Origin of the sequence: Bacillus sp. LBA3-1-1.1, from assembly GCF_040676495.1 — a bacterium.
GTDB lineage: Bacteria > Bacillota > Bacilli > Bacillales > Bacillaceae_G > Bacillus_A > Bacillus_A nitratireducens.
This window is the reverse complement of sequence record NZ_JBEGIB010000004.1, coordinates 172,168-220,575: the sequence shown is the minus strand read 5'-3', so window position 1 is coordinate 220,575 and position 48,408 is coordinate 172,168. Positions and strand designations below refer to the sequence as shown.

Here is a 48,408-nt window from a genome sequence, read left to right as displayed (position 1 = left end):
GCGCTACCGGTGCTACTGGACCTCAAGGACTTCGTGGTGCTACTGGCGCTACCGGCGCTACTGGACCTCAAGGACCCCGTGGTGCTACCGGCGCTACTGGACCTCAAGGACTTCGTGGCGTTACTGGCGCTACCGGTGCTACTGGACCTCAAGGACTTCGTGGTGCTACTGGCGCTACTGGACCGGCGGGCACACCAATCCCTGTAACTATAGCAGCAATAGGAAATTCTAATCCACAAACTATATCTCCTGGAACAAACATCCAATTCAATCAAGTTTTCGAATTAAATAATATAACTTTTAACGACACTTCAGATACTTTAACTATTCTAGAAACAGGAGTATACGATATTAGCTTCTCAGCATCTACAACCTTCCCAGGTTCTTCACCATTTGGGTTCGGTATTTCATTCAACGGTCAACCACCTACTCGTAATTTTTCAACTAACGTTATCGGTAGTGCTGTTTCTTTCTCTACAATCGTTACTTTACAAGCTGGTACAACAATTGCTGTACAACCTACAGCAAATACTATTTCTATTCCTAACACTGGTGACACAACAGCTACACTATCAGTCTTCCGAATTTACTAACTTTTAGTTTTTATCTTATTTTTGAAAGACCAAGAATATTTGATTTATAGTAATTTGTATTATTTTGATTGTATGTTAAATCTCTCTTTTAATAAAAAGGAGTACTTATTTTGGAGGATAAGTACTCCTTCTTTACGTTTCTTTACTTCAAATTTACTTTAGCTTAATTCTCTTTTTGTATGATAAATAGTGAAGACAAAGACATGAAAGAGGGATGATAATGAGAATTATATCACTGACACGTTTTTGGTTTGTTCTTATGGTATGCATAATTTTATGTATAGGATTTCTTTTAACTCTAAAATATTCAAACATTTCAAAAGCAGAAAGAAAAACAGTTCCATACGAACTTCTGTATACAAAACAAAACGACATCCCGTATTCCTCTTCCACACAAAATGAAAAAAAGGTTATAAAAGGTATGCTTATTACAGAAGCTTCTAGTTACGAAGCGCTACTTCAAATTGCTGAAACGATTAAAGATCAGTATACAAATAAAGAAATTGATGAAATCAAGCTTTCTATTCACAATAAAAATAATGGTAATTATGAAGAAGAATTACCTTACGAACCTATTAGTAAAGGTACAGTAATCGTCACATACGATTCTCCATCCTTTGGCAGTACGAACATTATACTTAACGAGTAATATCATTTATCCCAATCGATATGCACCAATAACTGGTAAAGGCATACAAAGATTTCCACCGATTAAAGTTTCACTTTATTTTCCATACGAAAAAGAGGCGAATTTCGTTATTCGCCTCTTTCTTTTACCAAAATGATGGAATCCACTCTTTCACTTTGTCAAACCACTCTTGTTGCTCTTTTTTTCTTTGTTGTTCCTCTTCTTTTCGTTTTTTCTCTTCTTCTTTTCTTCGTTTTTCTTCCTCAATCATTTTTAATTGCTTTGTATAATCCGCCTCAGGTATTAGTGATAACTGAAATGCCTTTTGAGCTGGATTTCCATTCGCTTTCCTCATAATGTCCCTGAACATTGTCGTTGTAATTTGGCTGCCTCCTGGCACATAATGCTCACTATCTGTTTTATCATACCCTACCCAAATCGCACCTACTAAATCCGGTGTGTATCCAACAAACCACGAATCCTTCGCACCAGTACTTGGTCCATTTACAAGCTGGGTAGTCCCCGTCTTACCTGCGGTATCAATATTATTAACTTTCGCTTTTTCACCCGTTCCCCTTTCAATAACACCTTTTAATAAGTATGTCATCTTTTGGGCAACTTTCTCGTTCGTCACACGAGTTTCTTTCTTGTACCATTTTCCAATTGTTTCCCCTTCAGCATTTTGGATTTCTCTAATAGCATGAGCTTCTACTTGGACACCATCATTTGCCAATGTGCTATACGCTTGAGCCATTACAAATGGAGAAGTCCCTACATGCATACCGCCTAAAGCAATCGGATACGTACGATCTTCAGGCTCTAATGGAATACCAAACCGCTCTAAAGATTTTAATCCTTTATCTAATCCAATTTGCTCTAATAGCCAAACTGCTGAAACATTATATGACTTTGCCACTGCTTCATACATCGTCACATTACCATGGAACGTATGATCACTATTTTGTGGTGCATATTCTTTAATATTAAATGGTTCATCTTTTAAAACATCGTATACTTCATATCCTTGCTCTAACGCTGGTACATACACTGCAAGAGGCTTTAACGTTGAACCGGGCTGCCTTTTTAATTGTGTTGCATGATTAAACTGTAAAAATTGATATGGACCTCTACCTCCAACTAAAGCTGGAACACCGCCAGTTTTTGGATTCATAAGGACCACTCCAGTTTGCATAAGCTGATCTGAACCACTATCTTTAAAATAACTATCATTATTCACAACATCTTCAACCGCTTGTTGTTTTTTCGGGTCAAGTTCCGTATAAATACGATAACCACCTGCTAAAATTTCATTTTGTGTTAATTCATACTTGTCCATCGCTTCTCTAATAATATAATCTACGTATTGAGAATATTTCCCCTTATATTTATCGTCAACACCACGTCGTAATACAAGACCTGATTCTTTCTCCTGATTATATTGTTCTTCAGAAATATATCCTTGTTCCTTCATTAAACCTAATACGACATTACGTCTTTCAATGGATTTATTAAAGTTTTTATACGGCGAATACGCAGATGGCGCTTTAATTAATCCTGCAATCGTTGCAGCTTCTGAAATTGTTAAATCTTTTACCTCTTTATCAAAATAAGATTTAGCTGCTCTTTTTATCCCCCAAGCACCTTCACCAAAATAAATTTGATTCATATACATTTCTATAATTTCATCTTTTGAATAAGTACGCTCTATTTTTTTTGTTAAAAAATATTCCTTTATTTTACGTGAGTATGTGCGATCTTGTGTTAAAAATACATTTTTTGCAAGTTGTTGTGTAATTGTACTACCACCAGCCACAACTTCACCAGCTGTAATGTTCTTAAATACAGCGCTTATGATTCCACTATAGTAAATGCCATGATGACTAAAAAATTCCTTATCTTCTACTGCAACAATTGCTTGAACCATAATATCAGGAATATCTTTCCTTTTGACCCCTTCTGTTTTAGAAGAAGCTAATTTAGTCGCAACTTCATTATTTGCATCATAAATTAAAGTCGGTTGTGGCACAGCTTGTTTTAATTCAGATATATCTTGAATGGAAATTATTATATTTACAGCAATAAATAGAGTAACGAGCAAACTTCCCAATACAATTAATGAATTGCGTAGTTTTTTCCTCTGATTGAACCACTCAAGCGTTTTTTTAAAGTGAGTGTTCTTCAATTTCATTCGTTCACTTCCTTCGTTTGTTTACACGCTTCTTTTTAAAAGGAAGAATATACCTCCTTTTAAATTTATTATAATAACGTAGTCTTTCCTATAGTGTAAAGCTTTTCTTTCACATTCATACTTTTTACAAGAAAAGGACATTCTACAAGTAAGATATTCACCATTAGTACTAATATTATTAATGCAACAATGTGAGTTATGTTAAGTTTTTGTAAACTTTTCGATAAAATGTTTTAAAAAACGACAGTTTTTTGTTAGAATTGACTAGCCAATATATTTTACATATATTACTTTTGTGGGGGTAACTAATAATGGTATTTAAATCAAAAAAAGATAAATTTTCTGAAATGTTAATGAATGTTTCCGAAAATTTAAAAGAAGGCGCGCAGTTTTTCGTGGAGTATAAAATTAAAAATGCTAGCGATTTAAAAGAGTTTTCTATGCGCATGAAAGATTATGAGTCAAAAGGTGACTCATTCATTCACGAAATCATTATGGAGTTAAACAAAGCGTTTATCACTCCTATTGAACGTGAAGACATCCTACAACTTGCAATGAGTATGGATGATGTATTAGACGGATTAGATCATAGTGCTGGTCTATTCGAAATGTATTCTATTACAGAAGCTGATGAATACATGATTAAATTCGTAGAAGCAATTAATCAATGTGCAATTGAAATTGCAAACTCTGTTGAACTACTGTCTAAAAAGAAGTTAGTCGACATTCGTACGAACGCGATTAAGATTAAGGATTACGAATCACAATGTGATGATATTCGCCGTCATGCGATTAAGCACTTATTCTCTCGTGAAAAAGATCCGATTAAGATTATTCAATACAAAGAGATTTACGAAGAGCTTGAAGAAGTAGCAGATAGCTGCCAAAGCGTTGCAAACGTATTAGAAACAATCATTATGAAGAACGCGTAAGGAGTTTGATCATGGATACACTCTTGATACTGACCGTTTTAGTAGTCATTTGCGCTTTAGCTTTTGACTTTATCAATGGATTTCACGATACAGCAAACGCTATTGCAACGGCTGTTTCAACGAAAGCTCTAAAGCCTAGACATGCAATTGTTATGGCAGCTATTATGAACTTTTTAGGTGCGATGACATTTACAGGTGTAGCAAAAACGATTACAAAAGATATCGTTGACCCATTTGCTTTGCAAAATGGTTCCCTTGTAATTTTAGCTGCTTTGCTTGCGGCAATAGCTTGGAACTTAATTACTTGGTACTACGGTATCCCAAGTAGTTCTTCGCATGCAATCATTGGCGCAATCGCTGGTGCAGCAATTGCTGCTGCCGGTATTAGCTCATTAAACCTTAAAGGATTCATTAAAATTCTTGAAGCTTTAATCATTTCACCGATTATCGCTTTTGTTATTGGTTATATCGTATACAGTATTTTTAAAGTAGTCTTTAAAAACTTTAACTTAACGAAAACGAACAAAAACTTCCGTATATTCCAGATTTTCACTGCAGCATTACAAGCTTATACGCATGGTACGAATGATGCACAAAAAGCAATGGGAATCATTACGATGGCTCTTATGGCCAATAACTATCATACTTCTGACGACATCCCGTTCTGGGTACAATTATGTTGTGCAATCGCAATGGGTCTTGGTACTTCTGTCGGTGGATGGAAAATTATTAAAACTGTCGGTGGACAAATTATGAAAATTCGTCCTGTAAATGGTGTAGCTGCCGATTTATCATCATCACTTGTTATTTTCGGTGCAACATTCATTCACTTACCGGTTAGTACGACGCACGTTATCTCTTCTTCTATTTTAGGGGTTGGTGCTTCTCATCGTGTGAAAGGTGTAAAATGGGGAACTGCAAAACGCATGTTAATTACATGGATTATTACACTTCCAATTTCAGCTTCTCTAGCTGCGTTATTTTACTCCTTATTACACTTAATCTTTTAATTAAAAGTCGTCTTCCTTATTTTTCTAGGAAGACGACTTTTTTGTGAACAAGCCTATTTCTTATTAAAAAGCGTGTATAATGATTGGTGGATAAGTTATATAGAGGAGTTGGCAATTTTGGAATACATCATGTTACTTTTCATCGGATTAATCGCCGGGACAGTCGGGAGCCTAGTAGGGCTTGGGGGCGGAATTATTATCGTTCCGTTATTAATTGGATTACACAGTTTATCACCACAGCTCGCAGTAGGAACTTCTATGGTAACAGTCGTTTTTACAGGGCTGGCTTCTACCCTTACTTATATGAAGCATAAACGGGTAGATTATAAAAGTGGACTTATTTTATTTATCGGGAGTGGCCCTGGTGGTATTATCGGATCATGGGCAAACAAATTTTTAAACCAAGATACATTTTCTTTATACTTTGGGATTTTTCTTATATTCGTCTCCATTCTTCTTATACTACGAGACAAATTGAAACCTCTTTCCCTATCAAATATGACTGTAATTAAGCGATCTTTTACAGATAACGAAGGAAATACTGTAGACTATCAATTTCCACCATTTCTCGCTATCTTTATTGCCTTTATAGTTGGATTTATATCCGGATTATTTGGAATCGGTGGTGGTGCCTTACTTGTGCCAGCAATGATGCTCCTTTTTGCGTTCCCAGCACACATTGCTGTAGCAACTTCAATGTTTATCGTATTTCTCTCAGCAATTGTAAGTTCTTTAACTCACATCTCTCTAGGAAATGTCAGCTGGGCTTATGCATTAATTCTTATTCCTGGTGCATGGGTTGGCGGAAAAATCGGGGCTTATATTAACACAAAATTAAGCGGTAATGCCGTAATTAATTTATTACGTATCACATTAATTATTCTTGGAACTAGATTAATCATTACTTCATTTTTATAACGCGTTCTTTCTAGAATGCGTTTTTTCTTATACACATGAATATAAAAAGGCTCCTAGGAGAACAAATAAAACTAAACAAACACTTAATAACATAAAATTTGAAATATGTACTTTCTTCAAGTTGATCACTCCTATAGCTACGACTGTTATCTTTATGATAGCGAAAAAACAGGTCGCATGCAGTTACAAAGTGCTAACAATGCAAAATCATTTATTACAAATTTTATCCTTATATTTCATTTCTTTGTATAATCTATCGATTCAATAAAAAAAGATGTCGTATTGACATCTTTTTAGTGAAGAAGTGACCATCCCATAAAGTCTTCATGTACTTGGCACGCCCTCTTATCATTTCGATCATATAATTCAGCATAACTATCTGTTTCTTCATCATAAGCCATCGTATAAATAATTTGGCCGTCTATTTCAACGGATAAAACGACTCCACCTTTCATCTCTTCTACATGAATGGTAGCATTCGCTGGAATTCTCATATCCGTCATCTTCATCGCATCTAACAATATACTAAACCCCCTACAGCGTATTCATTGCTAGTACTATTACACACTAAATAGTATACTACTGTAATAGCATACATTTCGTCAATGAAATTGCTGTTTAAAAAGCATATTGTCTTTATACATATACGCTAAAATATAAGAAATAGAAATGTTTTAATGGGGGGCTAACATTGATTCTACATAAAGGAGATGTATTATTCCGTCAAGGTGAGGACGGTCCATTATATTTTATAAAAACAGGTTTATTAAAAGTTATTCGGTTAGAAGCAGACGGAACACCATTTTTATTTAATATTATCGTTCCTGGTGAAACGATACCTCACCATTCTTTAATTTCACCGAAGGAATATCACGGTACCGCTATCGCTTTAATGAAAACAGAAGTTGAGCCTATAATTAGCAATGAATGGTACGATCAACTCCAGGCAAATCCTGCATCTTATGAAAATATCGCTATGCAATTACAATCGAAATTAAGAATGATGCAACAGCGTATCGATCAATTGACAACTGTCTCTCCTAAAGAGCGCCTTCATCGTTTACAAGAGTGGTTCACCTTATATTTAGGTGACATTCCTATTTATGAAATATTAACACAAACTGAAATTGGTCAGCTCATAGGTGTACGCCGCGAAACAGTAAATCGCTTATTAAGAGAACAAGCAAAAAACGAGGTAAAATAATACCTCGTTTTTTGTTTAGTAATGTTAATCTATTGTAAGCTTGCTGCGGGACCGAAAAATTCATAATGAATGTTCTCTTGTTTAACACCCAAATCAATTAATGCAGCATTTATATGCTTCATAAATGGTACTGGGCCACAGAAATAAAATTCTGCTTCAGTTGTTGGAATAATAGTTTGTAACCATTCACGTTCAATGAATCCTTCTTTGTCAAAATTCTTCATTTCCACATCTTGCTCTGACGGTGAAGAATAGCAAGTATATGCTTTCACTTGTTCATACTCTTTTTCTACTGTCTCAACATGCTCTTTCATCGCATGTGTATTACTATTTATCGCCGCATGAACAAAGCATACATTACGCTTTGATTCTTGTTCGATTAGCGTATTTAACATACTCATCATCGGTGTAATACCTACTCCACCACTAATTAGTACAACAGGTAATGTTGACTCCATATTTAACACGAAATCTCCCGCTGGTGCACTTACTGTTAAGACGTCTCCTTCCCCTACATGCTCATGTAAGTAATTAGATACTTTACCATCTGGTGTATCTACACCTTTTTCTTTCTTTACACTAATGCGATAGTAATCTTTTCCAGGAGCATCAGATAAGCTATATTGACGATTATGCGTATATGTTTCACCTTCAATATTTATTTGAATCGTTACATATTGTCCCGGGATGAATGATGAAACTTTCCCGCCATCTTCAGGTTTTAAATAAAATGATGTAATAACATCGCTTTCCTTCACTTTTTTAACAATCACAAAGTTGCGGAAATCTTTCCATCCACCTTCTTTATGCGCAGCTTCTTCATACATACCCGCTTCAATGCTAATGAATGCATCAGCAATGACGCCATACGCTTCTCCCCATGCATTTAAAACTTCATCAGGTGCGCCTGCGACCTCTTTAATCGCTCGTAGTAAGCATGTGCCTACTATTGGATAATGCTCTGCTTTAATACCTAAACTTCTATGCTTATGACCGATTTGCTTTACAACCGGAATAATAGCCTCTAAATTATCAATGTACATTGCAGCTGCATAAACCGCATTTGCTAATGCTTGTTGTTGTCTTCCCTTTTTCTGATTCGTATGGTTGAAAATATTCAATAACTCCGGATGTTCCGAAAATAAAATTTGATAAAATCTCGTTGTAATTTCAACGCCTTTTTCCTGTAATAAAGGTACTGTTGACTTAACGATTTCAATTGTTTTTGCACTTAACATTGTATCCCACTCCTCTATTTCTTTAACTGTTTTTAGTTTAACTGAATTGTATAATACATATTGTGATTTTAATCACTATTAACATGGTGTTTTTGTGAAAAATATATGAACAATGCACATATTAAGTAAATTTTAATTAGCCATCATTAATAGTGCTCAAAAAAAAGCTAACTAGAATTCTAGCTAGCCTACTACTTCGTTTGTATTGCTTGTTCAATTACTTGTATATTCTGCCCATCTCCAAACTCGGTATACCCCCACACATTCGTTTCACCTTTATATTTATTCACAAGTATATCCAAGTCATGATATACGCGATGAGCATAGACTACATACTCAATATTCTGAAGCTCCACACCTTTTTTTACAATTTCATAACTTCTATTCACATCACGTTTTATTTTTTCATTTTTTATTTCTTTATGTATATTTTTTAATGAAGGTTCTTGCTCTTGAAACCATTGTTTAAAATGTTTCCAATCCCCATCTGTATATTTCTCTGCCTTACCATAGTTCAAGAAATTATTATAACTTTCATGTGTCGTACGAACAAATTCAAGTGTCTTCTTCTTCTCTTGCACATCTTCTATTTGTGCTACTGTATTTACTCCAGCAGACTTATTCGCATAATACAATAGTACTTTCATAAGACTATAGCTCGCTATTGCCATTACAGTAATAGTTACCAATACACTTAACAATTTCTTCATATACAGAACTCCTTTTCTACTATGAATATTACAATGTACTGTTACACTTGTAACATTCTCTCGCAGAAATGTAATTCCTGTTTAAATTCTTCTTGTCATTTCGACACTATTTTCCTACAAATTTCTCTTTGGCAAATGCTCTTGTAAAACAATATAACCTTCATAAGCTGTATAACCGAGTATAGCCATTAATCCGATATAACAAGCAAAAACTGTCCATTTTGTTTTCGTATCAACTTTATAATAATTTTCTTGTTGTTCCTTTTCTATTTCCCATTCATTTAATTTTCTTTCCGACACTTCAAATGCTTCTCTTATATGAATTGTATACTCATCTTTTTCATCTTCATATGGGACATAATCAAGTGGCTCAAACTTTGGTAAAAGGTACTCTAGCACTTCGATTTTTTGAATTTCTCCTGTTTTTAATTCTTTCTCACGCTCTCTTTGTCTTAATACATTCATCTCATGATGAATCATATAAATCGTTCGATGCACCGCACCAGTTTCTTTTAATTCCTCTTCAAGCCTAGCAACATATTCTTTCATTCCATCGATTTTATATCCTAATTCCTTAATCGGTTCCTCTCTCTTTATTACTCTATACAATTCCATACAACCGATAATAACAATAAATCCACCTAAAATACTTTTGAAGTAAATAGAATATCCAAGTAGTACAACTAGCCCTGCTCCCCAAATTTTCGTACTTACAACTGAAATTATTCGTCCACCATCTAACGGAGAAACTGGAATTAAGTTAAAGAAATTAATCATACTTCCAAGTAAAATAATCAGCGCCCAAAACGGCTCTTTCGTTATTATATAAAGTGGGATCGCGGGTAAAAATGAAAGTAATCCGAAAAGAGGTCCCATATATGCAATGTAAGCTTCATCTTTTGCATTTTTCGGCATCTCTTTCATCCCAATAAGAGCTCCCATAAATGGTATGAAGATTGCTGGCGATGTTGGTATACCTTTTCTTCTAGCTGCCCATAAATGCCCCATCTCATGTACAAACAACAAATAAACGAGTGCTACCCCAAACTTCCAACCATATATGACTGCGTATGCACCAAGCGATAAAAACATACTAAATACTGTTGAAAATTTTGCTAACTTAAAAATGGCAAATACCCACTTTAACTTAGACAGTAAAAATAATCCTATTGCAACGATAATTCCCCATAACCCTTTTTTATTATTTTTCATATTCCTCTCCTTTATCGCGCTTTACTGAGTCATTTACACTCACCAAAACTTATTCTTGTCTTTATTATGACATATTTTTTTCTATTGTTAGAAATAATGTTTATTACATCCATTTTTAGCCAAAAATATAAATGAAAGGAGGTATATACAAATGAAATTACAATCTCTTATGATAGGCGCTCTATCGTTTTTAGCTTCAACTCTTATTTTTTATACCGTTAGCTACGTATTATTATTAGATTTGTTGCCAAATCACTTATTTATTGCTCTTATCATTCTTTCCGCTCTTATGATTTCTTTTCTTATTACACGAAAATCAATGAGTGAGCCATCTGCAAAAGCAAAGTAATAGAGAGGGGAGTCTTTCCCCTCTCTTATCATTTCCTAGGAAAATCTATATAGACTTTACGATTCACATTTATCTCGATTAGTAAAAGCTAATAATCAGTAGGGGATGCCCCCCACTGATTAAAGTTTCACTTTATCTTTGTAAATTCATTTTTTCACCATACTCTTTAACAATTTGAATAATGTTTCGAAATGCTCCTACTTTTTCTTTCTTACTATTTAATATTTGTAAATCGTAATTATCATAATAGCTTTCTAGTGCTTTTAATTGTGATTCTGAAGCATCTTTTATAGGAACAGTAACCTTCAATTCATACTGTTTATACCCTTCCTTTACTTTTTCAGCTGGAATTATTTCACTTTCTTTCGCTCCAATTAATTTTTGAACCTTTTCCGGGAAAATCAATTGCAAATAATATTCTTGTTCCTTCGCTAACTTATTATATAGTGATTGTGAAATCGTATATCGTACTGTATAATTCATTTTTTGATCACCCGCTTTAATATGAAACGCGGTAATCTGCCAATCTTTTTTCGTTACTTCCGTTAAAGGCCCTACCTGCATCTCATCTTCTTTTTGTTCTGGAATTTTTGGAAATATAGCCAAAAGTTTTTCCGTATCTTTTTCGTTCAGCATATACATAGCTTTTTTATATTGCACCCATCCCCGTCGATCTTCTCCTCTTAACCATGCATAATACGTTTCTATTTTCCCATCTCTACTAATTTGTATTTCATATTCTGGTTCACCAAAGCTACCTGTTACTTCTTGTTTTTCTGCTTTGTTTATAATATCCACCACTAACTCCGCATCCATTTTCTTTAATTTTTTTTCTTCTGTACCTTTTTGTATAACAGTTACTTGTAATGGTTCTTTCACTTCATTCACTGTCTCCTCTACTTGTTTCGATTCTTTCTTTTCCTCGGCTTGACCACACGACGCGAGTAAAATAACACATAAAAAAATTAAATACTTCCCTTTCAAATCGATTCTCCTTTTCCAATAAGAAATTCTTATGATCCTCATACATAAAACAAAAACGTTACATTATATAGAATGAGCTATACTATACAATGAAGGGAGGATTTTACAATGTCCATTAATTTTCATGATGCAAATAATAGGTATACGTATGCAAGTCGTAACGCACATATTTCATGGCAGGAAACAATAAACAATATTGTAGATGTGCAAAATAAACAAGTAATTGATATAGGTTGTGGTGGCGGCATTTATACGAAAGAACTTGCTCTTATGGGAGCCAAAAGTGTTGTTGGGCTTGATTTTTCAAAAGAAATATTACAAGCTGCAAAAGAAAACTGTAAAGGCTTCCCAAACATTTCATTCATTCACGGTGATGCGCACAACATTCCATACCCTAACGAAACATTCGACCTGATCATTTCGCGTGCCGTCATTCATCACTTACAAGATATTCCTATTTTTATACGAGAGGCTTCTCGCATATTAAAAAAAGACGGTATACTTATTTTACAAGACCGAACTATTGAAGATTGTACAATTCCAGGAAGTCCTGATCACATTCGTGGATACTTTTTCTCTGTATTTCCAAAACTCATTGAAATAGAATCAAAAAGAAGACCAAAAACCACTACTATACAGCAAGAATTACAACAATATTCTCTTCAAGCGTTCCCCATACAAACACAATGGGAAGTACGAAAAACACATAATTCTGTAGAAGCATTGCTGCAAGATTTATCTCCCCGAACTGGACGATCCATTCTATATGAATTAACAGATCATGAACTTTCTCAACTTCTACTTCATATCCAAACAGCATTGCAAAACGTCTCTCCTATTATCGAAAGAGATCGTTGGACCATTTGGAGCGCCATGAAATTGTAAGGAAGGAAGCCTCACAAAATAATGTGAGGCTTCCTTCTTTCATAATCTAATTTTGCAACACTCTTGATATCCTCCACTCCTGGCCTGTGCACTTCCACACTTCGGACATACTAAATATCTAGACTGATTTGTCAACAAACTACCTTTTTGAAAGAGTAAAACTTCTGCTTGTTTAAACGAACGCGAATAATATAACCACATAAAACCAATTATAGCAATAATGCCAAATAATACTCCCATCGCAAGCATTTCAGTCACCTCTTTTGGTTTGTTCTTTCCAGCAAGTGGATTGTTGTATTATTCTCTGTAAATTCTAACAATACCTTCTTTACTCCTATAAATATCGATTTTCTCCATAAACTTTACAATTCCCTATAATGTTTTACAGCATTTTTACAAACAGCATTCAACCTTATATTCTCAGCTATATTTCTACAGGAAAATATATTCCCCAAAAAATATGTTGACTTTCTAAAAAAAACGTGTGAAAATACTGTCAGAATACTTGAATAAAAATTCATTGACGAGAACGAGTACGTTCTAGGACTGTTCCCCAGAGAGTTGGCGATTTGCTGAAAGCCAACGTTCAGTGCTTAACCGAAAATCATCTCCGAGAAGTAGAACCGAATGCTGAAGTAAGTTCTTACCGGATGTCCCCCGTTACAAGGAACACGTATCATGTTGTACGTTGCAAAGCCGTATACATATAGATTTATTTCTACATGTATAAATTAGGGTGGTATCGCGGGTAAATATAACTCGTCCCTTTCTTTAGGGACGAGTTTTTTGTGTTCTTACAATGAATTTACAAAAAGGAGGAAAAACAATGAACACTGTATCAAAAAAACATGTTTTTTTCACAGGCCTTATGCTATTTTCTTTATTTTTTGGGGCAGGAAATTTAATTTTCCCTCCAATGCTTGGACAAAATGCTGGTGAAAACTTTTGGCCAGCGATGATTGGCTTTTTACTAACAGGAGTTGGTTTACCGTTACTTACTGTTATCGCTATTTCTTTATCAGGAAATGGAATGCAGCAACTTGCAAGTCATGTTCACCCATTATTCGGAATTTTCTTTACAGTAGTTGTATACATTGCAATTGGTCCATCTATGGGCATTCCACGTGTTGCTAATGTCGCTTATGAAATGGGGGTTAGTTCTTTCTTACCAGAAACTATTCGCTCTAGCAGCCTAGTGCTATTTTTATACACAGTCATCTTCTTTTCTATCGTATTTTGGCTTAGTTTAAACCCTTCTAAGCTCGTCGATCGTATCGGAAGTGTATTAACACCTATTTTATTACTCTCTATTTTTTTATTATTCGTTAAGAGTGTATTTACACCCCTCGGGCAATCTGGACCAGCAATGCAAGAATATCAAACTTCTCCAATTTTCAAAGGTTTTATGGAAGGATACTTAACGATGGATACCATTTCAGCACTTGCATTTGGGATTATCGTTGTAAATGCAATTCGCTCAAAAGGTGTGAGTGATCGTAAATCAATTGCCATCGCAACAGCAAAAGCAGGACTTATTGCCGCTACTGGTCTCGTACTTGTATATGGTGCACTTGGCTGGCTCGGTACAACTAGTGTCTCTCTCGGATACGCAAAAAATGGAGGACAGCTACTTACCGTTATCGTACAACAATTATTCGGTCCATATGGTCTAATTCTGTTATCTCTTATCGTTACACTTGCTTGCTTAACAACATGCGTTGGACTTGTATCTGCATGCAGTCAATACTTCTCAACATTATTGACAAAATTTTCATACAAAATGTTAGCAAGTATCATTTGCTTGTTAGGATTATTAGTTGCCAACTTAGGTTTAACAAAAATTATCGCCATCTCTGTTCCTATTTTACTTGTTGTATATCCAGTCGCAATTGTACTCGTGTTATTATCATTACTTCATAAATATTTCGGTGGCTATCGATCTGTTTATGTATGTGCTTTAATCGGAACAGCAGTTGTTAGCGTTTTTGACGGATTAAAACAAGGGAATATTCCTGTTTCATTTATCACATCTTATTTTGAGTTTATTCCATTATATAATGAAGGAATTGGCTGGTTAGTACCAGCATTAGTTGGGGCTATTATCGGTTTTGCTATCGCAAAATTAAGTGGTGCAAAAACAGTGCCATTAACGGATCATTCACCTGAATCGAAAGCATCATAAAAAAACTCCCATTTCGGGAGTTTTTTACATTTGATAAGAAGTATGATTAAAGCTACTTACTTTATAAGCTTTCGTATAGTAATCAATATTCGTATCCACCGTTTCTACTTTTACAACATCATAGCAATCTTCTTGCTTTACTAGAAATAAATAATATTCTTCTGTCGCCTCGATAATTGCGATACGATCTGTTTCAATATCATATTGTTCACAAAGTGCTTGCAACGCATTCACATAGTTACCTAATTTTTTCGTTTCATCCATTCCAAATATCGTTTGAACTAACATACACTCTCTCCCCTTTGTATGTACTGTTAACACCTTAATGATAACGCTTACATAGTTAACCGTCAACAAAAAGCTTTGACCATATATAGTCAAAGCTTCCTTTTTATTTCGTCAATTGGTGTCTAAACGCATAAATAACCGCCTGTGTCCGGTCACTTACATTTAGCTTATTTAATATATTACTCACATGTGTCTTTACTGTTTTAAGGGCAATAAACAACTCATCTGCAATCTCTTGATTACTTTTCCCCTCTGCAATTAATAACAAAATTTCAGACTCTCTTTCTGTTAACTCCTCATGCAAAGGTTGTTCTTTCTTCTGGCGCATACGAGACATCATTTTGCCAGTAACTTTCGGCTCTAATACCGTTTCCCCATCATAAGTAGCTCGTACAGCGTCTGCAATATCACTCGCTCTTGATGTTTTTAATAAATAACTTGTCGCTCCCGCCTCAATAACAGGATATAACTTTTCATCATCTAAAAAGCTCGTTACAACTACAATTTTCGCTTCTGGCCATTCTTGAATAATAGCGCGTGTCGCTTCAACCCCGTCCATCTCATCCATAACAAGGTCCATTAAAATAATATCCGGTCTTAATTGCAAAGCTAACTCTGAACCTTTTCTTCCATTTTCAGCTTCTCCAACTACTTCAATATCTGGCTGCGTTGATAAATATGCTGATACACCCATTCGAACCATTTCATGGTCATCAACTAGTAATACTTTTATCATGACTCTCCCCCTCTCTCAATCATAATCGGTACTTTCACTTCTATTTGCGTACCTTTATTTGGAAAACTAAGCACTTTTAATGTACCACCAATTTCATGAACTCGCTCTTGCATTGATCTTAAACCGTATGAACCTGCCTTATTAACCCCAACTTTAAAACCAACACCATCATCAATAATTTTCAAAATCGCATATTGATCAATTTTACGTAGGCGTACTTCGGTTTTCTTTGCCTTCGCATGCCGTAAAGTATTAGACAACGCCTCTTGCACAATACGGAATAAATGATCTTCTACACCTTTTTTTAATTGAATTGGTTCAATTAACCATTCAATTTTCATATGTTGCTTTCTAGACAGTTCTGTTAATAATTCTTCTATACCCTCTGTTAGTTTCTTACCTTCTAACTGCACTGGGCGTAAGTGAAGGAGCAATGCTCTCATTTCTGATTGTGCATTTACAACCATATTCTCAACAAGCTGCAACTGTTTTTTCGTCGTGTCTGGAATTTCAGCTACTTGTTCATTAATAGCTGACATCATCATCGACATTGCAAAAAGCTGCTGACTTACAGAATCATGCAGCTCCCTCGCCAATCGATGCCTTTCTTGGGAAATCGCTTCTTGTCTCATCTCTTCATTCCAATGAGCTCGTTCATTCGTTACTTTTTGAAATAGCCCAGCTTGCTCCTCTAATCGACGAGCAAGGCCGATTACTTTTCGTTCCACTTCATGAAATTCATCATCCGCAGTAAACGAAACATCACTCGGAAAATTCCCTCGCTCTACTTCAAATAGAAAAGTATTTAATCCTTGTATACGCTGCTCTATATAATAACCGATTGCATACCCTACAATTCCTCCGATAAGAAGACTGGTACTCATAATAAACAAGCCAATTGGAACAGAAGCAATGGATTCTTTCCATAGTAAATCATAAACTTGTTGTTCGCTTTTCCATACATATACAATTGTACAAATAAGTGCGATACTCACAGAGGACAACATAGAATAACGAATATACATCCACGAAATATTCTTTTGTTTTTTCATTATACTTTCCTCACTTCCGTATCGCCTACGACAAGCGAAGAAATAATTTTTATACGGCGAGGAGCTTCTTTATACTGTTCCGTTCTAAACGTAACATTACGGTTAAATCCTGTTTCTTCGTGTCCCGGCAAGAGCACTCGCCCAACAATAACAGAATGATTTAAAGACAGTTCGATATCATATGGCACATATAAACGAATATTACCAACGACTCCCCGAATAACAATTACCGTTTCTCCCTCTGGAATCATCGCAGTTGTTAAATCAATCTCGACATCACAAGCACCATATTGGACGTTAATATCCTCAAGTTCATAAATATGATCCATCATTCGTACATTACCTACGAACATATTTTTTATATACGGTTCTGTACGATATATTTGTTTTTCTTCATCTATATATCCCTTTTCTTTAATTTCAACTTTCATTGCTTTTTGCTGGTGCCCTTGTTGAATAAGTTGATAACCAATTAAAGCTAAACAAGCAAATACAACAAGTACGAATGCTGCTGATGAAAATAAGAAGAATAAGAATACAATACCACCGACAAATAAAAATACATTCCCTCTTACATAACGGTTTTTCTTTCGGTAATGCCTTCCAAACATAATCATAATAAATGCAAATATTAGACCACCTGGTTCAAAATGTCCAAGTATCATATCAAGAAAAAGACCGAATCCAAATATGATGAGGAGCATCCCCATTAATTGTGTTTTTGAAAAGTGCTTCTTCATTTCAGCTCCCCTCCCTCTTTGTCACATATACATAGAAGAAAAGGCATTGCTTTCCAACACCTTTTCTTCTATCACTATATCATAAGCCTATTTTATTATATACTACAATTATTTTGTTAACTCTTTCGTTAATGATACTTCATTTTTCTCTTTCATTTCACGCTCTAGTTTTGCAATTTTCATATCAAATGTATCACGCTCATGCTCTTCATTTATACGAAGCTCTATGTCACGAATGTGATCTTCAATTTCTTCGAATCGTAAGAACGGATTATTTTCATCCATTTTATGAATGGCAGTATTCATACGGCGATTTGCATGCGCCATATTTTCACGTGCCATTAATTCCATACGCTTTGCGTTCATTTCTTTTAATTTGTTTTTCATTTCTGAAAGACGACGCTCTAACTCATCAATTTGCTCTACAACACCAGCATACATTTCTTCTAAGCGAGTTACTTGCCCTTCATAATACGCTACTTCTTCTAATGCACGTTCATGTAGTTGTAATTCGCCTGCTTCTTGTGCGATGATAGCTTGCTTTGATCTTTTATTAACAAAATAACGTGCTTGCTCAAGCTCACGAGCAAAGTTAGATTTTAATGTTTTATGACGCTGAATTAATTTCTCAATTTTTGTTATTTCACGCTCACTGTCGCGTAAATATTGGTTTAACATAGCAATTGGATTTTTTCTTTCTTTCTCATCTAACACATTATGAAAATCAGCTAAAATTGCATCGCGCACACGTCCGAATAAAGATTGTTTCATTATAATCTTCCTCTCTTCTACTTTATAATTTGATTTGATTTATTCTATATTAGCTTTTCATTAACTTGTTCCACTCATCTTCAAAGTTGCTATATGGTTTAGAACTTTCTGGAGCAGAATCAACAACTACATTTTTTTCTTTTTTCCACTCACGGTAACCGTAGTATAAAACTACTAATGCTGCGATACCGATTAATGCTGGGGAATGAGAAAGTGCAATGGACAAACCGATTAAACCAACAATACCCCAAGCTAACTTTCCAAAGAATGATTTAGCTCGCACAAATGATTTATAGCTCCAGTACACAACTCCTGCTCCAATGGCGAATCCTACAATACCAGCAAGACTACCAAGAGCAATTAAAGCCAAAATACCGGCTGCGATAAACGCTAGAAATTGTTTCATCTTGTGCTTGCCTCCCTTCGATTTGATACTCTTATCTTAACTATTTTTTCTTTTTTCCATAACGAGCTTAAGAACCGTTTTTAACTCAGACTTAAGGCTGAGTTAAATTCAGCCTTTTGTAAAACATAAGGTAGGATAGGATAATTCCCTCTTTTACCATACAAAAAAAGCCGTACAGAGAATATTCTCTGTACGGCTTCTGTTGCTACGAATAAAATTCATATTTAATTATGCTGTTTTATGATACTCTTTTTTTTCCGCCACTTTAGAAAATCTCGGGAAACCAATTAATATAGAAATGATTCCACATACTCCAACTAAGATCGGATAAAATGCATATGGTAACAATTCAACCGGAGATAACGCAGCAAATCCTGCCGCAGTTAACATTTGAGCACCATATGGGATTAACCCTTGCACACAACATGAGAAAAGATCTAATACACTCGCTGATTTACGTGGATCAATTTCATATTGATCCGCAATGTTCTTCGCAAGAGGACCAGTAAAAATAATCGAAATCGTATTATTCGCTGTACACATATTCGTCATACTCACTAAACCAGCAATACCGAACTCTGCTCCTTTTTTCGAACGAATGTTACGTGTTAAAAGATTCATTAAATATTGAATACCACCATTATATTGGATCAGTTCAACCATACCACCGATTAATATAGCAAGTAGTACTAGCTCCATCATACCGCCCATTCCAGTCGTTACACTTTTAAAGAAACTCTCTAACGTATAACTTCCATCTATAAGACCGATAACACCAGATAGTACCGTTCCACCAGTTAACACAATAAGTACATTCCAACCAAGTAGTGCTGTAATAAGTACTCCTGCATACGGTAAAATCTTTATCCAGTCAAAACTATGAGCTTTAACTTGTGTATCACTTCCTAAAGTAATGATTACTAATAGTACAATTGTAATAATAGCGGCTGGTAATACAATTAAAAAGTTCGTTTTAAACTTATCTTTCATTTCTGTTCCTTGTGAACGAACAGCAGCGATTGTTGTATCTGAAATAAATGATAAATTATCACCAAACATCGCTCCGCCCACAACAGTAGCCATCGCAAGTGCAATTGAGATATCAGTTTGCCCACTAATCCCTACAGCAATTGGTGCTAGTGCTGCAATTGTTCCCATTGAAGTTCCCATCGCTAATGAAATAAATGCCCCTATAACAAAAATTCCAGCAACGATAAATCCTGGTGGCAAAATAGATAACGCTAAATTAACAGTTGAATCAACTCCACCCATTCCTTTTGCCGTTTCAGAAAACGCCCCTGCAAGTACAAAAATTAATACCATAATCATAATATCCGGATTTCCTGCACCTTTAGCAAATCGTTCTACTTTCACATTAAAGCTTTCTTTACGATTCATCACTAAAGCAATTCCTACAGCAATTGAAATTGCTACAAGTATCGGCAATTTATAGAAATCACCTGTAATAATTCCAGAACCAATAAATAGCGCCAAAAATATTCCAAGTGGTAATAACGCTAAACCATTTCCTCTCGTTTCTTTCAAAGTATCATCTCTCCCTAGTTTTCAACCTTTTCTAATGAACAACAAAAGACCTCTTCCAATGAGAAGAGGTCTTATACATCTATAAGAAACACTCTTCTCATCTTTCAAGCACATGCTTGCTGGATTTGGCACAGCACTCTGAAATCGAGTCCGCTGCCGAGGCATCGTAGGGCCAGTCCCTCCGCCTCTCTTTATAAGAAGGTTTCATATTTATTTTTTAATAATAATTTCTTCCCTAACTTTACTCGCTTACAAAACAAAAGTCAATTATTTTTTGTATAGATTTTTTTGGTAATTATACAAAAATATGAATAAACCAATCATTTTAACTTTTCAATTTCTTTATCCAATATTGAGATCCAATAAAATTCACTATTGTTTATTGCTGCCATTATCCATTTCGTTGTTCGCCAGGCTAATTCATATTCTTCCTTAGTAACATCACCTATACTATAAGCATCCTCTAACTCATCTTCATCCAATACATAAATCTCACCGCTCGGTAACAATACTACATCTAAGTATAAATCATCAAAATACGGCAAACCACGATCGTCAATTTTAAATTCTTTCGTCACATCGATATAATATTGCACTAATTTTTGCTGATCATCTAACATAGCTGTAATTGCAAAGTTTTTGCCGTTTATAAAATATTGCATCCATGTATACCCATCACCTGCAATGCAAAGCTTTTTACCATTATATTCTTTATGACTAGGTTCTCTCACTTTTTTTATGTCCAGTATTCCTAACATTCCATCCTCTACTTGCTTAACCCTATAATCCTTATCTGTTAGTCGCTTCCACGAAGAACCGTCACCATATTTACGTTTCATTACGTCCGCTCCTCTTCTATATATAGAAAAGCCCCCACATATTATGTGAGAGCTTGTTCATATTATAATTAAGCTGCTTGACCCTTTTCAGATATCTCTTTTAAATAGGCTTGTCCTTTTTCAGCGTCATATTGACCTTCCCACTTAGACATAACTACAGCCGCTAAAGAGTTACCTACAACGTTAACTGCTGTACGAGCCATATCTAGAATACGGTCAATACCAGCAATGAATGCTAAACCTTCTGCTGGAATACCTACTGTACCAAGTGTCGCTAATAATACAACGAATGATACGCCCGGTACACCCGCGATACCTTTTGATGTAACCATTAATACAAGTAATAACGTAATTTGTTGTGTAATGGATAATTCAATACCGTACATTTGCGCTAAGAAAATTGCCGCAATTGCTTGATATAAAGTTGATCCATCTAAGTTAAATGAATAACCTGTTGGAATAACGAAAGATGTAATTGCTTTCGGACAACCGAATTTCTCCATTTTCTCCATGATTTTTGGTAAAACCGTTTCTGAACTTGCTGTAGAATACGCTAAGATCAGCTCGTCTTTTAAAATCTTAAAGAATTGGAAAATGTTTATTCCAAAGATTTTCGCTGTAAGTCCTAATACGACCACAACGAAGAATATCATTGCCCCATATACTACAATGAGTAATTTCCCTAATGGAATTAATGAAGCTAATCCGAATGTAGAAACTGTAACACCAATTAATGCGAATACACCAAATGGTGCAAACTTCATAACTTGGTTCGTTACATAAAACATTGCATCTGCTACACCTTGGAAAAATTGTAGAACTGGTTTGCCACGCTCACCAATTGCTGCTACACCTAAACCAAATAATACTGAGAAGAAGATAATAGCAAGCATATCACCTTCAGCTAATGATTTCATAATGTTCGTCGGAACAATATTTACAAACGTATCCGCAAACGAATGACTTTGTACTTGCTCTGTCGTATGTGTATATTTAGAAATATCTGTTTTTGTTAACTTATCCATATCAACGCCTTTTCCAGGTTGGAAAATGTTTGCTATTAATAGACCAACAATAATTGCAAGTGTTGTAATAATTTCAAAGTAAATAATTGTTTTTCCGCCTAGTCGACCTAACTTTTTAACATCGCCAACACCAGCAACCCCAACAACAATACTCGCTACAACAATCGGTACAACAATCATCTTAATTAATCGGATGAAAATATCACCAATTGGTTGTAAGTACTTCACCACTTCCGGATTGCCAAAGAAAATCGCCCCAACTGCAATACCAAGCGCAAGTCCTATTAAAATTTGCCATGCAAGTCCTATTCTTTTCATACTTGTGGTAACCCCCTCTTCGATGTGTCACTCTATCTCTCGTTCTATCTCTATAAAACATGAAATTAAGAGTATTACATATTATTCGACAATTCACTACATTTTGTCCCTGTTAAAAATCATAAATCAAAATTTAAAATCTGACAACAAAATAAGTTTGCCCGCACGCAAATAATTTTCTTGACAAAAATAAACCTCATGTCAGAAAACCTCACATGAAATCGATTCCTCACTAGTGATTGATAGGTTTTTAAAGTACTGTTTCATTATGAAAAACTCCATCATTTTCCATGATTTTTTAAAAAAAATATAGAAATTGATACTTTTTCTATACATTTAAGAATTTTAACTTTATGACAAACGCTACAAAAAGATACTAAATTCCGACAAAACTTAGCAAAATTATAAAATTTTCTTTACATTATGATTACAACGATAGACACTCTTCTTCTTATGATATATAACTTTCATAGGGAAAGGAGCTAGACAACAATGAAAAAGAAATTTGCAGCGCTTAGTGTTTTAGCAGCGGGAACGATTTTTGCTTCCCCGTTACTTTCACCCGTGTACGCTGAAACAAATCAAGATAAATTAACTGACATTCAATCCGAATTAGAAGGCAAACAAAATGACTTACAAAATAAATCAGCTGAGAAAGAGCAAATAGAAAAAGAAATCCAAGAATTACAAAAGAAAATCGACGAATTAACTACTTCTATTAATAAAAACGAAGCTGAATTGAACGATACAAAAAAGGAAATTAGCAACACACAGCAAGTTATTACCGAAAAAAAGAAACATATAGAGCAATTACAAACGAATATAGATACACGACAGGAAGTTATTAAACAAAGACTACAATCTATGCAAGAAAAGCCTCGTACGAGTATCATTACAGAAGTACTAACAAGTTCTGCAAACATTGCCGATCTTGTTGATAATATGTATTCAGTAAGTTTGATTTTAAATAACGATACAGATATTGTGAAAAAGCAAACAAGCGATCAAAATGCTGTGACGACAGAAAAAGAGGCTGTTGAGAAAAAAGAGCAACAACTGAAAGCATCTGAGCAAAAATTAGAACAAAAACAGCAAGAATTACAAAGTAACCAACAACAGCAACAAACTTTTATTAACGATCTACATACGAAAGTAGCAAAAGTAGATTCAGAGATTGAAGGGTTAGAAGAATCAAAAGGCATTTTAGAAAACCAGCGTCAAGCTGTTCAAAAAGCAATTGAAGAAGAAAAACGTGCAGAAGAAGCGCGTAAAGCTGAAGAGGCACGTAAAGCTGAGGAAGCAAAAAAACAGCTCGCCGCTTCTACTAAAGAAAGCACACAATCCGCACCAACACCGCAAGATACGAACAAAGGTGGATTTATTAAACCAGCCGCTGGATCGAAAACTTCAGGATTTGGTACACGTTCTTTAGATAACCATAAAGGAATCGATATCGCAGCTTCAGGAACAGTGCCTATCGTAGCTGCTGCAGATGGCGTCGTTATCCGTTCAGAATTATCATCTAGTTACGGAAACGTTGTATACTTATCTCACCGTATAAACGGAAAAACATATACGACAGTATATGCTCATATGAGTAGCCGTTCTGTATCAAATGGACAAACTGTAAAACAAGGCACTCAACTTGGATTTATGGGGAACACTGGCCAATCATACGGACAACATTTACACTTCGAACTTCACCTTGGGGAATGGAATGTCGGCAAGACAAACGCAGTTGATCCATCTCCTTATATCGGATTATAAAAAACTCGGTGCATACCGAGTTTTTTTACTATCATTTCACACTTTGTAGGCATTTCACATAGACTACAACTAAATGCCTATATGTTGCGGGGTGATTAATATGAATACACAATTACAACAAGAAATAGAAGAAGCTAGAGAAACATACATTGGTCGGTTATTTACATTCGGCGGCTCAGCGCTATTTTTAATTGGATCATTTATCGCCGTTGTCACAGCTTATAAAGCATATAATCGTTTATTAAATACATCTACAACATAATAAAAAGACGGAGATTTCTCCGTCTTTTTATTATGCAAACATTTTAAATACGCCTATCGCATTTAAAAATACTATAATTACAGTTACCGGAATAACATAACGAAGCAAGAAGAACCAAATATTAAACAATGTTTTCCCTTTCGTTTCCGTAACTTCTAATTCTTTCATTAATAACTCTTTACTCATTTTATTTGGTACAAATAGCGAAATGGCTAGTACTCCGAGTGGCAGTAATACATTACTTACCGAAAAATCGACGAAATCAAAGAATGTCTTACCAAATATTTTCACATCACTCATAATTCCAAACGATAACGCTGATGGAATTCCAACTGCAAAAATAAGAATACCAATTAATAACGAAGCTGATGGACGCTTCTTCTCATTATCTTTCGCAACAGATGCTACTACAATTTCAAGCATTGAAATCGCAGATGTTAAAGTCGCAAAGAAGAATAAAACTAAAAACATAATGAAGAAAAATTGTCCAAATGGAATTTTTGCAAAGACAGCAGGAAGAACGATAAACAGTAGTCCTGGTCCTTCTGTCGGTTTAACTCCTAATGCGAAAATCGCTGGGAAAATCGCTAACCCTGCAAGTACTGTAATAAATACAGTTAAACTTACAATAGATGTTGCTGATTTAGCTAAATGCTCTTCTTTCTTTAAATACGAACTATACGTTACCATTACCGAGGCACCTACCGTTAGCGAGAAGAAAGATTGTCCCATCGCATATAAAATCGTATCTGCTGTAAGTTTTGAAAAGTCTGGTTTTAAGAAGAACTCTACCCCAGCCATAGCACCATCAAGTGTTAACGCACGAATAATGATAGCAATAAATAAAATGAATAATAGCGGCATCATGTACTTACTTGCTTTTTCTATACCTTTTTCTACACCTTTACTAACAACAAAAATGGTACAAAGCATAAAGATGAATTGTGCCCCAATCGCACTTACTGGATTTGAAATTGTTTCACCAAACAATTTCCCATAATCGACTACTCCGTTCCAGAAACTACCTGTAACACTATAATATAAATAAAGTAAAATCCATCCACCTACAACACTATAAAAAGATAGTACGCTAAAACAAGTAACAACCCCCATACGACCAATCCAAGGATATAACTTGCTATTCGGTACTAATACTTTATAAGCTGTAACTGCCTCTTTTTGGGTACTACGGCCAATAACAAATTCGGCTAAAAGTAGAGGCATACCAATAAATAAAGTTAATAGTAAGAATACAAGGAAGAATGCGCCTCCCCCTCCATTACCTGCAACATATGGAAACTTCCATATTGCACCAAGACCTACTGCGGCTCCGGCTGCTGCGAGTACAAAGCCAATTTTCGACGTCCATTGCTGTGTTTCTTTCATCATAAATTCCCCTTTTCTGAATATTTAAACTTTTGTTAATTATACACTTTCATTTCATACTCGCACACCTCCTTCAGAAAATAAAAAAGTCCCCTACACGCAAATATGCATGTAGAGGACGATATATGTAATATAAATACCGTGGTACCACCTCAATTGGATCAATAAATCCCACTTGTTCAAGTACAGGAAAAATTCCGATACTCTATCCTTTTAACGGCGGAACCCGGGTTGCCTACTGCAATGTTCAGCATACCTCTCGCAAGCCCATTCTGTATATTTTATCGTACCGGGCTCACACCTTACCCCAGCTCTCTGAACGCCTCAAATATACGTACTCTTCTTGCTCATCGATTTCATCTATTGAAGTTACTAGTGATTATAAATTATATTTTTATATTTGTAAAGCACAATTCATTCACTATCCTACATGAAGTTCCCTCTCTAATTCTTGTAAAAAAATTTCTCTTTTTTGTTCATTTTGAACATATATCGACTTTAATACTTCTTGCAATAATATATTTTTCTGCCTTTTCTCTACTTGTAATTCTTTCACTTTTATTCTAACTTCATATAAAAAATCAAGATATGATTCATAGTTCTCATCATATTTATTTGCAATATCATCACGAATTTTTTTTGCAAGTTTCGGACTAGCCCCTCCAGTAGAAACAGCTACATTAAGCAATCCGCGATGAATTGCCGCCGGGAAATGAACATTTCCACTTTCCGGATTCGTAATAACATTTACCAATTGATTTGCCGAGGCATCTTCAGCAATTTGTTCATTTAGTACCGAATCGCTAGTCGCTGCAACTACTAAAAAAACATCGTCGATATCACTTTTCTCATACTCCCTTTGATACCAACGAATTTGCTTTTCTTCTACAAGTTTTACTAAATTCGCATCTAATTCTGTACTTATCACAATTATATCCGCACCTTGTTTTAGTAAGGGAACAATTTTAAACCCTGCTACTTTCCCTCCACCAATGACAACCACACGTTTCTTATCAACTCGCACTGTAAGTGGATACATATTGTTCTCCCTCCAATATTCCCTCTGTTTTCTGAATTAACATCTCTCGAAACGCTTCATTCTTCCCTAAATATGGACTTATTTTTATCTCTTCCAACTCATATTGACGCACTTCTTTCTCAACATGTTTCATAAGTAAGCCTGTAAACAATAAATAAGGTAGTACAACAATGCTCTTTTCTTTTCGTTCTACAACTTCCCTCAACTTCTTCTCAAACTTTGGCTCCGCAGCTGCTAAATAACAAATTTCCACCTCTTTAATGTTCTCTTCTTTTTGAAATAAAGAAGAGATCCACTTCATGTCTTGTAAAGTTTCCGGATCACTGCTCCCTCTTGCAACGAGCAAAAGTGTTACTTCTTCTTCATAGTCTTTAATGCCACTTCCGTTATATACCGCTTTTACAAGCACTTCTGATACACCAAATGGATTACCATACACTATTTTGATATCCGGATATTCCTCGTTTAACTTTCGTAATTCAAACGGAATATCTTTCTTTACATGTCCTGCCGCTAATAAAAAAACAGGAATAGCGACAATCTCTGTAGCACCACGCTTCACACATGTACGAAATCCTTCTTCAATAGAAGGACTCGCTAGCTCTAAAAAACAAACTTCTTGAATATTTGCCTCTACACGGTTCATACATGACGTAATAAATGCAACCGCTTCTTCTTTTGCTGCTTTCAAACGGCTTCCATGACATATATACAAGACAGCCTTCATTTTACAATACTCCGCTTACTGGATATGCATTTTCCACTTGTTTCTCAAACCAATGTATCTTTTCTCTAAAACGGACAACTTCTCCAATAATAATCATACTTGGATTTTGAATTTTTTCTTTTTTAGCAACATCTATAATTGTTCCTAACGTCCCTGTAACAGTACGCTGCATAGATGTCGTCCCCCACTCAATGATAGCTGCAGGTGTACTTTGATCTTTTCCATGTTTTATAAGTTGTTCACATATATAAGGTAAATTACTAACCCCCATATAGACCGCTAATGTATCCACACCTTTCGCTAAACTTTCCCACTTCACTTCCTCTTCAGCATCTTCTTTCCGATGCCCTGTCACAATAGCGAAACTTGCACTTGCATCGCGGTGCGTTACTGGAATTCCAGCGTAAGCAGGAGCAGCTATACCAGCTGAAATACCAGGAATAATTTCAAATGGGATACTTTGCTTCGCTAACGCTTCAGCTTCTTCTCCACCTCTTCCAAATACAAATGGATCTCCGCCCTTAAGCCTCGTTACAACTTTTCCTTTTTTCGCATATTTAATAAGAAATGTGTTAATTGTCTCTTGCTTCATCGTGTGATAATTTGGGAGCTTCCCGCAATAAATTAAATCTGCTTCAGGCTTTGCATAAGAAAGCAATTCTTTATTTACGAGACGATCGTACAAAATAACATCCGCCTTCTCGATGCATCTCAACCCTTTAACAGTAATTAAATCCGGATCACCAGGACCCGCCCCAACGATATAAACCTTCCCCATCATCTCTCCTCATTTCTACTATAAAATGAAACTTCCACTCTTCATCACGAATGGAAGTTACTATTATTTCGTATTACATGTTCTCTACTCATGAATAACAAATGCCGCCCCTTTTCGAATCTTCTTTTTTTCAAACAAAGAAATCTCTTTCACTTCTGGTAACGGTAAAAAATGTTTTTCAAGTTCTATCTCCGCAAGCTTAAATGCTTGTTCTTCACTTTGAGCAACAACGACTATTGGAACAACACTATTCGCTAATACAGCTTCAAATCGGTATAAATCCATATTGTCCCTCCTAAGACGCTATTACTTCTTCTAATACACGATTTAGTACAATTTGTAATTCTTCCACTCCAACACGTCCTACGAAATCATAAAACGTTTCGGCTAGTAGTTTATTCTTTTGGAAATAATTCAAAAATGATACGAGAACATCAGGCAAATCTTCTCCATCTATTTTCCCTTTTAACTTTTCGTTATATGCTCCTCCGTCTAATAGCGTTCCACCCACATATATTTCAAACGCCTCAACGATTCCCTTTTCCTTCGTTTTCAGTTTTATCCCTTGCAAACCAATATCAGCAATTTGACGTTGACCACATGAGTTCGGGCATCCTACCATATGAATTCGAACTGGAACATCGAGTGCAATTTGTGTATCTAAGTACTCTGCGATTTTGCGTAATCTTTCTTTCGTTTCTACTAACGCAAGATTGCAATACTCAATACCAGTACATGAAACCGCATGACCGATAAACGATTTCGGATTTGCTGAAATTGCTTCAAACAACGGTTCACTTAATAATCCTGCAACATTTTCTGGCGGAACATTCGGAATAATGAAGTTTTGTGAGTTACAAGTACGAATTTGCCCGTTTCCATATTGCTTTGCAATTCTAGCAATCTCAAACATTTCTTCTGCATGTAAACGCCCTACCGGTACATTAAAACCGACATATTTTAACCCTTCTTGTTTTTGATCTTGGACGCCATAAAAGTATCCTGCATTCCATCCTTTGAGTGCACTTTCCCCTTTACTTTGCAATGGCCCTGTATACTCTATTAGTTTCTCTTTAAATTTCTCCGCACCCCAGTCAGCAACAAGAAATTTCAAACGTGCTAAATGACGCTTTTCACGATATCCAAAATCACGGAATATAGTAGCAATTGCAATTGCTATCCCCTTTACTTCTTCTGGTAAAACGAATATATCTAATTCTTCCGCTAAGTATGGACGAGCTGATAATCCTCCGCCTATTTTTATATGAAACCCAACCTTTTTCTCACCATTTATTTCTTTCGTAGCAGGTGTAAACGCCACACAGTTAATCTCTGCATTTGCTGAATTATAAATGTTAGAACTAATAGACATTTTGAATTTACGTGGTAGATTAGAAAACTCTTCATTATGTTGGAAGTAATCGTATATTTCTTTAACAATCGATGTTGTATCAAATAGTTCATTTCCATCAATTCCAGCAAGTGGATTTCCTGTAATATTACGCGTAATATCACCGCATGCCCCTGCTGAAGATAAACCAACTCTAGCTAACCTCTTAAAAATATCCGGAATTTGCCCAATTTCTAACCAATGAAACTGAATCGCCTGTCTTGTCGTAATATCTAACACATCACGCCCATAATCTTTAGCAATGGAAGCCAGCACCTCTGCCTGCGCATTTGTAATAATTCCAGAAGGAATGTTGACACGCATCATAAAATAGCCCGCTTCTTTTGGTCTTTGCAAATACAATCCCGCCCATTTAAAAGCGTCCCACTCTTCTTTCGGAATAGATTCAAATCCATTCTCCGCATAGTAAGGAATATCATTAAAGATTTCTAATCCGTCTTTCTCTAATTTCTTTTTCTCTGTTTGATTTAATTTTTCATTATTAGCCCACACTTTTTCATAACTCATCTTTTATCCCCCTATATGAAACTACGCTCTTGTAAGTACTTCACAATTTGTTCTGCACATTCTTCAATAGAATACTTGTGCGTTTCTACAATTAATTCTGCTTGTTTTGGTTCCTCATACGGCGAATCGATACCTGTAAACTCTTTAATATCACCTTTTCTCGCCTTTTTATAAAGTCCTTTCGGATCGCGTTTCTCACACTCTTCAATTGGACATTTTACAAACACTTCTATAAACTCATCCGCTATCAAAAGGTCTCTAACTTGTTTTCGGTCTACTCGAAATGGTGAAATAAACGCTGTAAGGACAACAGTTCCTTGATCTACAAATAGCTTCGCCACTTCACCAATACGTCTTATATTTTCCATACGATCACTTTCAGAAAAACCTAAATCTTTATTTAAACCTTGGCGAATATTATCCCCATCTAGTACATAATTTCCGATATTCTTTTCAAACAGTTTACGAGCAACCGCATTCGCTACTGTAGATTTACCCGAAGCTGATAAACCAGTAAACCAAACTACAAAACTGTGATGCCCATTCTTCACTCTTCTCTCATCTTTTGAAACAGAAGCTGTATGCCAAGTAATATTCGTATCCATCTCATTCTCTCCCTATTCTGTTACTACTTCTTTTTTCAGACCTTTAATTAGCACTTCCACTACTTCTTTACGACTAAATGTACTTGGCGGAATCTCACCATTCCTTAACATTTCTCGTACTTTCGTACCTGATAAGATGACACGGTCTTCTTTTCCATGCGGACACGTTTTCGTTGAAGCCATCGCTTCACATTTCGTGCAGTAAAAACTATGTTCAAAAAATAGCGGCGTAATTCCTAACTCTTCTACTGTAAAGTTCGTAAAAATTTCTTGTGCTTCATAAGTCCCATAATAATCTCCTACTCCTGCATGATCGCGCCCTACAATAAAGTGGGTACAACCAAAGTTCTTTCTTACTAGTGCATGAAATATCGCTTCCCTTGGTCCTGCGTAACGCATCGCTGCAGGAAATACACCTAAAAAGACACGATTTTTCGGATAATAGTTTTGGAGCAATACTTCGTAGCTTTCCATCCTTACATCAGCAGGAATATCATCTGACTTTGTTTCCCCAACGAGCGGATTTAAAAAGAGACCATCTACAATTTCAAGAGCAGACTTTTGAATATATTCATGGGCACGATGTACCGGGTTTCTCGTTTGAAATCCGACTACTGTTTTCCAACCACGTTTTTTAAATTCTTCTCTCGTTTCAATTGGATCTAAATGATAAGAAGGAAACGGATTATTTCCAAAGCGTTTTGTAAGAATAATAGCTCCTCCAACGTAAACGTTTGGTCGTTCATATAATTTTTTTACTCCTGGATGAGCCTCATCCGTAGTTTTATACACAAGTAACGCTTCTTTTTCCTTATCAGGCACAAAAATATCTTCTATTTGAATAACACCATATACATTTCCAGCGTTGACAAGTTTTACTTCTTCTCCGGCTTTCAGACTTTTTGCCACTTCTTCTGTTACCGGTAGTGTAATCGGTATACTCCATACGCTACCATTTGCTAAACGAAGCGTTTCTACTACTGAATCATAATCTCTCTTCCCTAAAAATCCTGTAAGAGGGCTATATCCTCCTGTCGCCAAAAGTTCTAAATCACTAAGTGCAATTTTGTCTATCTCGATTTCCTTTACAATGTTCGATATGTCATATGTTTCATCAATGCGGTTTACTAATTCATTTGTTGTACTCATCTTCTTATATCCCTTCTTAGCTTTATTTCAAAATCTATCTCATTGAAAGTGGAGGCCACATTCCGTCTTCATTTTCCCAGCCCATCTTCCATCTCTTGAGTCGCCACCATCACCTACAGGTAATGTACATTTCTCACACCCAATACTTGGATATCCAACATCATGTAATGGATTATATGGCAAACTATGTTTGTATACATATCGCCACACTTCTTTCCACGTCCAATGAATAAGTGGACAAACTTTAATAGATTGAAAGCGATGATCTTGATTTATAAACTTTGTATGCTTACGCGTTTCTGATTGTTCCCTTCTTAAGCCCGATATCCACGCTTTTTCCGCTGCTAATGATTTTTCTAACGGTAAAATTTTTCTAATCTTACAACAAAGATTCGGATTACTTTCCCATAACTTCTCACCATGCAACTTCGCTTGTTCATCAAGTGTAAGTTCCGGCTGTTTTTCCATAATATTTAATGAAGGAAATCGTTCTCGCACTTTTTGAATTAATTCATACGTTTCTTGAAAATGAACATTTGTATCCAAAAATACAACTTTAGCAGATGGATTTACTTGGTTTATAAGGTGCAGTAATACCATACCTTCTACTCCAAAGCTACATGCGTATACAATCTCATCCTTATACTCTTTATAAGCCCAACTTAATACTGACAGAGCGCCTTTCGTTTCATCTTCTTCAGAAAATGAAACACTATTTTCTTTCCACGTTTCGTACGTCAACATATTTTTTCCCCCTGTAAAAGCAAAAAGACGGCTTTAACCTATTAAAAATAGATTAAAACCGCCTCTAGTTTTTCTAGTCAGCGCTTTTTACTTTAAACGTACTTTTTCACTTTTTTCTAATTGAATCACTTTTCCATCTTGCACAACAATTGTAATTGAGCCATATTTCATATCAGCAAGCATCGCTTGAATTTTCTCAGATACTTCATCAAAATGTTCCCGTACACTCACGCGAACAGCCCCCCTTTTTATTCATAAAAAAAATCTTTCCCATTTCGAAAAGACTGTTCGGTAATATATTTTACCTTATCTTTCAAAATGGACTCCATTTTGCTGGATTTAGCACCTTGCTTTCTATAAGCAGGTTGCCGAGCTTCGTAGGGCCAGTTCCCTCAGCTTCTCTTGATAAGCTTTGTATTTGTATTTTATCACAATTCTGATTTTTTTCAATCCTAGTTTTCCGATATATTTAATTATTTTTATTTTTTTAAAAGGAGTTGCCTTTACTAGACAACTCCTTCTTTCTCATTCACACCAGCTCTTTAATACGTATGCGATCGTTCCCAATGATATTTTCATATGTTTCACGTTCTACGACAATTTGTGACGTCCCGCCTTTTGCAAAGACGACAGCTGGTCTACGAATACGATTATAATTATTCGCCATCGAGTACCCATATGCCCCCGTACAAGAAATTGCTAGTAAATCAGAAGAAGCAACTTGCGGTAAGTTAATATCCCAAATCAGCATATCTCCACTTTCACAGCATTTCCCAGCAATCGAAACGAGTTCTTCATTTTCATCATTCCCTCGATTCGCCAACATCGCCTCATAACGGGCTCCATATAGAGCCGGTCTTAAATTATCTGTCATCCCACCATCGACTGAAACATATTTCCGAATACCAGGAATCTCTTTCACCGATCCGACTGTATAAATTGTTGTTCCAGCATCACCTACGATACTACGGCCTGGTTCAATCCATATTTCTGGAAGCGGGTATTCACATACTGTAAACTGCTCTCTTATCGTACTTGTTACAGCCTCCACATACGTTTCAAGTGTTAACGGTGTATCAGACTCCGTATAACGTATACCGAAACCTCCGCCTACATTCAATACTTTCACTACATAGTTTGTTCGCTCTCTCATTTCTTCTAAAAATTGACGTAGTACTTCAATTGCTCGAACAAAACCAGCCGTTTCGAATATTTGTGATCCGATGTGCGAGTGAATTCCTAGCACATTATAATTTGATTTTTGCAAAGCTAGCTCAATTGCTTGCATCGCTTGACCATTTGAAACACCAAATCCAAATTTCGAATCCTCTTGACCTGTTGTTATATATTCGTGTGTATGTGCCTCTACTCCTGGCGTTACACGGATTAATATGTTCACAAACTTTCCATGTTGCACTGCTAAATCATGTAAGATTTCTAATTCCAAGAAATTATCTACGACAAAACAACCTATATTCGCCTGAAGAGCCATCACGATCTCTTCTTCTGTTTTATTATTGCCGTGAAAATGAATGCGCGATGCTGGAAATCCTGCTTGAAGCGCAGTATATAATTCCCCTCCTGAAACAACATCTAATGACATATTCTCTTCACGAGCTACTCGGCACATCTCCATGCACAAGAACGCCTTGCTTGCATATGCTACTTGATAAGAGAAACCACTTTCTTTAAAAGCACGATGAAACGCGCGGCACTTTCCTCGAATAGACTCTTCATCGTATACATAAAGTGGTGTTCCGTATTGTTTTGCTAGCTGCGTCGTATCGCACCCACCAATTTCTAAGTGTCCTTGCCCATTGATTCGGCTTGTGCCGTGTAAATACATTTGAATTCCTCCCTTATTTCCTCTAAAACTCATAACCCCAATCTTCTATTCATTGCAGCACGCTTTTAGATAGACAAAAAACGCGCGGAACAATGTTCACACGCGTTTCTTATTAGGAAAAATATATATTGAAAAAATAAACGAGTTGTTATCTCCTCAAAATAAGAAACCGCATCAACATCTCCAAATAGCTCTCCATAAAATAAATCTTATGACAGTACTACATTTATTCAATGTAGTCCCAATATATGAATAAGGTGGTTATTCTTATATTTCGGCAATAGTCCCTTTCAACCTATGATCACAGATTCCATTAAATCTCCCATAGCTTACTCTTTCCTATCGCGGCCTCTACCTTTGAGAGTAGATGAGGTAAGTCTATTTAATTTTCAAACATCTAATTGTTGCTATTAACAATACCAAAGGACCATTTTATTTGTCAAACAATTTTTTAAATTGTTTTTTTACAGTTTAATTTCGTATCATTTGGTAAGCGCTTTACCACTATATTTGTCACTTCCCATTCGCCTTCTTCGTTATTAAAAGTAATTGTTACCTTCTCAAATGGTGGAGCAATTTTCCCAGCAACACGTTCATACTTCGTTACTTCAATACTCGCTTGAAATAAATATGTACCACTATACACTTTTTTTAAACTAATAATTTTAGGACATTGATAAGGCTTCAAGCTCCCATATTGTTTTTCAATTGCCTTATTTATTTTTGGAAATAAAACAGAATAAAGTGCATCTTCCATAAGGGATGCATCATATTGCGCTACTGACATACTCGGTGAGGAAAAAAGTATAACACTACTGCATACTATAAAATATAATAATTTTCGCATTATAACCTCCGTTTTATTACTCGATTCTTTCTGCGCACGATAATTATCATACATAGAAACTCCGTTTTATTGTCTCCCACTGCCCTTTTTCTACTCAATTATTATAAAAAAGCCCACAACTCTCTTTTATTTTCGTATAATGATACTCATAGTATAATAAACATAATAACAAAGGACTGTTCGTATATATAAAATGAGGCGCTAATCAAGTCGGCTCACAAGAACTGTCATGCTTTTAGGAGAGGAGTATATTATGCTACAAAATCTGTTTCCAAAACTGCGATTTGCACTAGTTGCAGTCGTTTTATTATGGATAAAAACATATATTGTGTACAAGCTAGCATTTGATATTAGAATTGATAACTTCTTTGAAGAATTTATGCTTTTTATTAATCCACTAGCTTCGTTACTTTTATTTTTTGGTTTCGCTTTACTTGCATCTAAGTACCGAAACCGAATTATTATTGTAATTAGTTTTATACTGTCATTTATTTTATTTGGAAATGCAATGTTTTACGGGTTCTATAACGATTTTGTTACTTTCCCTGTTTTATTCCAAACAAATAATATGGCTGACTTAGGGACGAGTATAAAAGAGCTCTTTACGTATAAAACATTACTTTTATTTGCAGACGCAATTATTTTAATGTTTATTTCGCGTAAATTCCCATCATTTGGTGATAAAACACCACTTTCTCGCTCTGAGAAGCGAACTTTCTTTAGCGGTGTAACAGCATTATTAGCACTACAAATTGTTGTTTCAATTATATATAAACCACAAATGTTCTCACGCTCATTTGATCGTCAAACTGTCGTGAAAAATTTAGGGTTATACACATATCATCTATTTGATATTACACTTCAATCTAAGTCTTCAGCTGAGCGTGTATTTGCAAGTGGAGACGGGTTCTCTGAAATTAAAAACTATACAGACTCAAAAGATAAACAAGTTGATAAAAACTTATTTGGAGCTGCAAAGGGTAAAAATGTAATTTTAATTTCAATGGAATCTACACAAAGTTTTGTTATTAATAAAAAAATAAATGGAAAAGAGATTACTCCATTTTTAAATGAGTTTATTAAAGATAGTTTTTATTTCGATAACTTCTATCATCAAACGGGACAAGGTAAAACTTCTGATGCTGAATTTATCGTTGAAAATTCCCTTTATCCATTAGACCGTGGTTCTGTATTCTTTACTCATGCAACAAATGAATACACTGCCACACCAGAACAATTAAAGAAATACGGATATTCTTCTGCTGTCTTCCATTCAAACGATAAAACGTTTTGGAATCGTGATGTAATGTATCCTGCGCTTGGATATGATCGTTACTTTAATTTAAATGATTACGTAGGAACGGAACAAATGTCTGTCGGTTGGGGATTAAAAGATAAAGAGTTCTTTGAGCAATCTATTCCAAAGTTAAAATCTTTACCACAACCGTTCTATACAAAATTTATTACGTTAACAAACCATTTTCCATTTCTTCTAAATCCAGAAGATCAATATGTTGATGAATTTAATTCCGAAAGTGGTGTTTTAAATCGCTACTTCCCAACCGTTCGTTACACGGATGAAGCTCTTAAATTATTTATTAAACAATTGAAAGACGAAGGACTGTATGATAATTCCGTTATTGTCATTTATGGTGATCATTACGGCATTTCTGAAAACCATAATGCAGCTATGGCTCAGTTCCTTGGGAAAGACGCTATTACACCGTTTGATTCTATGCAATTACAACGCGTCCCTCTCATTATTCATGTGCCTGGCCAAGATGGAAAAGTCATCTCTAAAGTATCTGGTCAAATTGATATTAAACCAACGTTACTTCATTTACTTGGTATTAAAACAAATCAATCCGTAGAATTTGGAACAGACTTATTTACGAAAGAAAAAGACCCTCTTATGGTAATGCGGGACGGCAGTTTTGTTTCGGAAGATTATGTTTATACAAAAAATATGTGCTATAAAAGAAGCACAGGTGAAGAAGCTGATTTAACACTATGTCAGCCTTATATTGAAAAAGCAAAAACAGAATTAAAATTATCCGACAAACTCATTTATGGAGATTTATTACGATTTGATCCTAACAATCGATATAAAACGGGAACGATGACAACGAAATTTGAATAGTGTAGGAAGCAACTTTTGTAAAGTTGCTTCCTATTTTTTTACTTATTTTTCAAATTTCTCTTCTATACAATCTTTCACAAATTGGGAATTTCTTTCGTATGAGGAAGAAATTTATGGTATGATAAAATAAGTAAACTTTCATACACTAATTAAGAATTTATTACAGAAAGCAAGGGATCAGATTTTGTATAGAGCAGCTATTCCAAACTTATTTACGCTCGGAAATTTATATAGCGGATTTTTGTCAATCGGCTATGCATCTTTAGGATATTATAAATCAGCTGCTATTTTAGTACTTATCGGGATGATGTTAGATAGTCTTGACGGTCGTGTTGCTCGTTTATTACGCGTTGATTCACAAATGGGAAAAGAGCTTGATTCACTCGCAGATGTTGTAACGTTTGGCGCGGCACCTGCTGTGTTAATGTATTACACATCTTTCTCCAACTATGGAATCATTGGACTATACATAGCGGGATTATTCCCACTGTTCGGAGCATATCGCTTAGCACGATTTAATGTAACACCATCATCGACTTCTATGAAATATTTCACTGGAGTTCCGATTACTGCAGCAGGAGGGCTTGTCGCTTTCCTAACATTATTTTCACATACCATTCCAAAAATCGTTCTTATTACAGTATTTGTAACGTTCGCATTTTTAATGGTGAGTCGTATTCGTATCCCAAGTTTAAAAGATGTACCAATTCCACGATATAGCATAATTATTACATTATTTTTAATTGGGATCATTATCACAATGTATCAAACAGGGTTCGGTAATTTTTCTGTTTTCTTATTCATTGCTATTCCACTATATATTTTGTATATGCTATCTCAATTCATTAGACAAAGACCGTCTAAAAAAACGAATAAAGAAAAATAAAAAGAAACCTTCCGAATACGGAAGGTTTCTTTTTATTTTGTAACTAATAATTTTTGATTTACAGGTGTTACAGGTTCTTCATCGTTTAATACAGCTAAAATATTTCTCACTGCCATTTCAGCCATCGCATCACGAGTTTCGAATGTTGCATTTCCTACGTGAGGAGCAAGTACTACATTCTTTAATCCTTTTAGCTCTTCTGTAATTTTCGGTTCAAATTCAAATACGTCAAGAGCTGCACCTTCAATTTCATTCGTTTTTAGTGCATGAGCAAGTGCTGATTCATGCATAATTGGTCCACGTGAAGCATTTATAATATACGCTGTTTTCTTCATCATTTTAAACTGTTCTTCATCAATCATATGATGTAATTTTGGATTATAAGCACAGTTAATTGTAATAAAGTCCGCTGTTTGTAATAATTCTTCCAACGTTACGTATGTTGCTTCCAGTTCACTTTCAGCTTCAGGCTTTCGATTTGGTCCTGTATATAAAACATTCATTCCAAATGCTTTCGCACGCTTTGCAACTGCCTTTCCGATTTCTCCAAGGCCAATAATTCCGATTGTCTTACCGTGTACTTCGCGGCCCAAGAAGAATAACGGTGCCCATCCGTTAAATCCAGTTGTACGACATAACGTATCACCTTCAGGAATTCTACGTGCAGCTGCTAAAAGAAGTGCAAATGTTAATTCTGCTGTCGCTTCAGTTGATACTTTCGGTGTATTCGTTACCGCAATTCCTTTTTCCCCTGCATAGATGAAATCAATATTATCGTAACCAGCACCATAGTTTGCAACAATCTTTAAATGAGGTGCCGCATCAATAACTTCTTTCGTCACCTTTGTAGAAAGTAGACTTAACAATGCATCTTTATCTTTTACACGCTCTGTTAATTCATCTAAAGAAATTAATTCTTCTTTATCATACATTTCTACATCATGATCCTTTAATAGTTCTAATCCGATTGCTGGAATTTTCCCTGCTACTAATATTTTTGCCACTACTAACACCTCTTCTATAAAAAATAAGATATCTCTTATATTTCATTGTAAGAAATCCACATATAAAAACCAAGGAATTTGATTATAGTTTTGAAAATCGACACTTTTCCATTAAAAAAGAGGAGATGCAAGTCTCCCCTCTTTTTACGCTTTTTCTTGCGACTCTTTTCCAAGCTTCACATCAATTGTTCCCTCTGCAACCGTATCGCTAATTTGCTCCTCAATAACTGACTGAGCAGTATTCGTTGTTTCAGAAGTATAAGATTGTTGCTGTGCACCTTGTACATTTTGTTTATTTTGTTGTTTCGCCATTTCTTACCCTCCTTTTTATTCTTTCTTATTTTGAACAAAAAGGGTGGTTTTCATCAAAAAATCGTTTTTTATTTTGAAACTGTTACTTCTTCTTCAAGCAATTTCATCGTTCTTACTCGTTTCGTAAAGGTAGCTATGTGGGAAATATCATGATTACGTAATGTTTTTATATTCTCTTCCACATAGTTTCCTAAATCATTTGGATAATGAGCATCTGAGGAGAGAGTAATCGGAACTCCATGGTTAGCTAACACTTGTAAATAAAGCGGACTTGGACACATTTCGCGCACAGGATAGCGATAATACAATCCTGCATTTATTTCTGTTGCGGTATTCGTTTCTACTAACGCACGTGCAATTTCCTTATAATAAGAAAGCTGTTCATTCTCATCTAACCGGTAATTAAATACTTTTATGTTATCAAGATGAGCTATTATATCAAAGAGTTCAGAACGAACGGCACTTTCAACTGTAGCGAAAAAATTATGATATAGAGTATGTAACTCATGCTTACCAAAATACTCTTTCGTATCTGGATTATCAAATCCCCATCCCTCTATAAAATGGACTGAACCAATTACATAATCAAAGTCTCCTAATGCTAGTAACTCTTTTAACTCTTGTTCGCCGCCGATAAAATAATCCGCTTCAATTCCAAGTTTGAGCGTTACCCCTCGTTTACTCCACCGTTCTTTTGCCTCTTCAATCGCCTTTGTAAAATCATAAAGAGACGTTACTCTTACTTGGTCTAGCCATTCCTTCTGTAAACGACCGAGGTTTGAATCACTAATATCTACATATTTTTCATAATATCCTTTCGCCTCGTGAAAACGATATAAATGATCGACAATGCCAACTTCTTTTATCCCTTTTCGCAACGCCTCTTCTAAATATAAATCAATCCATTTCGCTGTAAATGGGCCTTCCTTTACACGTTTTTGCAGGCGTTCTTGTGTTTTCACAAGCCATTCCATAGAATGTTTTTCTTCTTTAAGCGGTTCATAATATTGTAGTGCATCATTTATTTTAGCAAGCCAGCCTATTGAATAAGGCCCTTCTTCTAAATGAAGGTGATAGTCCACTTTCATCCATATTCCCTCCTTATAATGTATCTATTTCTTTTCGATCTCCTACTCTCGAAAGCTTTCCATTTCTTTCTTTCACTTCTTGCATGACATCTTCTAATGAAATATTTTTTTCAGCTAATAGAACAAAACAGTGATAGAACACATCAACCATTTCTTTTACTAGTTCTTCTTTATCATTATTTTTAGACGCGATAATTACTTCAGTGCACTCCTCACCAATTTTCTTTAAAATTTTATCTTCACCTTTTGAAAATAAATAGTTCGTATATGATTCAGAGAGTGGATTTTTCTTTCGTTCTTCAATTGTTTCAAATAATAACTTAAGGATATCTTCCATATGTACCCCCTATATAATTTTATAGTGAAAACACGTTTTTTCTCCCGTATGGCAAGCAGGCCCTATTTGCTTTACGACAACAACGATTGAATCTTGATCACAGTCTAAATAAAGTGACTGAACATATTGGACATTACCTGATGTTTCTCCTTTATTCCATAACGATTGTCTCGAGCGGGAATAAAACCATGTTTTTTTCGTTTCTAGCGTTCTTTCATACGCTTCTTTATTCATATAAGCTAGCATTAAAACTTCTTTCGTACCTTCTTCAATTACAACTGCTGGTAATAATCCTTTTGAAAAGTTAGGTTTCATAACCGCACCTCAACGTTTGCGTCTCTTAGTTTTCTCTTTACGTCCTGCACTGTCGCCTCACCATAATGAAAGATGGATGCCGCAAGTGCTGCATCAACTGTTGTCTTTTGAAAGACTTCTATAATGTGATCCGCATGACCACATCCTCCAGATGCGATAACTGGGACGGAAACATTTTTTGAAATTGCTTCTGTTAACCGAAGATCATATCCATTTTTTGTTCCATCTGCATCCATACTCGTCAGTAAAATTTCTCCTGCCCCTAGCTGGACAACGCGCTTTGCCCATTCGATTGCATCCATCCCTGTATCGACTCTTCCGCCGTTCACGTATACATTCCATTTATCTTCCTCTACTTTTCTAGCATCAATTGCTACAACAATACATTGTGAGCCAAAATGTTCTGCACCTTCCTGGACTAACTTCGGATTTCTCACTGCCGCTGAGTTTATTGAAACTTTATCTGCTCCAGCTCTTAGTAAATTGTACATATCTTTAACACTTGAAATCCCTCCGCCAACTGTGAGCGGAATAAATACTTTTGAAGCTGTTTTTTCTACAACATCTATTATCGTTTTTCGTCCTTCATGCGTCGCAGTAATATCTAAAAATACGATTTCATCTGCTCCCGCATCATTATATAAAGCAGCTATTTCAACAGGATCACCGACGTCTTGTAACCCTATAAAATTTACGCCCTTTACGACTCGCCCCTCTTTCACATCTAAACATGGAATAATACGTTTCGCTAACATAACTTTGTTACCTCTAGCACTTCTTCTAAATCAATCGTTTTCTCGTAAAGCGCCTTCCCAATTATGACGCCGTATATATTCATATCATTTATTTTTTTCACATCTTGAATAGATGCCACTCCTCCAGAAGCAATAAGACGAATGCCCACGCTTTTTTGTAGTAACTCCAATTGCTCAAAATTTGGCCCTGCAAGTGTCCCGTCTTTCGAAATGTCTGTAAACACAATCGTTTGAACACCTACATTCTCCATTTGCTTCGCTAAATCAATGTAAGAAATTTCAGACATATCAAGCCAGCCTCTCGTTGCTACAAAACCATTTTTTGCGTCAATTCCAACTATGATTTTCTCTTTGTATAGACGAACTGCTTCTTCTAAAAATGCCTTATCATAAAGAGCAGCTGTTCCTAAAATTACTTTTTCTACACCGACTAACAATAACTTCTCTACTGCCGCAAGTGATCGAACTCCTCCTCCAACTTGCACAGGAATACGTACCGCCCTGCATATCCTTTCAATTACGGGCAAATTCACTGACTCCCCAGCAATTGCACCATCTAAATCAACGATGTGTAGTATTTTCGCTCCAAACTTTTCAAATATGAGCGCTTGCGCAACCGGGTCTTCATTCATTACTGTTTCTTTACTAAATTCCCCTTGATAAAGTCTAACGCATCGACCTTCTTTTAAATCGATAGCTGGGAAGATTTCCATGCTTCTACCACCCCTTTGAAATTTTTCAACATTTGCATTCCAATGTCACCACTTTTTTCAGGATGAAACTGTGCGCCGTATATATTTCCTTTTGCTACAAAACCAGGTACTTGCACTCCATACTCACTTGCCCCATACACAATTTCATTTGAACAATCTGCATAATAAGAGTGGACATAATATACGAAAGAACCGTCCTCTACTCCATTCCAAAGCGCTATTTCTCCCTCTTTCTTTAACTCATTCCATCCCATATGTGGAATTTTATAAGGAACTTTTAACTTTCTAATGACACCTGGCAATAAATTTAATCCGTTACAGTCTTGTAGCTCCTCACTTTTTTCAAATAAAAGCTGCATTCCTAGGCAAATGCCTAGAAGCGGTTTTCCTGAACTCCCAACTTCTTTTAACACACGCACCAAATCTTTTTCTTCCAATACATCCATCGCTTTCGGAAATGCACCTACTCCTGGTAAAATCACTCCATCACTTCTAAAAATCTCTTCTTTATCACTCGTTACAATGTACTCTGCTCCAATATATTTTAATGCTTGTTCTACACTACGAATATTTCCCATTCCATAATCTATAATGGCAATCAATTACAACATCCCTTTCGTTGAATTTACACCAATAATGTTGGCATTTCTTTCGACTGCTTCTCTAAGCGCTCTACCAAACGCTTTAAATAATGCTTCAATTTTGTGATGTGTATTGCTTCCGTATAAAATGCGAGCATGTAATGTAATATTGGCAGCATGGGCAACCGCTCTAAAAAATTCTTCCGTTAACTCTGTGTCAAAATCTCCTAGCTTTGGATTTGTTAATTCACCTTGAAATACAATATATGAGCGTCCGCTTATATCAATCGCGACAAATCCTAATGATTCATCCATCGGTACATAAGCTGAACCGTAGCGGTTAATCCCCTCTTTATTTTGCAACGCTTCTTTCAAGCAAGTTCCAAGTACAATTCCAACATCTTCAACTGTATGATGCGCATCAACGAATACATCGCCTTCCGCCTCCACTTGCAAACCGAATCTTCCATGCCTTGCAAATAAAGTTAACATATGATCAAAGAATCCAACTCCCGTTTGCACAGAAACATTTTTGCTTTCATCGAGCTGCAAACTTAATTTTATTTTTGTTTCTGTCGTCTCACGTATTTGACTGGACTCACGCATTATTCTTCCTCCTCAAATCTTATTTGAATTGCTCTCGCATGCGCATGTAACCCTTCTTTATTTGCAAGTTCTACAATATGATGTTGTACATCTCTTAACGCTTCCTCCGTATAAGACAGAAAGCTTGATTTTTTCACGAAATCATCGACTGATAACGGTGAGAAAAACCTTGCCGTTCCACTTGTCGGTAACACGTGATTCGGTCCTGCTAAATAATCACCGAGCGGTTCCGGTGCATATGGTCCAAGAAAGATAGATCCTGCATGTTTCACATACGCTAGAGTATTCATCGGCTCTTTTATATGTAACTCTAAATGTTCTGGAGCGATTTCATTCGATAACTTTAGTGCCTCCTCTAAAGAAGGAACGATAAAGATGGCTCCATTTCTATTTATCGATTCACGTGCGATTTCACTTCTTGGTAATGTCGCTAGCTGTCTTTCTATCTCTCTTTCTACTTCTTTCGCTAACTCTATACTCGTTGTAATGCAAATTGCTGTAGCTCTTACGTCATGCTCTGCTTGTGATAATAAATCAGCAGCGATATATTTTGCATTTCCTGTTTCATCAGCGATAACTACAATTTCTGATGGTCCAGCAATCATATCGATATTTACTATTCCGTATACTTCTCGTTTCGCTAGAGCGACGTACAAATTTCCTGGTCCAACTATTTTATCCACTTTCGGAATCGATTCCGTCCCGTATGCTAAAGCAGCAATTGCTTGCGCACCACCTATCGCATAAATTTCATCTACTCCTGCAAGGCTTGCAGCAACTAAAATATGTGGATCAATTCCTCCTTGCCTTGGTGGTGTCACCATTACAATTTTTTTCACGCCTGCGATTTTTGCTGGCAATACATTCATCAACACTGATGAAGGATACGAAGCAGTTCCGCCAGGCACATATACCCCTACATTTTCTAAAGGCCGAATGATTTGTCCTCTAATGATGCCCTCACTCGTGCAATCGAACATCGATTGTCTTTTTTGCTTTTCATGATACGAAATAATATTTTTCTTTGCCTCTTTTAACGCATCTAAAAATGAATTCTCTACAAACCTACGCGCTTGTTTTATTTCTTCCTCACTTACAAGAAACTCTTTAACCTCCACACCATCGAACTTTTTTGTATAGAAAGATACAGCCTCATCTTTACTCTCCCTTACATTTTGAACGATTTCGCTTACACTTCTTTGAACAGTTTCTTCTATTATATTAGCGTTTTCACGTAGCAATTTTATTTTCGATAACGCCTTTTGAAAATCTTCACAAACTATCTCCATTACAAGTCCCCCTATTTTCCTGACAAAATTTCTTGTTCCATCATATTTATAATACTGAATATTTCGTCTTTTTTAGTTTTTAATGCAGCCTTATTTACAATCATTCGAGCAGATATAGAACACATTTCCTCAAATATAATGAGTCCATTTTCTTGTAATGTTTTTCCTGTTTCAACAATATCAACAATCGCATCTACCAATCCAAGAATAGGAGCGATTTCTACAGAACCTTCTATTTTTATAATCTCTACATCCTCCCCTTTATCATGAAAATAGTTAGAAGTAATATGTGGATATTTCGTAGCAATGCGTTTCTTCCGGTAGCTCTTCGGATTATAAGTAGGAATAGAAGCAACACAAAACTTACACACGCCTACTCCTAAATCCAACATTTCATAAATATCTTTCTCGTTTTCCATTAAAATATCTTTTCCAACGACCCCAATATCAGCTACTCCATGTTCTACATAAGTAGCAACATCTACTGCTTTCACTAAAATAAATGAGATATCTGTATTTCTACTTTGAAAGACAAGCTTTCGTCCTTTATTTTTGAGCTCCGAACAATCAATTCCAATCTGCTCAAACAATGGAATCACATACTTCTCTAATCTTCCTTTCGTTAACGCAATTTGAATGTTACGCATGAAGTTTCTCCTTCTTTCTGGAATACCCATTTCTCTTTCCATACATATTCCACTAATGATTCGTTCTTTGCCTCTACGACCGTTACTATTTTATTTTTTCTGGCAAATTGAAAGGTGTCGTTTAAATTAGAGAATAAAGATAGCTCTACTTTTTTCCCGTCCTTTTGAAGTAAATTTCGTAATCTTTCCGCTTCTGCTAATCTATTTAACTCATAATGAATCATAATATCTATTTTCTTTCGTTCATATGGTTCTTGCTGATCTTGCAGCGCCTTCACAATTTGATTGACTTGCACCGCGAGTCCAACAGCCGGCAGCATCTCTCCAAAATTCCCAATTAACTCATCATATCTTCCTCCACTAACAATTTCTTCTCCAATTTCATATATATACCCTTTGAAAATAACACCTGTATAATAATCCAAATGTTGAATCATACCTAAATCAATTGAGATGTAAGATCCATATCCTAGTTTTTCAATTGCTTCATATATTTCTTTCACTCTGGCAATCGCCATTTTCATTTCATTACTTGAGGCGAGTTTTTCTGCTTCCTCAATAACTTCTAAATTTCCAAATAGCCTTGGCAATTTCTCAAGTAATCTTACTGTTTCATCACATCGATCTAATTTCTTTTCTCTAATAAAATTTGATAGCGCAGCATAATTTTTACTTTCAATATATGTTCTAAGCACACTCTCTTCTTCATCACGAATGGAGAGTTTTTTTACAATACATTTATATAACTGTACTTGCCCAATCTCAATTGTAAAAGATTGCACCTTTGACTTTTGAAGTGCCTGAATAACACTTATTACGCATTCAATTTCAGCTCTTACATTATCAATCCCGATAATTTCAATACCACTTTGTACGATTTCATTATATTTTCCAGAATGGGACTCATTCGCCCGAAATACATTCCCGCTATACGTCAGTTTAAGCGGAGTATCCCACCTCTGCGTTCCCATCACTCTCGCTAAAGGAATTGTCATATCTGGGCGTAACACGATAATCCGTCCTTTTTCATCAAAAAATTTATACATCTTTTCCTCATCTATCGGCCTGTTTTGAAATGCAAAAACATCATAAAATTCTATCGTCGGTGTCCTTATTTCTTCATAACCTCGCTCTAAAAAAGTACGCCTTAATTTTTGTTCTACTTCTTCAATTAACGTACATTCTTCGAATAAATAGTCCCTCGTTCCATTTGGGTTTGCCCGTTTCCATTTTGTCATCTAAATTCTCACACCTTTCCCTTTCTAATGTATGCCTATTTCATTCACCTAAACCGAAAATAAAAAGAGCCTTGTAGACAAAATACCTACAAGGCTCTTTAGTAGAGTGTAGGTACAACGGGAATAACCCTTGTGCCTACACGTTTTCACGCTAGGTTCAAGGGTTTTATGTATGATGATGTAGTTGTGTAAGCATTTTAATAGATTGCACGATATTCATAATACTTACTCCCTTTCTCCTCTGATTTTTACATAGTATATAATACTTAATTCTGAATGTAAATACATTTTAAAAATTCCGTTATTTCTTAATATAAAGCTACTTTCCTTTCATACTCTCCAATTTCTTGTTCATATTGCATCGTAATACTAATTTCGTCTAGACCATTTAATAATTTTTCTTTCCACATTTTCTCGATTGTAAAATGAAACCTGTGCGTATTCGTAGTAATTACTTCATTCTCTAAATCGACTTCCATTTGATCTCTCGCATTCGTTTTGGCAAGTTGTTCACGAGTTTCTTTATCCATTACAATCGGTAACATACCATTCTTCATACAATTCATATAAAAAATATCTGCAAATCCTCCGGCGATAATAACGCGGAAACCATAATCAGCAAGTGCCCACGGAGCATGTTCTCTTGAAGAACCACATCCAAAATTATCACCTGTAA

At 35.6% G+C, this 48,408-nt stretch carries 54 protein-coding genes, 3 riboswitches and 2 other annotated features (1 of these 59 only partly in view); of the genes, 13 read left to right on the top strand and 41 right to left on the bottom strand.

The window, feature by feature from the left end:
* Both MRBLBA3_RS05805 and MRBLBA3_RS05800 read left to right on the top strand, forming a co-directional pair.
* On the top strand, positions 1-593 hold a 593-nt coding region (locus MRBLBA3_RS05805; protein ID WP_363380158.1), incomplete at its 5' end, for a Gly-Xaa-Xaa repeat protein.
* Between the two features lie 220 nt (positions 594-813).
* Positions 814-1,242 carry a hypothetical protein gene (locus MRBLBA3_RS05800; protein ID WP_001220308.1) on the top strand — a complete coding sequence of 143 codons (429 nt, stop codon included), beginning with the start codon at positions 814-816 and terminating at the stop codon, positions 1,240-1,242.
* A gap of 124 nt (positions 1,243-1,366) precedes the next feature.
* Here MRBLBA3_RS05800 and MRBLBA3_RS05795 read toward each other — a convergent pair whose 3' ends face one another.
* Positions 1,367-3,409 carry a transglycosylase domain-containing protein gene (locus MRBLBA3_RS05795; RefSeq protein WP_000769260.1) on the bottom strand — a complete coding sequence of 681 codons (2,043 nt, stop codon included), beginning with the start codon at positions 3,407-3,409 and terminating at the stop codon, positions 1,367-1,369.
* 311 nt (positions 3,410-3,720) lie between these two features.
* Here MRBLBA3_RS05795 and MRBLBA3_RS05790 point away from each other — a divergent pair, with 311 nt between their 5' ends.
* The 3 genes from MRBLBA3_RS05790 to MRBLBA3_RS05780 all read left to right on the top strand — a co-directional run bounded on the left by MRBLBA3_RS05790 (position 3,721) and on the right by MRBLBA3_RS05780 (position 6,269).
* Positions 3,721-4,341, top strand: a complete 621-nt coding sequence (locus MRBLBA3_RS05790) for a DUF47 domain-containing protein (RefSeq protein ID WP_000231441.1) — start codon at positions 3,721-3,723, stop codon at positions 4,339-4,341.
* An 11-nt stretch (positions 4,342-4,352) separates the two neighbouring features.
* The gene (locus tag MRBLBA3_RS05785) at positions 4,353-5,351 is read left to right on the top strand and encodes an inorganic phosphate transporter (RefSeq protein WP_000380281.1); all 999 of its coding nucleotides are present in this window, start codon (positions 4,353-4,355) and stop codon (positions 5,349-5,351) included.
* Positions 5,352-5,468: 117 nt separating this feature from the next.
* Entirely contained in the window at positions 5,469-6,269 is an 801-nt protein-coding gene (locus MRBLBA3_RS05780; protein ID WP_000455750.1) for a sulfite exporter TauE/SafE family protein, read from the top strand.
* 293 nt (positions 6,270-6,562) lie between these two features.
* Here the strand turns inward: MRBLBA3_RS05780 and MRBLBA3_RS05775 are convergent, their stop codons facing one another.
* Entirely contained in the window at positions 6,563-6,790 is a 228-nt protein-coding gene (locus tag MRBLBA3_RS05775; RefSeq protein WP_000883005.1) for a hypothetical protein, read from the bottom strand.
* A 170-nt stretch (positions 6,791-6,960) separates the two neighbouring features.
* Here MRBLBA3_RS05775 and MRBLBA3_RS05770 point away from each other — a divergent pair, with 170 nt between their 5' ends.
* Positions 6,961-7,473: a Crp/Fnr family transcriptional regulator gene (locus MRBLBA3_RS05770; RefSeq protein WP_000600570.1), complete on the top strand. Its 513-nt coding sequence runs from the start codon at positions 6,961-6,963 to the stop codon at positions 7,471-7,473.
* Between the two features lie 29 nt (positions 7,474-7,502).
* On the opposite strand, the gene hmpA is transcribed toward MRBLBA3_RS05770, so the two are convergent.
* The 3 genes from hmpA to MRBLBA3_RS05755 form a co-directional block, all read right to left on the bottom strand.
* Positions 7,503-8,711, bottom strand: a complete 1,209-nt coding sequence (gene hmpA, locus MRBLBA3_RS05765) for an NO-inducible flavohemoprotein (protein WP_363380151.1) — start codon at positions 8,709-8,711, stop codon at positions 7,503-7,505.
* A 191-nt stretch (positions 8,712-8,902) separates the two neighbouring features.
* Complete coding sequence (locus tag MRBLBA3_RS05760; RefSeq protein ID WP_000735542.1) at positions 8,903-9,421, bottom strand: hypothetical protein; 519 nt, start codon at positions 9,419-9,421, stop codon at positions 8,903-8,905.
* A 114-nt stretch (positions 9,422-9,535) separates the two neighbouring features.
* Positions 9,536-10,633 (bottom strand): site-2 protease family protein, encoded by a 1,098-nt coding sequence (locus MRBLBA3_RS05755; RefSeq protein ID WP_000794484.1) that lies wholly within the window; start codon positions 10,631-10,633, stop codon positions 9,536-9,538.
* Positions 10,634-10,784: 151 nt separating this feature from the next.
* On the opposite strand from MRBLBA3_RS05755, the gene MRBLBA3_RS05750 reads away from it, so the two are divergent.
* The gene (locus tag MRBLBA3_RS05750; protein WP_000776286.1) at positions 10,785-10,982 is read left to right on the top strand and encodes a hypothetical protein; all 198 of its coding nucleotides are present in this window, start codon (positions 10,785-10,787) and stop codon (positions 10,980-10,982) included.
* 132 nt (positions 10,983-11,114) lie between these two features.
* On the opposite strand, the gene MRBLBA3_RS05745 is transcribed toward MRBLBA3_RS05750, so the two are convergent.
* Positions 11,115-11,966 (bottom strand): hypothetical protein, encoded by an 852-nt coding sequence (locus MRBLBA3_RS05745; RefSeq protein ID WP_000677048.1) that lies wholly within the window; start codon positions 11,964-11,966, stop codon positions 11,115-11,117.
* Between the two features lie 108 nt (positions 11,967-12,074).
* Between MRBLBA3_RS05745 and MRBLBA3_RS05740 the strand changes: the two genes are divergently transcribed.
* Positions 12,075-12,851 (top strand): class I SAM-dependent methyltransferase, encoded by a 777-nt coding sequence (locus MRBLBA3_RS05740; protein WP_000026271.1) that lies wholly within the window; start codon positions 12,075-12,077, stop codon positions 12,849-12,851.
* A 39-nt stretch (positions 12,852-12,890) separates the two neighbouring features.
* Here the strand turns inward: MRBLBA3_RS05740 and MRBLBA3_RS05735 are convergent, their stop codons facing one another.
* The gene (locus MRBLBA3_RS05735) at positions 12,891-13,100 is read right to left on the bottom strand and encodes a hypothetical protein (RefSeq protein ID WP_000880630.1); all 210 of its coding nucleotides are present in this window, start codon (positions 13,098-13,100) and stop codon (positions 12,891-12,893) included.
* Positions 13,101-13,362: 262 nt separating this feature from the next.
* Positions 13,363-13,621: a binding site (T-box leader), on the top strand.
* A 56-nt stretch (positions 13,622-13,677) separates the two neighbouring features.
* Here MRBLBA3_RS05735 and brnQ3 point away from each other — a divergent pair.
* Entirely contained in the window at positions 13,678-15,033 is a 1,356-nt protein-coding gene (gene brnQ3 / locus MRBLBA3_RS05730; RefSeq protein WP_044739199.1) for a branched-chain amino acid transport system II carrier protein BrnQ3, read from the top strand.
* A 24-nt stretch (positions 15,034-15,057) separates the two neighbouring features.
* Here the strand turns inward: brnQ3 and MRBLBA3_RS05725 are convergent, their stop codons facing one another.
* The 9 genes from MRBLBA3_RS05725 to gltP all read right to left on the bottom strand — a co-directional run bounded on the left by MRBLBA3_RS05725 (position 15,058) and on the right by gltP (position 22,753).
* On the bottom strand, positions 15,058-15,414 hold the full coding sequence (locus tag MRBLBA3_RS05725; RefSeq protein WP_141528841.1) for a DUF3992 domain-containing protein: 357 nt from the start codon (positions 15,412-15,414) through the stop codon (positions 15,058-15,060).
* A gap of 10 nt (positions 15,415-15,424) precedes the next feature.
* Complete coding sequence (locus MRBLBA3_RS05720; protein ID WP_000598709.1) at positions 15,425-16,057, bottom strand: response regulator; 633 nt, start codon at positions 16,055-16,057, stop codon at positions 15,425-15,427.
* Positions 16,054-17,109 carry a sensor histidine kinase gene (locus MRBLBA3_RS05715; RefSeq protein WP_000744318.1) on the bottom strand — a complete coding sequence of 352 codons (1,056 nt, stop codon included), beginning with the start codon at positions 17,107-17,109 and terminating at the stop codon, positions 16,054-16,056. Before MRBLBA3_RS05715 ends, MRBLBA3_RS05720 begins: the two co-directional genes overlap by 4 nt.
* On the bottom strand, positions 17,109-17,849 hold the full coding sequence (liaF, locus tag MRBLBA3_RS05710) for a cell wall-active antibiotics response protein LiaF (RefSeq protein ID WP_000716083.1): 741 nt from the start codon (positions 17,847-17,849) through the stop codon (positions 17,109-17,111). The genes MRBLBA3_RS05715 and liaF overlap by 1 nt, the downstream gene beginning before the upstream one ends.
* A gap of 108 nt (positions 17,850-17,957) precedes the next feature.
* Positions 17,958-18,620: a PspA/IM30 family protein gene (locus tag MRBLBA3_RS05705; RefSeq protein ID WP_000814139.1), complete on the bottom strand. Its 663-nt coding sequence runs from the start codon at positions 18,618-18,620 to the stop codon at positions 17,958-17,960.
* Between the two features lie 49 nt (positions 18,621-18,669).
* A complete protein-coding gene (locus MRBLBA3_RS05700; RefSeq protein ID WP_000808646.1) occupies positions 18,670-19,026 on the bottom strand; it encodes a hypothetical protein in 357 nt (118 codons plus the stop codon).
* A 228-nt stretch (positions 19,027-19,254) separates the two neighbouring features.
* Positions 19,255-20,571 (bottom strand): Na+/H+ antiporter NhaC family protein, encoded by a 1,317-nt coding sequence (locus tag MRBLBA3_RS05695; RefSeq protein WP_000665468.1) that lies wholly within the window; start codon positions 20,569-20,571, stop codon positions 19,255-19,257.
* Between the two features lie 94 nt (positions 20,572-20,665).
* A riboswitch (SAM riboswitch) is annotated at positions 20,666-20,771 on the bottom strand.
* 120 nt (positions 20,772-20,891) lie between these two features.
* On the bottom strand, positions 20,892-21,410 hold the full coding sequence (locus MRBLBA3_RS05690) for a DUF402 domain-containing protein (RefSeq protein WP_000824680.1): 519 nt from the start codon (positions 21,408-21,410) through the stop codon (positions 20,892-20,894).
* 68 nt (positions 21,411-21,478) lie between these two features.
* Positions 21,479-22,753, bottom strand: coding sequence for a glutamate/aspartate:proton symporter GltP (gltP, locus tag MRBLBA3_RS05685; protein WP_000821142.1), 1,275 nt, complete (start codon positions 22,751-22,753; stop codon positions 21,479-21,481).
* 492 nt (positions 22,754-23,245) lie between these two features.
* Here gltP and MRBLBA3_RS05680 point away from each other — a divergent pair, with 492 nt between their 5' ends.
* Positions 23,246-24,520, top strand: a complete 1,275-nt coding sequence (locus MRBLBA3_RS05680; protein WP_000726106.1) for a murein hydrolase activator EnvC family protein — start codon at positions 23,246-23,248, stop codon at positions 24,518-24,520.
* 100 nt (positions 24,521-24,620) lie between these two features.
* Positions 24,621-24,782: a hypothetical protein gene (locus MRBLBA3_RS05675; protein ID WP_001095991.1), complete on the top strand. Its 162-nt coding sequence runs from the start codon at positions 24,621-24,623 to the stop codon at positions 24,780-24,782.
* A 30-nt stretch (positions 24,783-24,812) separates the two neighbouring features.
* Here the strand turns inward: MRBLBA3_RS05675 and MRBLBA3_RS05670 are convergent, their stop codons facing one another.
* From MRBLBA3_RS05670 to MRBLBA3_RS05615, 12 genes are all read right to left on the bottom strand, one after another.
* Positions 24,813-26,168: a sodium-dependent transporter gene (locus tag MRBLBA3_RS05670; RefSeq protein WP_000665450.1), complete on the bottom strand. Its 1,356-nt coding sequence runs from the start codon at positions 26,166-26,168 to the stop codon at positions 24,813-24,815.
* 111 nt (positions 26,169-26,279) lie between these two features.
* Positions 26,280-26,528: a binding site (T-box leader), on the bottom strand.
* A 61-nt stretch (positions 26,529-26,589) separates the two neighbouring features.
* Positions 26,590-27,207: an NAD(P)-binding protein gene (locus MRBLBA3_RS05665; protein WP_000283329.1), complete on the bottom strand. Its 618-nt coding sequence runs from the start codon at positions 27,205-27,207 to the stop codon at positions 26,590-26,592.
* A complete protein-coding gene (locus MRBLBA3_RS05660; RefSeq protein WP_363380137.1) occupies positions 27,182-27,934 on the bottom strand; it encodes a sirohydrochlorin chelatase in 753 nt (250 codons plus the stop codon). Before MRBLBA3_RS05660 ends, MRBLBA3_RS05665 begins: the two co-directional genes overlap by 26 nt.
* 1 nt (position 27,935) lies before the next feature.
* Entirely contained in the window at positions 27,936-28,712 is a 777-nt protein-coding gene (cobA, locus tag MRBLBA3_RS05655; protein ID WP_000521288.1) for a uroporphyrinogen-III C-methyltransferase, read from the bottom strand.
* 84 nt (positions 28,713-28,796) lie between these two features.
* Complete coding sequence (locus tag MRBLBA3_RS05650; protein ID WP_000366907.1) at positions 28,797-28,997, bottom strand: DUF3906 family protein; 201 nt, start codon at positions 28,995-28,997, stop codon at positions 28,797-28,799.
* 10 nt (positions 28,998-29,007) lie between these two features.
* Positions 29,008-30,630, bottom strand: a complete 1,623-nt coding sequence (locus MRBLBA3_RS05645; protein WP_000119597.1) for a nitrite/sulfite reductase — start codon at positions 30,628-30,630, stop codon at positions 29,008-29,010.
* A gap of 11 nt (positions 30,631-30,641) precedes the next feature.
* The gene (gene cysC, locus MRBLBA3_RS05640) at positions 30,642-31,235 is read right to left on the bottom strand and encodes an adenylyl-sulfate kinase (RefSeq protein ID WP_000380514.1); all 594 of its coding nucleotides are present in this window, start codon (positions 31,233-31,235) and stop codon (positions 30,642-30,644) included.
* A 12-nt stretch (positions 31,236-31,247) separates the two neighbouring features.
* Positions 31,248-32,384, bottom strand: a complete 1,137-nt coding sequence (sat, locus tag MRBLBA3_RS05635; protein ID WP_000108317.1) for a sulfate adenylyltransferase — start codon at positions 32,382-32,384, stop codon at positions 31,248-31,250.
* A 39-nt stretch (positions 32,385-32,423) separates the two neighbouring features.
* Positions 32,424-33,128, bottom strand: coding sequence for a phosphoadenylyl-sulfate reductase (locus MRBLBA3_RS05630; RefSeq protein ID WP_000959024.1), 705 nt, complete (start codon positions 33,126-33,128; stop codon positions 32,424-32,426).
* An 87-nt stretch (positions 33,129-33,215) separates the two neighbouring features.
* A complete protein-coding gene (locus tag MRBLBA3_RS05625) occupies positions 33,216-33,359 on the bottom strand; it encodes a YezD family protein (RefSeq protein ID WP_000116159.1) in 144 nt (47 codons plus the stop codon).
* 72 nt (positions 33,360-33,431) lie between these two features.
* Positions 33,432-33,540: riboswitch (SAM riboswitch) on the bottom strand.
* Between the two features lie 117 nt (positions 33,541-33,657).
* Positions 33,658-34,974, bottom strand: a complete 1,317-nt coding sequence (lysA, locus tag MRBLBA3_RS05620) for a diaminopimelate decarboxylase (RefSeq protein ID WP_000280663.1) — start codon at positions 34,972-34,974, stop codon at positions 33,658-33,660.
* 180 nt (positions 34,975-35,154) lie between these two features.
* Positions 35,155-35,336: riboswitch (Lysine riboswitch) on the bottom strand.
* A gap of 89 nt (positions 35,337-35,425) precedes the next feature.
* Positions 35,426-35,821 carry a DUF3888 domain-containing protein gene (locus MRBLBA3_RS05615; protein ID WP_363380130.1) on the bottom strand — a complete coding sequence of 132 codons (396 nt, stop codon included), beginning with the start codon at positions 35,819-35,821 and terminating at the stop codon, positions 35,426-35,428.
* Between the two features lie 253 nt (positions 35,822-36,074).
* Between MRBLBA3_RS05615 and MRBLBA3_RS05610 the strand changes: the two genes are divergently transcribed.
* Complete coding sequence (locus MRBLBA3_RS05610; protein ID WP_363380127.1) at positions 36,075-37,961, top strand: LTA synthase family protein; 1,887 nt, start codon at positions 36,075-36,077, stop codon at positions 37,959-37,961.
* Between the two features lie 184 nt (positions 37,962-38,145).
* A complete protein-coding gene (gene pssA / locus MRBLBA3_RS05605; RefSeq protein WP_000285415.1) occupies positions 38,146-38,847 on the top strand; it encodes a CDP-diacylglycerol--serine O-phosphatidyltransferase in 702 nt (233 codons plus the stop codon).
* Positions 38,848-38,879: 32 nt separating this feature from the next.
* On the opposite strand, the gene MRBLBA3_RS05600 is transcribed toward pssA, so the two are convergent.
* From MRBLBA3_RS05600 to leuD, 13 genes are all read right to left on the bottom strand, one after another.
* The gene (locus MRBLBA3_RS05600; RefSeq protein ID WP_001062819.1) at positions 38,880-39,851 is read right to left on the bottom strand and encodes an NAD(P)-dependent oxidoreductase; all 972 of its coding nucleotides are present in this window, start codon (positions 39,849-39,851) and stop codon (positions 38,880-38,882) included.
* Between the two features lie 144 nt (positions 39,852-39,995).
* Entirely contained in the window at positions 39,996-40,163 is a 168-nt protein-coding gene (locus MRBLBA3_RS05595) for a DUF4025 domain-containing protein (RefSeq protein WP_001118885.1), read from the bottom strand.
* 68 nt (positions 40,164-40,231) lie between these two features.
* Positions 40,232-41,251: a histidinol phosphate phosphatase domain-containing protein gene (locus MRBLBA3_RS05590; protein WP_000861832.1), complete on the bottom strand. Its 1,020-nt coding sequence runs from the start codon at positions 41,249-41,251 to the stop codon at positions 40,232-40,234.
* A gap of 13 nt (positions 41,252-41,264) precedes the next feature.
* Positions 41,265-41,588: a phosphoribosyl-ATP diphosphatase gene (gene hisE, locus MRBLBA3_RS05585; protein WP_000389488.1), complete on the bottom strand. Its 324-nt coding sequence runs from the start codon at positions 41,586-41,588 to the stop codon at positions 41,265-41,267.
* A gap of 9 nt (positions 41,589-41,597) precedes the next feature.
* Positions 41,598-41,903, bottom strand: a complete 306-nt coding sequence (gene hisI / locus MRBLBA3_RS05580; protein WP_000803985.1) for a phosphoribosyl-AMP cyclohydrolase — start codon at positions 41,901-41,903, stop codon at positions 41,598-41,600.
* Positions 41,900-42,658, bottom strand: coding sequence for an imidazoleglycerol phosphate synthase cyclase subunit (hisF, locus tag MRBLBA3_RS05575; protein WP_000880091.1), 759 nt, complete (start codon positions 42,656-42,658; stop codon positions 41,900-41,902). Before hisF ends, hisI begins: the two co-directional genes overlap by 4 nt.
* Positions 42,652-43,371, bottom strand: coding sequence for a 1-(5-phosphoribosyl)-5-[(5-phosphoribosylamino)methylideneamino]imidazole-4-carboxamide isomerase (gene hisA, locus MRBLBA3_RS05570; RefSeq protein WP_363380121.1), 720 nt, complete (start codon positions 43,369-43,371; stop codon positions 42,652-42,654). Before hisA ends, hisF begins: the two co-directional genes overlap by 7 nt.
* Positions 43,344-43,973, bottom strand: a complete 630-nt coding sequence (gene hisH / locus MRBLBA3_RS05565; RefSeq protein WP_000560351.1) for an imidazole glycerol phosphate synthase subunit HisH — start codon at positions 43,971-43,973, stop codon at positions 43,344-43,346. Before hisH ends, hisA begins: the two co-directional genes overlap by 28 nt.
* On the bottom strand, positions 43,974-44,558 hold the full coding sequence (gene hisB / locus MRBLBA3_RS05560; protein WP_363380117.1) for an imidazoleglycerol-phosphate dehydratase HisB: 585 nt from the start codon (positions 44,556-44,558) through the stop codon (positions 43,974-43,976).
* On the bottom strand, positions 44,558-45,847 hold the full coding sequence (gene hisD / locus MRBLBA3_RS05555) for a histidinol dehydrogenase (protein ID WP_000406986.1): 1,290 nt from the start codon (positions 45,845-45,847) through the stop codon (positions 44,558-44,560). The genes hisB and hisD overlap by 1 nt, the downstream gene beginning before the upstream one ends.
* An 11-nt stretch (positions 45,848-45,858) precedes the next feature.
* Positions 45,859-46,494, bottom strand: coding sequence for an ATP phosphoribosyltransferase (hisG, locus tag MRBLBA3_RS05550; RefSeq protein ID WP_363380114.1), 636 nt, complete (start codon positions 46,492-46,494; stop codon positions 45,859-45,861).
* The gene (gene hisZ / locus MRBLBA3_RS05545; RefSeq protein WP_000170311.1) at positions 46,470-47,732 is read right to left on the bottom strand and encodes an ATP phosphoribosyltransferase regulatory subunit; all 1,263 of its coding nucleotides are present in this window, start codon (positions 47,730-47,732) and stop codon (positions 46,470-46,472) included. Before hisZ ends, hisG begins: the two co-directional genes overlap by 25 nt.
* A gap of 308 nt (positions 47,733-48,040) precedes the next feature.
* Positions 48,041-48,408 carry the 3' portion of a 3-isopropylmalate dehydratase small subunit gene (gene leuD, locus MRBLBA3_RS05540; RefSeq protein WP_000433208.1) on the bottom strand. It continues 214 nt past the right edge of the window, so 368 of the gene's 582 nt are visible here — the last part of the coding sequence; the start codon falls outside the window, past its right edge; its stop codon occupies positions 48,041-48,043.

What these genes read in the sequence shown, in the direction of transcription:
- MRBLBA3_RS05800 (WP_001220308.1), top strand. Translation starts at nt 814, where the DNA reads ATGAGAATTATATCACTGACACGTTTTTGGTTTGTTCTTATGGTATGC.
- MRBLBA3_RS05795 (WP_000769260.1), bottom strand. Translation starts at nt 3,409, where the DNA reads ATGAAATTGAAGAACACTCACTTTAAAAAAACGCTTGAGTGGTTCAAT.
- MRBLBA3_RS05790 (WP_000231441.1), top strand. Translation starts at nt 3,721, where the DNA reads ATGGTATTTAAATCAAAAAAAGATAAATTTTCTGAAATGTTAATGAAT.
- MRBLBA3_RS05785 (WP_000380281.1), top strand. Translation starts at nt 4,353, where the DNA reads ATGGATACACTCTTGATACTGACCGTTTTAGTAGTCATTTGCGCTTTA.
- hmpA (WP_363380151.1), bottom strand. Translation starts at nt 8,711, where the DNA reads ATGTTAAGTGCAAAAACAATTGAAATCGTTAAGTCAACAGTACCTTTA.
- MRBLBA3_RS05760 (WP_000735542.1), bottom strand. Translation starts at nt 9,421, where the DNA reads ATGAAGAAATTGTTAAGTGTATTGGTAACTATTACTGTAATGGCAATA.
- MRBLBA3_RS05755 (WP_000794484.1), bottom strand. Translation starts at nt 10,633, where the DNA reads ATGAAAAATAATAAAAAAGGGTTATGGGGAATTATCGTTGCAATAGGA.
- MRBLBA3_RS05750 (WP_000776286.1), top strand. Translation starts at nt 10,785, where the DNA reads ATGAAATTACAATCTCTTATGATAGGCGCTCTATCGTTTTTAGCTTCA.
- MRBLBA3_RS05740 (WP_000026271.1), top strand. Translation starts at nt 12,075, where the DNA reads ATGTCCATTAATTTTCATGATGCAAATAATAGGTATACGTATGCAAGT.
- MRBLBA3_RS05735 (WP_000880630.1), bottom strand. Translation starts at nt 13,100, where the DNA reads ATGCTTGCGATGGGAGTATTATTTGGCATTATTGCTATAATTGGTTTT.
- brnQ3 (WP_044739199.1), top strand. Translation starts at nt 13,678, where the DNA reads ATGAACACTGTATCAAAAAAACATGTTTTTTTCACAGGCCTTATGCTA.
- MRBLBA3_RS05720 (WP_000598709.1), bottom strand. Translation starts at nt 16,057, where the DNA reads ATGATAAAAGTATTACTAGTTGATGACCATGAAATGGTTCGAATGGGT.
- MRBLBA3_RS05715 (WP_000744318.1), bottom strand. Translation starts at nt 17,109, where the DNA reads ATGAAAAAACAAAAGAATATTTCGTGGATGTATATTCGTTATTCTATG.
- liaF (WP_000716083.1), bottom strand. Translation starts at nt 17,849, where the DNA reads ATGAAGAAGCACTTTTCAAAAACACAATTAATGGGGATGCTCCTCATC.
- MRBLBA3_RS05705 (WP_000814139.1), bottom strand. Translation starts at nt 18,620, where the DNA reads ATGAAACAATCTTTATTCGGACGTGTGCGCGATGCAATTTTAGCTGAT.
- MRBLBA3_RS05700 (WP_000808646.1), bottom strand. Translation starts at nt 19,026, where the DNA reads ATGAAACAATTTCTAGCGTTTATCGCAGCCGGTATTTTGGCTTTAATT.
- MRBLBA3_RS05690 (WP_000824680.1), bottom strand. Translation starts at nt 21,410, where the DNA reads ATGAAACGTAAATATGGTGACGGTTCTTCGTGGAAGCGACTAACAGAT.
- gltP (WP_000821142.1), bottom strand. Translation starts at nt 22,753, where the DNA reads ATGAAAAGAATAGGACTTGCATGGCAAATTTTAATAGGACTTGCGCTT.
- MRBLBA3_RS05680 (WP_000726106.1), top strand. Translation starts at nt 23,246, where the DNA reads ATGAAAAAGAAATTTGCAGCGCTTAGTGTTTTAGCAGCGGGAACGATT.
- MRBLBA3_RS05675 (WP_001095991.1), top strand. Translation starts at nt 24,621, where the DNA reads ATGAATACACAATTACAACAAGAAATAGAAGAAGCTAGAGAAACATAC.
- MRBLBA3_RS05670 (WP_000665450.1), bottom strand. Translation starts at nt 26,168, where the DNA reads ATGAAAGAAACACAGCAATGGACGTCGAAAATTGGCTTTGTACTCGCA.
- MRBLBA3_RS05665 (WP_000283329.1), bottom strand. Translation starts at nt 27,207, where the DNA reads ATGTATCCACTTACAGTGCGAGTTGATAAGAAACGTGTGGTTGTCATT.
- MRBLBA3_RS05660 (WP_363380137.1), bottom strand. Translation starts at nt 27,934, where the DNA reads ATGAAGGCTGTCTTGTATATATGTCATGGAAGCCGTTTGAAAGCAGCA.
- cobA (WP_000521288.1), bottom strand. Translation starts at nt 28,712, where the DNA reads ATGGGGAAGGTTTATATCGTTGGGGCGGGTCCTGGTGATCCGGATTTA.
- MRBLBA3_RS05650 (WP_000366907.1), bottom strand. Translation starts at nt 28,997, where the DNA reads ATGGATTTATACCGATTTGAAGCTGTATTAGCGAATAGTGTTGTTCCA.
- MRBLBA3_RS05645 (WP_000119597.1), bottom strand. Translation starts at nt 30,630, where the DNA reads ATGAGTTATGAAAAAGTGTGGGCTAATAATGAAAAATTAAATCAAACA.
- cysC (WP_000380514.1), bottom strand. Translation starts at nt 31,235, where the DNA reads ATGGATACGAATATTACTTGGCATACAGCTTCTGTTTCAAAAGATGAG.
- sat (WP_000108317.1), bottom strand. Translation starts at nt 32,384, where the DNA reads ATGAGTACAACAAATGAATTAGTAAACCGCATTGATGAAACATATGAC.
- MRBLBA3_RS05630 (WP_000959024.1), bottom strand. Translation starts at nt 33,128, where the DNA reads ATGTTGACGTACGAAACGTGGAAAGAAAATAGTGTTTCATTTTCTGAA.
- lysA (WP_000280663.1), bottom strand. Translation starts at nt 34,974, where the DNA reads ATGTATTTACACGGCACAAGCCGAATCAATGGGCAAGGACACTTAGAA.
- MRBLBA3_RS05615 (WP_363380130.1), bottom strand. Translation starts at nt 35,821, where the DNA reads ATGCGAAAATTATTATATTTTATAGTATGCAGTAGTGTTATACTTTTT.
- MRBLBA3_RS05610 (WP_363380127.1), top strand. Translation starts at nt 36,075, where the DNA reads ATGCTACAAAATCTGTTTCCAAAACTGCGATTTGCACTAGTTGCAGTC.
- MRBLBA3_RS05595 (WP_001118885.1), bottom strand. Translation starts at nt 40,163, where the DNA reads ATGGCGAAACAACAAAATAAACAAAATGTACAAGGTGCACAGCAACAA.
- MRBLBA3_RS05590 (WP_000861832.1), bottom strand. Translation starts at nt 41,251, where the DNA reads ATGAAAGTGGACTATCACCTTCATTTAGAAGAAGGGCCTTATTCAATA.
- hisE (WP_000389488.1), bottom strand. Translation starts at nt 41,588, where the DNA reads ATGGAAGATATCCTTAAGTTATTATTTGAAACAATTGAAGAACGAAAG.
- hisI (WP_000803985.1), bottom strand. Translation starts at nt 41,903, where the DNA reads ATGAAACCTAACTTTTCAAAAGGATTATTACCAGCAGTTGTAATTGAA.
- hisF (WP_000880091.1), bottom strand. Translation starts at nt 42,658, where the DNA reads ATGTTAGCGAAACGTATTATTCCATGTTTAGATGTGAAAGAGGGGCGA.
- hisA (WP_363380121.1), bottom strand. Translation starts at nt 43,371, where the DNA reads ATGGAAATCTTCCCAGCTATCGATTTAAAAGAAGGTCGATGCGTTAGA.
- hisB (WP_363380117.1), bottom strand. Translation starts at nt 44,558, where the DNA reads ATGCGTGAGTCCAGTCAAATACGTGAGACGACAGAAACAAAAATAAAA.
- hisD (WP_000406986.1), bottom strand. Translation starts at nt 45,847, where the DNA reads ATGGAGATAGTTTGTGAAGATTTTCAAAAGGCGTTATCGAAAATAAAA.
- hisG (WP_363380114.1), bottom strand. Translation starts at nt 46,494, where the DNA reads ATGCGTAACATTCAAATTGCGTTAACGAAAGGAAGATTAGAGAAGTAT.
- hisZ (WP_000170311.1), bottom strand. Translation starts at nt 47,732, where the DNA reads ATGACAAAATGGAAACGGGCAAACCCAAATGGAACGAGGGACTATTTA.